At 64.6% G+C, this 49939-nt stretch carries 52 protein-coding genes (1 of these 52 cut by a window edge); 27 read left to right on the forward strand and 25 right to left on the reverse strand.

What is annotated here, in order from left to right; translation table 11 throughout:
• Together KVT37_RS25815 and KVT37_RS25820 are read right to left on the reverse strand one after the other, a co-directional pair.
• A protein-coding gene (locus tag KVT37_RS25815; protein ID WP_217577835.1) for a KamA family radical SAM protein crosses the window boundary here: on the reverse strand, positions 1 to 1067 show its 5' portion. The gene continues 58 nt to the left of window position 1, outside the view; the window shows 1067 of its 1125 coding nt (coding positions 1-1067); the start codon lies at positions 1065 to 1067; its stop codon lies beyond the left edge, outside the window.
• 86 nt (positions 1068 to 1153) lie between these two features.
• Entirely contained in the window at positions 1154 to 1558 is a 405-nt protein-coding gene (locus KVT37_RS25820; RefSeq protein WP_217577836.1) for a glyoxalase/bleomycin resistance/extradiol dioxygenase family protein, read from the reverse strand.
• A gap of 121 nt (positions 1559 to 1679) precedes the next feature.
• Between KVT37_RS25820 and KVT37_RS25825 the strand changes: the two genes are divergently transcribed.
• Positions 1680 to 2378 (forward strand): YafY family protein, encoded by a 699-nt coding sequence (locus tag KVT37_RS25825; protein WP_217577837.1) that lies wholly within the window; start codon positions 1680 to 1682, stop codon positions 2376 to 2378.
• Positions 2379 to 2483: 105 nt separating this feature from the next.
• Positions 2484 to 4139 (forward strand): acyl-CoA synthetase, encoded by a 1656-nt coding sequence (locus KVT37_RS25830; protein ID WP_217577838.1) that lies wholly within the window; start codon positions 2484 to 2486, stop codon positions 4137 to 4139.
• Between the two features lie 5 nt (positions 4140 to 4144).
• Here KVT37_RS25830 and KVT37_RS25835 read toward each other — a convergent pair whose 3' ends face one another.
• Entirely contained in the window at positions 4145 to 4594 is a 450-nt protein-coding gene (locus KVT37_RS25835; protein ID WP_217577839.1) for a hypothetical protein, read from the reverse strand.
• A gap of 189 nt (positions 4595 to 4783) precedes the next feature.
• Between KVT37_RS25835 and KVT37_RS25840 the strand changes: the two genes are divergently transcribed.
• Positions 4784 to 5677, forward strand: a complete 894-nt coding sequence (locus KVT37_RS25840; RefSeq protein ID WP_217577840.1) for a hypothetical protein — start codon at positions 4784 to 4786, stop codon at positions 5675 to 5677.
• Between the two features lie 32 nt (positions 5678 to 5709).
• On the opposite strand, the gene KVT37_RS25845 is transcribed toward KVT37_RS25840, so the two are convergent.
• Positions 5710 to 7134 carry a hypothetical protein gene (locus tag KVT37_RS25845; protein WP_217577841.1) on the reverse strand — a complete coding sequence of 475 codons (1425 nt, stop codon included), beginning with the start codon at positions 7132 to 7134 and terminating at the stop codon, positions 5710 to 5712.
• A 515-nt stretch (positions 7135 to 7649) separates the two neighbouring features.
• Between KVT37_RS25845 and htpG the strand changes: the two genes are divergently transcribed.
• From htpG to KVT37_RS25860, 3 genes are all read left to right on the forward strand, one after another.
• Complete coding sequence (htpG, locus tag KVT37_RS25850; protein ID WP_217577842.1) at positions 7650 to 9536, forward strand: molecular chaperone HtpG; 1887 nt, start codon at positions 7650 to 7652, stop codon at positions 9534 to 9536.
• 116 nt (positions 9537 to 9652) lie between these two features.
• A complete protein-coding gene (locus KVT37_RS25855) occupies positions 9653 to 10333 on the forward strand; it encodes a gamma-glutamyl-gamma-aminobutyrate hydrolase family protein (RefSeq protein WP_217577843.1) in 681 nt (226 codons plus the stop codon).
• Positions 10334 to 10357: 24 nt separating this feature from the next.
• Positions 10358 to 11485, forward strand: coding sequence for a serine hydrolase domain-containing protein (locus tag KVT37_RS25860; protein WP_217577844.1), 1128 nt, complete (start codon positions 10358 to 10360; stop codon positions 11483 to 11485).
• A 9-nt stretch (positions 11486 to 11494) separates the two neighbouring features.
• Here KVT37_RS25860 and KVT37_RS25865 read toward each other — a convergent pair whose 3' ends face one another.
• Positions 11495 to 13117 (reverse strand): ABC-F family ATP-binding cassette domain-containing protein, encoded by a 1623-nt coding sequence (locus KVT37_RS25865; protein ID WP_217577845.1) that lies wholly within the window; start codon positions 13115 to 13117, stop codon positions 11495 to 11497.
• A gap of 499 nt (positions 13118 to 13616) precedes the next feature.
• Between KVT37_RS25865 and KVT37_RS25870 the strand changes: the two genes are divergently transcribed.
• A complete protein-coding gene (locus KVT37_RS25870; protein WP_217577846.1) occupies positions 13617 to 13835 on the forward strand; it encodes a hypothetical protein in 219 nt (72 codons plus the stop codon).
• A 94-nt stretch (positions 13836 to 13929) separates the two neighbouring features.
• Here KVT37_RS25870 and KVT37_RS25875 read toward each other — a convergent pair whose 3' ends face one another.
• The 5 genes from KVT37_RS25875 to KVT37_RS25895 all read right to left on the reverse strand — a co-directional run bounded on the left by KVT37_RS25875 (position 13930) and on the right by KVT37_RS25895 (position 18399).
• Positions 13930 to 14673 carry a 2OG-Fe(II) oxygenase gene (locus KVT37_RS25875; RefSeq protein ID WP_217577847.1) on the reverse strand — a complete coding sequence of 248 codons (744 nt, stop codon included), beginning with the start codon at positions 14671 to 14673 and terminating at the stop codon, positions 13930 to 13932.
• A gap of 275 nt (positions 14674 to 14948) precedes the next feature.
• Entirely contained in the window at positions 14949 to 15473 is a 525-nt protein-coding gene (locus tag KVT37_RS25880) for a hypothetical protein (protein WP_217577848.1), read from the reverse strand.
• A gap of 5 nt (positions 15474 to 15478) precedes the next feature.
• Complete coding sequence (locus tag KVT37_RS25885) at positions 15479 to 15901, reverse strand: OsmC family protein (protein ID WP_217577849.1); 423 nt, start codon at positions 15899 to 15901, stop codon at positions 15479 to 15481.
• Positions 15902 to 15997: 96 nt separating this feature from the next.
• The gene (locus KVT37_RS25890) at positions 15998 to 17488 is read right to left on the reverse strand and encodes an AMP-binding protein (protein ID WP_217577850.1); all 1491 of its coding nucleotides are present in this window, start codon (positions 17486 to 17488) and stop codon (positions 15998 to 16000) included.
• A 77-nt stretch (positions 17489 to 17565) separates the two neighbouring features.
• A complete protein-coding gene (locus KVT37_RS25895; protein ID WP_217577851.1) occupies positions 17566 to 18399 on the reverse strand; it encodes a p-hydroxycinnamoyl CoA hydratase/lyase in 834 nt (277 codons plus the stop codon).
• A gap of 104 nt (positions 18400 to 18503) precedes the next feature.
• Here KVT37_RS25895 and KVT37_RS25900 point away from each other — a divergent pair, with 104 nt between their 5' ends.
• Positions 18504 to 18956, forward strand: a complete 453-nt coding sequence (locus KVT37_RS25900) for a MarR family transcriptional regulator (RefSeq protein ID WP_254634256.1) — start codon at positions 18504 to 18506, stop codon at positions 18954 to 18956.
• A 167-nt stretch (positions 18957 to 19123) separates the two neighbouring features.
• Here KVT37_RS25900 and KVT37_RS25905 read toward each other — a convergent pair whose 3' ends face one another.
• Positions 19124 to 20656, reverse strand: a complete 1533-nt coding sequence (locus tag KVT37_RS25905) for an acid phosphatase (protein ID WP_217577852.1) — start codon at positions 20654 to 20656, stop codon at positions 19124 to 19126.
• A gap of 206 nt (positions 20657 to 20862) precedes the next feature.
• Here KVT37_RS25905 and KVT37_RS25910 point away from each other — a divergent pair, with 206 nt between their 5' ends.
• The 4 genes from KVT37_RS25910 to KVT37_RS25925 all read left to right on the forward strand — a co-directional run bounded on the left by KVT37_RS25910 (position 20863) and on the right by KVT37_RS25925 (position 27593).
• Positions 20863 to 22122, forward strand: coding sequence for a cytochrome-c peroxidase (locus KVT37_RS25910; protein ID WP_217577853.1), 1260 nt, complete (start codon positions 20863 to 20865; stop codon positions 22120 to 22122).
• Between the two features lie 135 nt (positions 22123 to 22257).
• Entirely contained in the window at positions 22258 to 25044 is a 2787-nt protein-coding gene (locus KVT37_RS25915; RefSeq protein ID WP_217577854.1) for a tetratricopeptide repeat protein, read from the forward strand.
• Between the two features lie 8 nt (positions 25045 to 25052).
• Positions 25053 to 27155: a tetratricopeptide repeat protein gene (locus KVT37_RS25920; protein WP_217577855.1), complete on the forward strand. Its 2103-nt coding sequence runs from the start codon at positions 25053 to 25055 to the stop codon at positions 27153 to 27155.
• 186 nt (positions 27156 to 27341) lie between these two features.
• Entirely contained in the window at positions 27342 to 27593 is a 252-nt protein-coding gene (locus tag KVT37_RS25925) for a hypothetical protein (RefSeq protein WP_217577856.1), read from the forward strand.
• A gap of 45 nt (positions 27594 to 27638) precedes the next feature.
• Here KVT37_RS25925 and KVT37_RS25930 read toward each other — a convergent pair whose 3' ends face one another.
• Positions 27639 to 28226 carry a dihydrofolate reductase family protein gene (locus tag KVT37_RS25930; protein WP_217577857.1) on the reverse strand — a complete coding sequence of 196 codons (588 nt, stop codon included), beginning with the start codon at positions 28224 to 28226 and terminating at the stop codon, positions 27639 to 27641.
• Positions 28227 to 28326: 100 nt separating this feature from the next.
• Between KVT37_RS25930 and KVT37_RS25935 the strand changes: the two genes are divergently transcribed.
• Positions 28327 to 28743: a helix-turn-helix domain-containing protein gene (locus KVT37_RS25935; RefSeq protein WP_217577858.1), complete on the forward strand. Its 417-nt coding sequence runs from the start codon at positions 28327 to 28329 to the stop codon at positions 28741 to 28743.
• Positions 28744 to 28809: 66 nt separating this feature from the next.
• Here KVT37_RS25935 and KVT37_RS25940 read toward each other — a convergent pair whose 3' ends face one another.
• Positions 28810 to 28977: a hypothetical protein gene (locus tag KVT37_RS25940; protein WP_308642767.1), complete on the reverse strand. Its 168-nt coding sequence runs from the start codon at positions 28975 to 28977 to the stop codon at positions 28810 to 28812.
• A gap of 150 nt (positions 28978 to 29127) precedes the next feature.
• Between KVT37_RS25940 and KVT37_RS25945 the strand changes: the two genes are divergently transcribed.
• A complete protein-coding gene (locus KVT37_RS25945) occupies positions 29128 to 29388 on the forward strand; it encodes a hypothetical protein (protein WP_217577860.1) in 261 nt (86 codons plus the stop codon).
• A gap of 3 nt (positions 29389 to 29391) precedes the next feature.
• Entirely contained in the window at positions 29392 to 29652 is a 261-nt protein-coding gene (locus KVT37_RS25950; RefSeq protein ID WP_217577861.1) for a hypothetical protein, read from the forward strand.
• A 14-nt stretch (positions 29653 to 29666) separates the two neighbouring features.
• On the opposite strand, the gene KVT37_RS25955 is transcribed toward KVT37_RS25950, so the two are convergent.
• From KVT37_RS25955 to KVT37_RS25980, 6 genes are all read right to left on the reverse strand, one after another.
• Positions 29667 to 30404: a hypothetical protein gene (locus KVT37_RS25955; protein ID WP_217577862.1), complete on the reverse strand. Its 738-nt coding sequence runs from the start codon at positions 30402 to 30404 to the stop codon at positions 29667 to 29669.
• 8 nt (positions 30405 to 30412) lie between these two features.
• Positions 30413 to 30991 (reverse strand): SOS response-associated peptidase, encoded by a 579-nt coding sequence (locus KVT37_RS25960; protein WP_217577863.1) that lies wholly within the window; start codon positions 30989 to 30991, stop codon positions 30413 to 30415.
• Positions 30992 to 31068: 77 nt separating this feature from the next.
• The gene (locus KVT37_RS25965; protein ID WP_254634257.1) at positions 31069 to 31227 is read right to left on the reverse strand and encodes a hypothetical protein; all 159 of its coding nucleotides are present in this window, start codon (positions 31225 to 31227) and stop codon (positions 31069 to 31071) included.
• Positions 31228 to 31474: 247 nt separating this feature from the next.
• A complete protein-coding gene (locus KVT37_RS25970) occupies positions 31475 to 32725 on the reverse strand; it encodes a sensor domain-containing diguanylate cyclase (RefSeq protein ID WP_217577865.1) in 1251 nt (416 codons plus the stop codon).
• A 362-nt stretch (positions 32726 to 33087) separates the two neighbouring features.
• On the reverse strand, positions 33088 to 33234 hold the full coding sequence (locus KVT37_RS25975; protein ID WP_167498644.1) for a hypothetical protein: 147 nt from the start codon (positions 33232 to 33234) through the stop codon (positions 33088 to 33090).
• Positions 33235 to 33334: 100 nt separating this feature from the next.
• Positions 33335 to 33568, reverse strand: a complete 234-nt coding sequence (locus KVT37_RS25980; RefSeq protein WP_217577866.1) for a hypothetical protein — start codon at positions 33566 to 33568, stop codon at positions 33335 to 33337.
• Between the two features lie 163 nt (positions 33569 to 33731).
• On the opposite strand from KVT37_RS25980, the gene KVT37_RS25985 reads away from it, so the two are divergent.
• On the forward strand, positions 33732 to 34169 hold the full coding sequence (locus KVT37_RS25985) for a YqaA family protein (protein WP_217577867.1): 438 nt from the start codon (positions 33732 to 33734) through the stop codon (positions 34167 to 34169).
• An 81-nt stretch (positions 34170 to 34250) separates the two neighbouring features.
• On the opposite strand, the gene KVT37_RS25990 is transcribed toward KVT37_RS25985, so the two are convergent.
• A complete protein-coding gene (locus KVT37_RS25990; protein ID WP_217577868.1) occupies positions 34251 to 34838 on the reverse strand; it encodes a TetR/AcrR family transcriptional regulator in 588 nt (195 codons plus the stop codon).
• Between the two features lie 241 nt (positions 34839 to 35079).
• Here KVT37_RS25990 and KVT37_RS25995 point away from each other — a divergent pair, with 241 nt between their 5' ends.
• Positions 35080 to 35877, forward strand: a complete 798-nt coding sequence (locus tag KVT37_RS25995) for a class I SAM-dependent methyltransferase (RefSeq protein WP_217577869.1) — start codon at positions 35080 to 35082, stop codon at positions 35875 to 35877.
• Positions 35878 to 36005: 128 nt separating this feature from the next.
• On the opposite strand, the gene KVT37_RS26000 is transcribed toward KVT37_RS25995, so the two are convergent.
• Positions 36006 to 36548: a phosphatase PAP2 family protein gene (locus KVT37_RS26000; protein WP_217577870.1), complete on the reverse strand. Its 543-nt coding sequence runs from the start codon at positions 36546 to 36548 to the stop codon at positions 36006 to 36008.
• Positions 36549 to 36584: 36 nt separating this feature from the next.
• On the opposite strand from KVT37_RS26000, the gene KVT37_RS26005 reads away from it, so the two are divergent.
• Positions 36585 to 37067: a DUF2127 domain-containing protein gene (locus tag KVT37_RS26005; RefSeq protein WP_217577871.1), complete on the forward strand. Its 483-nt coding sequence runs from the start codon at positions 36585 to 36587 to the stop codon at positions 37065 to 37067.
• Between the two features lie 8 nt (positions 37068 to 37075).
• Here KVT37_RS26005 and KVT37_RS26010 read toward each other — a convergent pair whose 3' ends face one another.
• Both KVT37_RS26010 and KVT37_RS26015 read right to left on the reverse strand, forming a co-directional pair.
• A complete protein-coding gene (locus tag KVT37_RS26010; protein WP_217577872.1) occupies positions 37076 to 37636 on the reverse strand; it encodes a cytochrome c in 561 nt (186 codons plus the stop codon).
• Positions 37633 to 39159, reverse strand: coding sequence for a multicopper oxidase family protein (locus KVT37_RS26015; protein WP_217577873.1), 1527 nt, complete (start codon positions 39157 to 39159; stop codon positions 37633 to 37635). Before KVT37_RS26015 ends, KVT37_RS26010 begins: the two co-directional genes overlap by 4 nt.
• Before the next feature lie 208 nt (positions 39160 to 39367).
• On the opposite strand from KVT37_RS26015, the gene KVT37_RS33835 reads away from it, so the two are divergent.
• From KVT37_RS33835 to KVT37_RS26030, 4 genes are all read left to right on the forward strand, one after another.
• A complete protein-coding gene (locus KVT37_RS33835) occupies positions 39368 to 39493 on the forward strand; it encodes a hypothetical protein (protein WP_306797018.1) in 126 nt (41 codons plus the stop codon).
• A 267-nt stretch (positions 39494 to 39760) separates the two neighbouring features.
• Positions 39761 to 40828 (forward strand): type III polyketide synthase, encoded by a 1068-nt coding sequence (locus tag KVT37_RS26020; protein WP_217577874.1) that lies wholly within the window; start codon positions 39761 to 39763, stop codon positions 40826 to 40828.
• Positions 40825 to 41547, forward strand: coding sequence for a methyltransferase domain-containing protein (locus KVT37_RS26025; protein ID WP_217577875.1), 723 nt, complete (start codon positions 40825 to 40827; stop codon positions 41545 to 41547). The genes KVT37_RS26020 and KVT37_RS26025 overlap by 4 nt, the downstream gene beginning before the upstream one ends.
• The gene (locus KVT37_RS26030; protein ID WP_217577876.1) at positions 41544 to 42797 is read left to right on the forward strand and encodes an NAD(P)/FAD-dependent oxidoreductase; all 1254 of its coding nucleotides are present in this window, start codon (positions 41544 to 41546) and stop codon (positions 42795 to 42797) included. The genes KVT37_RS26025 and KVT37_RS26030 overlap by 4 nt, the downstream gene beginning before the upstream one ends.
• Positions 42798 to 42892: 95 nt before the next feature.
• Here KVT37_RS26030 and KVT37_RS26035 read toward each other — a convergent pair whose 3' ends face one another.
• Positions 42893 to 43156: a hypothetical protein gene (locus KVT37_RS26035; protein ID WP_217577877.1), complete on the reverse strand. Its 264-nt coding sequence runs from the start codon at positions 43154 to 43156 to the stop codon at positions 42893 to 42895.
• Positions 43157 to 43487: 331 nt separating this feature from the next.
• Between KVT37_RS26035 and KVT37_RS26040 the strand changes: the two genes are divergently transcribed.
• Positions 43488 to 44972: a tlde1 domain-containing protein gene (locus KVT37_RS26040; protein ID WP_308642769.1), complete on the forward strand. Its 1485-nt coding sequence runs from the start codon at positions 43488 to 43490 to the stop codon at positions 44970 to 44972.
• 239 nt (positions 44973 to 45211) lie between these two features.
• On the forward strand, positions 45212 to 46459 hold the full coding sequence (locus tag KVT37_RS26045; protein WP_217577879.1) for a glycosyltransferase: 1248 nt from the start codon (positions 45212 to 45214) through the stop codon (positions 46457 to 46459).
• A gap of 2 nt (positions 46460 to 46461) precedes the next feature.
• On the opposite strand, the gene KVT37_RS26050 is transcribed toward KVT37_RS26045, so the two are convergent.
• Entirely contained in the window at positions 46462 to 47220 is a 759-nt protein-coding gene (locus KVT37_RS26050; protein WP_254634258.1) for a DUF4239 domain-containing protein, read from the reverse strand.
• 211 nt (positions 47221 to 47431) lie between these two features.
• On the opposite strand from KVT37_RS26050, the gene KVT37_RS26055 reads away from it, so the two are divergent.
• The 3 genes from KVT37_RS26055 (at position 47432) to KVT37_RS26065 (ending at position 49804) form a co-directional block, all read left to right on the forward strand.
• On the forward strand, positions 47432 to 48217 hold the full coding sequence (locus KVT37_RS26055) for a ThuA domain-containing protein (protein ID WP_217577881.1): 786 nt from the start codon (positions 47432 to 47434) through the stop codon (positions 48215 to 48217).
• A gap of 103 nt (positions 48218 to 48320) precedes the next feature.
• Positions 48321 to 49379, forward strand: a complete 1059-nt coding sequence (locus tag KVT37_RS26060; protein ID WP_217577882.1) for a Gfo/Idh/MocA family protein — start codon at positions 48321 to 48323, stop codon at positions 49377 to 49379.
• A gap of 23 nt (positions 49380 to 49402) precedes the next feature.
• Entirely contained in the window at positions 49403 to 49804 is a 402-nt protein-coding gene (locus KVT37_RS26065; protein ID WP_217577883.1) for a GFA family protein, read from the forward strand.
• Positions 49805 to 49939 lie beyond the last annotated feature (135 nt).

Raw genomic sequence — 49939 nt, forward strand, 5'->3', positions numbered from 1 at the left:
CAGATCTCCCCTTCCCGTCCCTCGATATGGCTCGCCGCCAGCGGCACCTTGCCGCCGCCGTCTGGCAGGTCGATGACATAGGTCGGGTTGCAGATGCCGGAGAGGCGCCGGCGCAGTTCGGCGACCAGCGCCTGGCCCTCGGCAATCGTGGTGCGGCGGTGCGCCATGCCGCGCGCGAGGTCGCCATGGTGCAGGTAATAGGGTTTGACGCCGAGGCGATAGACCAACTCGCGGCAGAGCTCTTCCAGAACCTCGACCTTGTCGTTGACGCCCTTGAGCAGGACACTCTGGTTGAGCAGCACGAAGCCCACCTGCCGCATGGTGCGGCAAGCCGCTTCGGCCGCGTCGGTGAGCTCGCGCGGGTGGTTGAAGTGGGTGACCACGCTCACCATCAGCCGCCCCCGCAGCGCCTCCACCATCCCGGCGGTGATCCGCGACGGCAGCGCCACCGGGACGCGGGTGTGGATGCGCAGGAGCCTGAGATGCGGGATCGCCTCCAGGCGGGCGCGGATTTCGGCGAGCGCGGCGTCGGGCAGCGACAGCGGATCGCCTCCGGTCAGGATCACCTCGCGGATCTCCGGGTGGTCCGCGATGTAGGCCAGCGCCGGCTCCAGCGCTTCGCGCGTGTAGCCGCGGCCGATCGAGGTCAGCGACTCCTTCCTGAAGCAGAAGCGGCAATAGACGGCGCATTGATAGGTCGGGAACAGAAGCACGCGGTCGGCATGGCGGTGCGTCAGCCTGGGCACCGGGCTGAAGGCATGGTCACCGATCGGATCATCGAGCTCGCCCTCGGCGGCGACCAGCTCATCGGGCGACGGGATCACCTGGGCGCGGATCGGGTCGTTGGGATCGTTCCAGTCGATCAGGTCCAGATAGGCTTTAGGCACGCGCACCTTGTGCGCGGCCGCGGCTTCCTGCGCGGCGGCGCGTTCGGCGGGCGACAGCGGCAGGAGCGCGAGGTCGCGCACATGGCGCACGCCGGCGCGGACGTCGTCCTGCCAGGCGGCATCGCCCTGCCCGGCGGCTTCCGATGCGAAGGTTTGCTTGAGATTGGCGTTAGTGGTCATTGGCGGCTCGGAGAGATGTTTGCGCGCGGTATCGGCCGGATGGCGCGTGGGGTCAACCGTTGGCTTGCACTTGCCCTGACACACCGTCACCGCTCGAACTTCCTGATCGCCTCCGCCGTCACCGGCGTGAAGAAATTGACCAGATTGCCGTCGGGGTCGCGAAACAGCAGCGAACGGTTGCCCCAGGGCATGGTGGTGGGCGCCTGCACCAGTGCTTCGCCCAGACTCTCGGCAAGCCTGCGGTATTCCTCATCGACGTCGGCGACTCGGAACTCGATGATCGCGGTGCGGTTCTCGGCGGGGCTCGCGACATGGTCGCCGCCGAAGAGGCGCAGCGTGCGCGTGCTGCCGATCGCCAGTGTGCCCGCCTGTGTGACCAGCTCGGCAAAATCCTCGGTGTAGAGCATGAGCTTTGTGCCGGTCACCGTCTCATAAAACGCGACGAGCCGCTTGACGTCGGCCGTGATGATGCGGGTCGAAACGAAATTCATTGGTCTTCTCCGTGAGCTGGCCGACGGAGAAGTCTCCGCGGCTGGAGGCGCCCGTTCAGGCGCCGTGCCGCGACTTGTGGACCAGCCCTGCTGCCACCATAGTGGCAACAGGAGACATGCCTTGCGCCGCGCCGACAGACTGTTCCAGATCATCCAGATCCTGCGGCGCTCGAGCCGGCCGATCACCGCCAGCCAGATCGCCGAGGAGCTCGAAACCTCGCGCCGCTCGGTCTATCGCGACATCGCCGACCTGATCGGCCAACGCGTGCCGATCCAGGGCGAAGCCGGTCTCGGCTACGTGCTCGACCGCGACTACGACATGCCGCCGCTGATGCTGACGCCTGACGAGCTCGAGGCGGCGGTGCTCGGCGCGCAATGGGTGGCCGACAAGGGCGACGCGGCGCTGGCGGGCGCGGCGCGCGACCTGATCGCCAAGATCGCCACCGTGGTGCCGGAGCGGCTGCGCCCCTTCATCAGCAATCCAACCGTCGGCGCGCCGCTCAGCCGCGCGAGCCTGCCCGACGGCTTGGATATTGCGCAAGCCCGGGACTCGATCCGCAAAGGCCACAAGATCCGGATCCGCTACCGCAACGAACAGGGCGACGAGACCGAGCGCGTCGTCTGGCCGACGATGATCGGCTATGCCGAGACCGTGCGGCTGCTCGCCGCTTGGTGCGAGCTGCGCCAGGATTTCCGCCATTTCCGCACCGACCGGATATCCGAAGCTGCTTTTCTCGACGAGCGTGTCGGCTGCCGGCCGGCCGAATTGCGCAGCCGCTGGAAGCGCCACATGCAGGCGCAGGGTATTCAACTGCCCTGATAGGCGAGCACCGACTTTCGCCGCAATCGACCCGCGCCGTCTTTTCAGGCAATCTCTTCTGGCGGCGATCATGGGGAGATGATCCGCCGCCGAGGGAGGACCGCCATGACCAGGGCCCGAGCGCTGCCGCGCTATGAAGATGCCGTCGCGCAATTCCGCATCGAGGACGAGATCGCCCGGCTACACGGCGATCCGGCTACCGGGATCAACGCCTATGTCGAATGCTGCGGCCGCTATACCGGTGAGAACCGGCTGGCGCTGCGCGCGATCTCGGCCGCCGGGGAATTGCGCGAATACTCTTTCGACGATCTCGCCGACATGTCGGGCCGCGTCGGCACCACGCTGAAGGCGCTCGGCGTCCGCCCCGGCGATGTCGTGGCCGGCATGCTGCCGCGCATCCCCGAGTTGGTGGCGCTGATCCTCGGCACATGGCGCGTCGGCGCGGTCTACCAGCCTTTGTTCACCGCCTTTGGGCCCAAGGCGATCGAGCACCGGCTGGGCTACAGCAAGGCCAGGCTGGTGGTGACCAACCCGGCCAATCGCGGCAAGCTCGACGAGGTCGACAACCGTCCGCGTGTCGCCACCATCCTCAGCGCCGGCGACGTCTTGCCCGCCGGCGACATCGATTTCCGCGCCGCGCTTGCAGCCGCCTCGCCCGACTGCGCGCCGGTGATGCGCAAGGGCTCGGACCTGTTCATGATGATGTCGACCTCCGGCACGACGGGGCACCCGAAAGGCGTGCCGGTGCCGCTCAGCGCGCTGCTGGCCTTCGGCGCCTATATGCGCGACGCGATCGGGCTCACGCCCGACGACATTTTCTGGAACATCGCCGATCCCGGCTGGGCCTACGGGCTCTATTACGCCATCACCGGGCCCTTACAGCTCGGCACCGCCACAACCTTCTACGAAGGCGCGTTCAACGCCAGATCGACCTACGACATCATCCAGCGCCTGGGCATCACCAGCCTTGCCGGCTCGCCCACGGCCTATCGCCTGCTGATGGCGGAAGGACCCGAGGCCGCGGCCCGCGTCAAAGGCAGGCTGCGGGTGGTGAGCAGCGCCGGCGAGCCGCTCAACCCGGAGGTGATCCGCTGGTTCGACGCCCACCTCGCCGCGCCCATCCACGACCATTACGGCCAGACCGAGAACGGCATGATGGTCAACAACCATCACGGGCTCGAGCATCCGGTCCGCGCGGGCTCGGCCGGTTTTGCCATGCCGGGCTACCGCATGGTGGTGCTGGACGAGGCGGGCAACGAGCTCGGCCCCAACCAGCCGGGCGTGCTCGCGGTCGATATCGCCAGGTCGCCGCTGCGCTGGTTCGGCGGCTACCACGAGGCGGAGACGCCGGCGATCGCCGGCGGCTATTACCGCACCGGCGACACGGTGGAATACGAGCCGGACGGCTCGGTCTCCTTCATCGGCCGGGCCGACGACGTCATCACCTCGGCCGGCTACCGCATCGGGCCGTTCGACGTCGAAAGCGCGCTGATCGAGCATCCGGCGGTCAACGAGGCGGCCGTCGTCGGCGTCCCCGACCCGCAGCGCACCGAGATCGTCAAGGCCTTCGTCGTGCTTTCACCCGCCTTCAAGGGCAGCGAGGCGCTGGCCGATGAGCTTGCCCAGCATGTGAAGAAGCGGCTCTCAGCGCATTCCTATCCGCGCGAGGTCGAGTTCGTCACCGAGCTGCCGAAGACGCCGAGCGGCAAGATCCAGCGGTTTTTGCTGAGGAAGGCGGAGGTGGAGAAGCGGAAGGGGTGAAAACCTCAGTGCTTCGGGAACTGTTCAACCTCCCAGTCGAACGTTCCGCGACGCATGAAAATCTTCAACGCCTTCTTGGCGGCAAGCCTCAGCCGCTCCCAAGGCTCCGTTTCCATCAACTGCTCAAGCGGCGGCAATAACTGCGGCGTGTCGTCGCAAACACTATTCAGGACGGCCCGATAATTTCGAAGCGCTTGCTGTTCCTCGACTGAGAACACCGGTTCGACGTAGCGCTCGAGTACCCCGTCGGAGGCCCAGTCGTCCCATTGATTGAAAGCCTCGTTCGGGACATGAACATATGGAACAGCCGCTTGATATCTCCGCTGTTCGTCATAGGACGATACCCACTCGAAGTAGCCGATGAGCTGGTTTCGATAGCGCTGGTTGAGGAGGATATCAGAGATTGCTCGCTCGGTGACTCTGGGCGCTTGGTTACGGTCAGGATCGTCGGCCATCGATAAATCACCTGCTGCTACGGGCATGTCGCTATATCAGACTTGCGTTCTGGACACTGAGAGACTTGCGGCTCTCCTCTGCGAGACAATGGCGATAAAGATTCGGTACCTCGATTTCTGCCACGCAAAAGCCGCCAAGCCGGGCGAAGGCTGCTTAGGGCTTTTGATCGCTAATTTGGGGTTTGTAGCATGCGGCTGGTTTTGACACTTCTCCTCACGCTGGCAGGCAGCGCGGCGTTCGCCGTGTCGCCGCAGGACGATTATATCGCGGCGCGCGACAAGGCGATTGCCGACATCACCGCGCAGCAAAGCGCCAACACGGCCATCGAAACCATCGATGCTCAGAACGAGAAGGCGCTGGCCGAACTGCAGCAGCGGCTCAACAGCATTCTCGGCCCGCTTTCGGTCAAGGATTTTCCGGCGAGCGGCACCATGAACGTCCAAAGCCTCAACGCCTCCGATATCGGCTACGGCATGCTCGACGGGTTGCGCTATGCCAAGAGCGACGACGGCCCGAGCATCGTCGCCTCGACGCGCGGGCTGACCGAGCGCTGGCTCAAGTCCAAATCGGCGGAGACGGAAGCGGATTTCAAGCTGCCCGCAGACATTGGCGCGGCGCTGAAGCTCGACAATTTCTACACCCAGGCGATCGGCAGCGATGCGGCGTTTTCCGGCACGCTCGACTTTTCGCTGAAGAAGCCCGGCGGCGCCGACATGGTCGTCGCCCGGCTCGGCGGCTGGACGCAGGATGTCGGGCCGATCTACGACCAGCGCGTCGTCGTGGCGGTCGTCAAAGGCGACCGCGTGCTGATCGCCGAGGCGGCCGCCTCGCCCGCCGTGCCGAAGATCGCCGCCTGCGATTCGATCTGGGCAGCCGCCGACGCCGCCGCGCAGAAGACGCAGCAGGAAAATCAAGGATCGGACCAGGACGATTCGTCGGCCTCCGATCCGGCCAACGCTGCTTGGGAAAAGGGCGACGCCGACTACCGCGCCTGCATGGCCCAGCGCTTGCCCGGCGATCCGTCCTTCCCGGCGCTGCTCAAGCAGGCTCAGGATCTCGCCGACAGCATGGCGGCGAAATAGCCCGCCAGGGCAACTCCAGGCGCAGCGGCCTCTCAGCCGGCGTTGGCGCGCAGGTTTCGCCGCGGAACACGCCTCGGGGCAGGACGGGCCGTTTCCGCGATGATCCCGTTGGCCGGAGGCGCGGCATCCTTGCGCGACCGCGCGTCCGTCACCCGGTGCAGCCGCTCGTAGGGCAACAACTCCCGGATGCGGGCGTTGAGCGCTTCGATCTCGGCGTGCAAATCCTCGCATTCCTGCTTCTGGATATCGAGCTGGATCTGCTCGGACGCCTGCTGCAGCGACAGTTGCGAGAGATTGGTGCTGACCGCCGACAAGCTCTTCTTGTCGGCCTCGCTTTCGTCCTTGAGGACGGCGAGCCTCTCCTGCGCGATCTGGAGTTCGGTCACGGCATCGTTGAGCTCAGCCTTCAGCCTGACGATCTCGGCCGAGGTTTCGCCATTGGTTGTCGTGGCTTGATCCAGGCGCGACTGCAACTCCTGGATTTCGGCGCGCAAACCGCGCATCTCCGCCTGGCTGCGCGCCAATTCGGCCGCGCCGTCGCTCTCGGCGATGCGCGCCGCTTCGGTTGTTTCGGCAAGCCTGGCCTGCGTTGACTCCACCGTCTTCTGCAGCCGGCTTTCTTCCTTTTCGTGGTTGCCGATCTGTGCCATCAGCTCGGCAATGTGGGCGGTTTCGCTGGCGTGGGTTGCGGCGAACTCGTCGAATTTGTGCCGGGCTTCCGCCTCGCGCTTTTGCGCCTGCTCCAGGTCGACGGAGAGGCCGACCTGCTTTTCGCGCAGCAGCTTGTTTTCCGCGCCGCGCCTGTCGACTTCGACGGTCTTGGCGGTCAGCGCCTTGACGATCTCGCCGAACTCGGTTTCGCGCCTGGCGCTCTCATTGCCCATTTCCACCAGTTCCAGGCGCACGGCGGCAAGCGCCGAGCGCAATTGCTCCCGGTCCTGGACGAGGCTCGCCTCGCGCTGTTGCCAGGCTTCGGCCGCGCCGTCGCGTTCGCGCTGCCTGCGGGCGGCGTCGAGCAATTGTTCCGACAAAGTCTTGTGTTCAGTGGTGAGAGCGAGGTTTGCCAGCTCCAGCTCGTTGGAGCGCAACACGTCACGATGGAAGACGTTGAGGACCTCGCGCGTCATATGATGCGCGGTGGCGATCTCCGCCAGCTTCGCCTCGATCTCCTGGAGATGGCCCTGCCCGTCCCGGAAAAGCCCGACAACGGCCTCCAGCGCGGCCAGCCGCGTCTGGGTATGTGGGGTCAGCCGCGATGGGGCGGTGTCGGGCTGCTCTTCTGGCGGCGGATTCTCGTCGCTCGCCACCAGTTCCTGGCCGGCAACGGCATCGTCTCCCGACGGCGGTTGTTCATCATCGTTCAGGACGTCCTCGAATGCTTCCGCCAGATCCGATTGGAGTTCCTGAAATTCCTTATCGACGTCCTCGGCCCGCTTGATCAGAGACTTGAAATTCATCACGGCACATCCCTTACTCGCGCCCCACGCGTACTTAACGAATTGCTAATTTATCCCTTTACCTTCCATTCGGGAAGCCTCTGTGAAGGAAAGCAAAATTAAGGTTATCGCGGGCTCCAAACTCATGCAGATTTGGGCGCAGGAGGCCTCGCGCGGCTCTAACATATGTCAGTATTCCGACCCGGAGCGGATACCTGAAGGCCTGCAGCGCTAAGCGCGAATACAACGCCTCGATCGCCGTCGCCGGCGCGCTCGACACGAAGACTTCCAGGACGGCAAAGAGCATCGAGGTAAACCTCCCGCGGTACTCGCCCGTCGCATCGTCGACGGCGCTGCGGCGAAGCCATGCTCTGCCCCTGCCTCTTGCCGCCCCTTGTTGCCTTCTCCGGCCATGCCGATATTGTTTCGCCGAAAGCCGGCCCCATCCGGGCCGCCGACACAATTGAAACAACCTCAGGATGATCCCCTGAACGCGCATGGCGCGACAGGCAGAGTGGAGATTTGGGAAAGTCGAGATGACGGAACAGAAGACCGAAACCAGGACATTCGAGGCGGACGTCTCGCGGCTGCTGCACATGATGGTGCATTCGGTCTATTCGGACCGCGACGTCTTCCTGCGCGAGCTGATCTCCAACGCCGCCGACGCCTGCGAGAAGCTGCGCTTCGAGGCAGTGAGCCGGCCTGAGCTGCTGGGCGACGACGCCAAGCCGCGCATCACCATCGCCGCCGATCCGGACAACAAAGAGCTCGTCGTCGAGGACAACGGCATCGGCATGAGCCGCGACGAGATGGCGGAAGCGCTGGGCACCATCGCGCGCTCCGGCACACGCGCCTTCCTGGAGCGCGTCGAGGCCGGTAAGGCGGCGGAGGACACGCAGCTCATCGGCCAGTTCGGCGTCGGCTTCTACTCGGCCTTCATGGTCGCCGACCGGGTCGACGTCATCAGCCGCCAGGCCGGCAGCGACGAGGCCTTCCGCTGGTCGTCCGACGGCAAAGGCACTTACGAGATCGCGCCGGCGCCGCTCGAGGCGGCGCCCAGGCGCGGCACGCGCGTTGTGCTGCACCTGATGGAGGACGCCACCTCCTACGCCACGCCCTACCGGCTCGAAGGGCTGGCGAAGTCGCAGTCGGGCCATGTGCCGGTGCCGATCACGCTTGTCGAAAAGCCCGGCGCCGAGCCGCGCGACATCGCCGACGGCACGGCGCTTTGGGTGCGGCAGAAGAGCGAGATCAAGGCGGAAGAATATACCGACTTCTACCGCAGCATTGCCGGCCAGTATGACGAGCCGGCCTCGACCATCCATTTCCGCGCCGAAGGCCGGCAGGAATACAGCGTGCTTGCCTTCGTGCCCGGATCGCGGCCGTTCGACCTGTTCGACCAGGACCGCAAGGGCCGCATGAAGCTCTATGTGCGGCGCGTCTTCATCACCGACGATGCCGATCTCCTGCCGCGCTATCTGCGCTTCGTGCGCGGCCTGGTCGATTCCGCCGACCTGCCGCTCAACGTCTCGCGCGAGATGATCCAGGAAAGCCCGCTGCTCGCATCGATCCGCAAGGGCGTGACCAACCGCATGCTCGCCGACCTCGCCAAAACAGCCGAAAACGATGCCGAAGCCTTTGCGAAAATCTGGGAGAATTTCGGCGTTGTCCTCAAGGAAGGCCTCTACGAGGATTACGAGCGGCGCGAGCAGTTGCTGAAGCTTGCCCGCTTCCGTTCGACCGCTTCGGGCGAAGGCTGGCGCAGCCTTGCCGACTACATTGGAGCGATGAAGGAAGGCCAGAAGGCGATCTTCTTCATCGCCGGCGACGACCGTGCCCGGCTGGAGGCCTCGCCGCAGCTCGAAGGGTTTCGCGCGCGCGGCATCGAGGTGCTGTTGCTTACCGACCCGGTCGACAGTTTCTGGGTGACGATGGCGCCGGAATTCGACGGCAAGCCGTTCAAGTCGGTGACGCAGGGCGCGGCAGAGCTTGCCGATGTCGCGCTGCCCGAAGACGCGGCGAAGCCCGACGTCGAGACATCGTCCGACATCGCGACGTTCCTGGCTTTCGTGAAGGCGACGCTCGGCGACGAGGTGTCGGACGTGAAAGCCTCCGACCGCCTGACCGAAAGCGCGGTCTGCCTCGTCGCGCCCGAGCATGGCCCGGACCGCCAGTTCGAGCGCCTTCTCAACGCCGCCGGGCGGCTCGACAAGGCCGCCAAGCCGATCCTCGAGATCAACCCGCGCCATGCGCGCGTCGCGGCGCTGGCGAAACTCGGCGACGACGAAAAAGCTTTCAAGGAAGACGCCGCGCATCTGCTCTACGATGAAGCGCGCGTGCTCGACGGCGACAAGCCGGCCGACGCGAAAGCGTTCTCGGCGCGCCTGGCGCGGCTGATCGACCGCGGGTTGGCCAAGGGGTGATGCCCGGCGCGGCGCTTGCTCGGCCGCCAGCGTCCAGCCGGAACTGGACGCTGGCACATTCCCGACAGCCCGCTAAGCTCTATCGTAACCCTACGGAATGAGCGGCAGGAGCCCCGATGAAGCGCATTGTCCTGGTCAGGCATTCGGAAGAACCGGGCGACGACCATGTCCAGACGACCCTCGAGGCGAACGGCCATGCGGTCACGACCGCCATGCCGTTCAGGGGCGAGCTGATCGATCTCGAAAATGTCGACGGCGCCGTCATTTATGGTGGTCCGTTCAATGTCTTCGACACCGACGAGCATCCGTTCCTCGATCACGAAGCCGCGCTGATCGAGCATTGCCTGGACAACGACCTGCCGCTGCTCGGCATCTGCCAGGGCGCGCAGCAGATCGCCTGGCATCTCGGGGCCGATGTCGGGCCGGTGGAAAGCGGCATCAGGGAGTTCGGCTATTTCGAGATCACGCCGACGGCCGAGGCCGGCGACTTCCTCGATCGGCCGCTCTTCCTGCCGCAGAACCATTTTCATACCTTCGCCCTGCCGGTGGGCGCGGTGCACCTCGCCTCGAGCGAGACCTTTCCCAACCAGGCGTTCCGGATCGGCGAGAAGACCTACGCTTTGCAGTTCCATGCCGAGCAGGGTCCGGCTGGTTTCCGGCGCTGGCAGGAGCGCCAGGGCGCCCCCTATGGAACGCTCGGCGCCCAGGATCGCGGCGAACAGGACCGTCTGATGGAGGCTCACTACGCGGCGCAGCTTGCGTGGTTCAAGAGCTTTGTGACCAAGCTGTTCGGATAAGACGCTTTTGGTGGGAACTGGCGCATGAACATAAACGGCATCTGCGATCCGCGCTTTGCCGGGGTGCGCGATGCGTTCGCCTGGTGCTTTGCGCAAGGCCTCGAGCATGGCGGCGGCGTCTCGGTCGTGGCCGACGGCAAGACCGTCGTCGATCTTTGGGGCGGCCACGCGGATGCAGCGCGCACCCGGCCGTGGCGGCGCGACACGCTGATCAATGTCTGGTCTTCGACCAAGGGTGTCGTCGCGCTGGCGATCGCCATGCTGGTGGAGCGCGGCAAGCTGGATTATTCCGCACCGGTCGCGCGCAATTGGCCGGAATTCGCGGAAGGCGGCAAGGAGCGCATCACGCTCAACCAGGTGATGTCGCACCAGTCCGGGTTGAATGGTCTCGCCGTGCCGATGGACGAGGCGGGCCTGCTCGCCTGGACACCCTATACGGATGCGCTTGCCGCCATGCCGCCGCTTTGGCAGCCCGGCAGCCGCTGCGTCTACCACGCCCTCACCTATGGCCATCTTGCCGGCGAGGTGGTGCGGCGCGTCGACGGGCGCAGCGTCGGGCGCTTCATCGCGGAAGAGATCGCTGACCCGCTTGGCGCCGATTTTTATGTCGGCCTGCAGGAAGCCGAGGATTTCCGGGCTGCCGAGATGATCGAGGGCCCGAAGACGTCGGACTGGGTCGAGTTCGTGCGCGCCTCGCCGTTCCCCCAGGCCTGTGACAATCCGGCGCCCCGCGCCCTGGCGCCAAACGACCGCGCCTGGCGCGCCGCCGAGGTGCCGGGCGGCAACGGCCAATCCACGGCGCATGCGCTGGCGCGCATCTACGGCATGATGGCGGCGGGCGGGACTTTCGAAGGCAAGCCGCTGATCGGCCGCGCCGCGATCGAGGAGGCCGCGAGGCCGCGCTTTCGCGGCATCGACGACAGCTTCGCACTGCCGGCTGCCTTCGCCGCCGGCTATCAGATCGAGGATCCCGTCTATGGCGGCCGCGCATCACCGCAAACCTTCGGCCACACCGGCTGGGGCGGCGCGGTCGGCTTTGCCGATCCCGGCGCCGGCGTCGGGTTCGGCTATGTCACCAACCGCATGCTGGGCTTCGACGATGTCGACCCGCGCCGCAAGGCGCTGATCGACGCCGTCTACGACGCACTCTGAGTTGCGTCCCTAGCTCCTCAGCCCCGGCGCTTCCTGGCCGGTGCGCGCGACATATTCGGTGTAGCCGCCGCCATAGGTGTGGATGCCGTCGGGCGTGAGTTCCAGCACGCGGTTGGACAGCGCCGCCAGGAAATGGCGATCGTGCGAGACGAAGAGCATCGTGCCTTCGTACTGCGACAGCGCCTCGATCAGCATCTGCTTGGTGGTGATGTCGAGGTGGTTGGTCGGCTCGTCGAGCACCAGAAGGTTGGGCGGATCGAACAGCATCAGCGCCATCACCAGCCGCGCCTTCTCGCCGCCTGACAGCACGCGGCACTTCTTCTCGATCTCGTCGCCGGAGAAGCCGAAGCAGCCGGCTAAAGCGCGCAACGGCGCCTGGCCGGCCTGAGGGAAATTGTCCTCCAGCGTCTGGAAGACGGTCCGTTCGCCGTCGAGCAGTTCCATGGCATGCTGGGCGAAGTAGCCCATCTTGACGCTCGGGCCGCGCGCGACGGAGCCCTCATCGGGCTCGGAGGCGCCGGCGACCAGCTTCAAAAGCGTCGACTTGCCGGCGCCGTTGACGCCCATCACGCACCAGCGCTCGCGGCGGCGGATCTGGAAGTCGAGACCGGAATAGATCGAGCGGCTGCCATAGGCCTTGTGGATGCCCTTCAGCGTCGCCACGTCCTCGCCGCAGCGCGGCGCCGGCTGGAACTCAAAGGCCACCGTCTGGCGCCGCTTCGGCGGCTCGACGCGGTCGATCTTGTCGAGCTTCTTCACCCGGCTCTGCACCTGCGCGGCATGCGAGGCGCGCGCCTTGAAGCGTTCGATGAAGGCGATCTCCTTGGCCAGCATCGCCTGCTGGCGCTCGAACTGCGCCTGCAACTGCTTGTCGGCCAGCGCGCGCTGCTCCTGGTAGAATTCGTAATTGCCGGAATAGGAGGTCAGCGCGCCGGCGTCGATCTCGATGATCTTGTTGACGATGCGGTTCATGAACTCGCGGTCATGCGAGGTCATCAGCAGCGCGCCGTCATAATCCTTGAGGAATTTCTCCAGCCAGATCAGGCTTTCGAGGTCGAGATGGTTGCTCGGCTCGTCGAGCAGCATGACGTCGGGCCGCATCAAGAGGATGCGGGCGAGCGCGACACGCATCTTCCAGCCGCCGGAGAGTTTCGAAACGTCGCCGTCCATCATCTCCTGCGAGAAGCCGAGACCGTCGAGCACCTCGCGCGCCCGGCCGTCCAGCGCATAGCCGTCGAGCTCCTCGAAGCGGTGCTGCAATTCGCCATAGCGCTCGATGATCTGATCCATCTCGTCGGCGCGCTCGGGATCGCCCATGGCGTGCTCGAGCTCGCGCATCTCGGCGGCCACCGCGCTGACCGGCCCGGCGCCTTCCATGACTTCGGCGACGGCGCTCAAGCCGCCCATGTCGCCGACATCCTGGCTGAAATAGCCGATGGTGACGCCGCGATCGACCGAGACCTGGCCTTCATCGGGCTGCTCCTGGCCGATTATCATGCGGAACAAGGTCGTCTTGCCGGCGCCGTTCGGGCCGACCAGCCCAACCTTCTCGCCCTTCTGCAGGGCGGCCGAGGCTTCGATGAAGACGATCTGTCGGCCGTTCTGCTTGCCGATATTTTCAAGACGGATCATGGGGCGGTCCGGGAGGCTGGTGCAAAATTGAGGGATTTGCCCGGGGCCATACGCGAATGAGGGGCGCGGGGGAAGAGGCCGAAGCGCCGCAGCGGGCTCAACAGCGGGAGAGGAAGAGGCGCTCGCCCGACACGCTCCAAAGCGCAAGATTCGAAATTCCTGAAAAACTGAAGAGAAAATCGAATGGCACAACTTGGCATTTCGCGCGCCATCGCTACTGTCGCACGGTCGGATGCAAGGCGGCCGTTACTCGCGGCGAATGTTGCAACCGCCTTAGCCTACGACTGGACGAGGCCATCGAAACGCAAGTCAACACTACCCAGGCCAACGCGACGCAAGCCGCCGAGGCTAGCGCACTTCAGAAAGTGGCAAGCCGGTTTTGTGCCGAACCCAAGCAGGCACAAGGCATCCGGACCTTCGCCAACATGCTGAGGTTCCTGGCGTGACTCCGGTCGATCTCAACAAGTGATCATCAATCGTCAAACAAGGAAAGCCCATCATGAACAAGACGCTCGTTTCGGCCCTCGGCCTGGCCGTTGCGCTGACCTTCGCCGCGCCGGTTCTCGGTACCACCGCGGCCAATGCCGCCGCGACCACTTCTGCAGCGACCACTGCCGCTCCGACGGCGGCCGTCACTGGAAAGGTCAAGCTGGTCGAGGAAAAAGAAATACCTGAGAAGCATGCCAAGAAGCACAAGAAGCACAGGAACGGCGCCTGATCGCCTCTTCTTTGATTACTTCCTCCCAGGAAAGGCCGCCTTGCCAGGGCGGCTTTTTTCTTTTGGGCTCGGACGGATGCCCATCCTTGGCGCGTTACTTCGCGTCGTGGAAGATGATGCCGACCGTATGCCTCCGCCCTGACCGCAATCTGCTCACGCCATGGCGCAGGTTGACGCGATAGAACCCCTTCGTCCCCTGCACCGGCCGATTATGCACCGCAAATATCACCGCATCGCCGCGCTTCAGCGGCACCACCTCGGCGCGGCTCTGCATGCGCGGGCGCTGCTCAGTCAGCACGAATTCGCCGCCGGTGAAATCCTCGCCGGGCTCGGACAACAGGATCGCCACCTGCAGCGGAAAGGCGAGCGCGCCATAGAGATCCTGGTGCAGGCAATTGAAGTCGCCGGGGCCGTATTGCAAGAGCAACGGCGTCGGCCTCGCCTGGCCTTCGTCGTGGCAGCGCTTCAGGAAGGCGGCGTGGTCGGCTGGATAGCGTTGCGCCACGCCCATCTTTTCGTTCCAGTCGTTGGCGACCGCGGCAAGGCGCGGATAGAGGGCTGAGCGCAGGCCCTCGATCAGGTCGGGGAGCGGGTATTTGAAATAGCGATATTCGCCTTTGCCGAAGCCGTGACGCGCCATGATCACATGGCTGCGGAAATGCTCCTCATGCGGATAGAGGCCAGCGATGTCGGCGCATTCTTCCGCCGACAGCAGGCCGGGCATGACGGCTGAGCCATGGGCGTTGAGCTCGGAGACGACGCCGCGCCAGTCCTGCGCCGCGACGCGGGATTCGGCCGAGCGGCCTGCGCGCTTGGTGTTCAGGGAATGGACGGTCATGGGTTCGCTCCTTGCTTGCCATCAAGGTGGGGCGAATGAGGTGCGTCGACCACCCGATTCCTGCGGAGGTAGGCGCCAGTGACGGAACTGCTGATCTCCCCCCTTGCGGGGGAGATGGCCGGCAGGCCAGAGGGGGGTGTGAAGGAACGCGACCCCTCCGGGCTGCGACAAATGCCAACTTCCGAGGATTGTCTTCAAAGAATGATAGGTCGGCGGGACAGCACCTCCCTCTGCCCTGCCGGGCATCTCCCCCGCAAGGGGGGAGATCAGCAGCTTCAGCGCCTCCGATACCCTTCCAGCTCCGGATCGAGATCCACCTTCACCGCGTTGGTGAACACGCAGGTCGCCACCATGATGCCGGCGAAGGCGGTGAGGTTGACCAGCAGCGTCTCGTCATAGCGCGCCTTGAGGGCGATCCAGGTTTCGTCCGGGACGGCATTGGCATCGGCCGCGACCATCTTCCCGAACTTGATCAGCAGCGCTTCATCGACCGTCGGCGCAATCGCCTCGGGATCGAGCCCGCTATCGATCAGCGCGCGGCGGAAGAAGGTGACAGGGACCTCGGCGCGCATCGTCTCGGCGATCGCCTTCGAGAACAGCCAGACAGCGCGGTCGTCGAGCGTGGGCTTGAGAAGATCGCGCAGCGTAAACCATTCGGCATAGATGCGGTGGGCGGCCGGCGAGTGCAGCAGGATGCGCTTCATGTTCGTCATGCGGCCGCGCAGCTTGAGTTCGCGGTCATGCTCGGCGCGGATGTCTTCGGAGGCGGTGGCGTAGCCGATTGCGGAGAGATGCGCCACCGGCTTCACCCCAGCGTCGCGTGCAGTGTGGGCACGCCGCGCAGCGTGTTGGAAACGGTGCAGATGTCCTCGGCGTCGGCGAGGATTTGCTGCTTGGTCGCCGCGTCGAGGTCGCCGGTGATTTCCAGTTTGATGTTGAATGTCTCGACCCGCGAGGGCTCGTCCTTCGCCTTCTCGCCTGTCACATCCGCCCTCACCTCGCCGAGCCGGTCGGCGACGCCGAGGCGCGTGGCGGCGATGCGGGCGCTGAGCACCATGCAGGCGGCGAGCGAAGCATAGAGCAGATCGAGCGGATTGAAGCCCGGCGCGCTCACGCCGGTGACGACATCGACCGTGCCGCCGGTCGGCGTGGTGACGACCGGCAGGCCGCCTGGCTGGAGGACGGCCGATGCGCCGGTCGCACGGGTTCTGATCTTCAGCTCGCTCATTGCAAAATCCTTCCGGCCGGCATGGCTGAGAGATCTGTCATAGCGGGCATGAATTCAACGGGGCAATCGCCGAATGCGAAGAATCTCCCGCGCTCCTTATGCCAGCCCCCGCAGGACATGCTTCTGAACCTTACCGGAGGCTGTACGCGGCAGCGCTTCCACCGCCCGGAATTCCTTGGGCACCTTATAGCGGGCGATGTGCGCGGCGCAGTGGCTGGCCAGCGCTTCGGCGTCGAGCGCGCAGCCGGTCCGCAGCACCACAAAGGCGCGACCGACCTCGCCCCAGCGCCCGTCGGCGATGCCGATCACCGCCGCCTCGGTGATGTCTGGATGAGCAAGCAGCGCCGTCTCGACCTCGGCCGGGAAGACGTTCTCGCCGCCGGAGATGAACATGTCCTTGCGGCGGTCGACCAGGGTCACGAAACCGTCGTGGTCGCGCCGCGCCATGTCGCCGGTGCGGAACCAGCCGTCGCCGCTGAAGGCGCTCGCCGTCTCGTCCGGCCGGTTCCAATAGCCCGGTGTGACGTTGGGGCCGGCGAGCCAGATCTCGCCTGTATCGCCCGGCGCGACATCGTTGCCGGCGTCATCGACGATGCGCAGCGAAACCGATGGGGCCGGCAGGCCGGCCGAACCCGCCTTGCCGGCGATGCGCTCGCTCTCCATCGGCATGCCGAGCACAGTGCCGGCCTCCGTCATGCCGTAGCCGTCGGCCATGAGCACGCCCTGCTGGAGCCACCAAAGCACATCGGCGGCAGGGTTGGGCGCGCCACCGGTGAAGAGAGCCACAAGCGACGTCCAGCGCGCAGGCGCGAAGTCGGCATGCTCGCGCAGCATCTTCGCCATCTGCGGCACGCAGAAATAATGGGTGACGCCGAGATCGGGGTCGGCGAGCCGGCGGTTGGTGACGCCTGGGTCGAACCCTGCCGAGATCAGGACCGTGCCGCCCTTCAGCAAGACTGGGCGAAGATTGGTGATCAGGCCGATGACATGAAACATCGGAGCGTCGCAAAGGACGATGCTGTCATGGCCGACGCGGCCGACGACACCGAAATTGACGGCGGTGGCGAAAGCGTTGGCCTCCGTCACGATGACGCCCTTCGGCCGGCCCGACGTGCCTGAAGTGTAAAGGATGATCGAAGGTCGGTCGGCTTCCGGCAAGGGACGGCGCGGCGCCGGCGCCGCCGCTTCCATCGCCGCCGTGAAGCGTGCGACAGCGACAGGCGCGCAGCCGGACGGCGCTGCGATGTGCAGGTCGGCGTCGTGGACCAGAAGCGCTGGATCGCAATCGGCAAGGATCGCCTCCCGCTCTGGCGCGGCGAGCCGCCAATTGACCGGCACGAAGATGGCGCCGAGGCGCATCGCGGCCTGCTGCAGGATGACGAGGTCGGCGCTGTTGCGGGCCAGCACGGCGATCCGCTGCCCCTGCCCTATGCCCCGGTTCTCGAGTACGGCGACCGCGCGCTGGATGGCGTCGTCGAGCGCCGCGTAGGTCCAGCGCCGGCCGGACGCGAGGTCGACGCAAGCGAGGCGGTCTGGCTGCGCCCGGGCATGCAGGGCAACCGGGTCGGCTGTCGTCCAGGCCGGCATTGCGTTCTCCTCCCGTGTCACGCGCCGTAACGGTGCCGGCCGGCATCAGTGCCGTCACGGCGTCAGGTCATTCCAGATTATCGCGCCTTGTCATAGGCGCCGAGGCCGGGCTTGTAGCTCTTTTCGTCGATGAACTGGCGGATGCCTTCCTTGCGGCCCTCATTGTCGAAGGAATTCGCCGCCTCCTGCGCCCGCACCAGATAGTCCTCGGCATTGTCGTAGGTCATCTCGGCGACGCGGCGGATGGCATCCTTGGTCGCTTTGAGCGCGACTGGGTTCTTCTGCAACAGGATTCCGGCCACTTCGGCGACGCGCGCCTTAAGCTCGCTGAGCGGCACGCTCTCATTGACCAGCTTCCAGGCCGCCGCCTTCCGGCCGTCGATCAGCTCGCCGGTCAGCGCGTGATACATGGCATCGCGCATCGACAAGAGATCGACCACCACCTTGGTGGCGCCGCCGCCAGGCAGGATGCCCCAGTTGATCTCGGAAAGCGCGAACTGCGCCTCGTCGGCGGCGAAGGCGAGGTCGCAGGCAAACAGCGGGCCGTAGCCGCCGCCGAAGCACCAGCCATTGACCATGGCGATGGTCGGCACGCGGTACCAGCGCAGCCGCCGCCACCAACCATAGGCTTCGGATTGCGCCTTACGCACGGCGCCAAGGCCCTTTGCCTCGGTCTCGCGGAAATATTCCTTGAGGTCCATGCCGGCCGACCAGGCGGCGCCCTCGCCCGAGAGAACGAGAACGCCGACATCGTCGCGGAATTCGAGCTCGTCGAGCACTTGCATCATGCGACGGTTGAGCGCCGGGCTCATCGAATTGCGCTTGGCCGGCCGGTTGAAGCGGACCCAGGCGATGCCGTCCTCGACATCGAAGGCGACGGTGTCTTCGGTTTCGGTGGTCTTCTCGGTCATGGTCGGCCTCCTCCGATATAGCTATGCTTCATAGCTTTTATCTTTGCTATGTCGCATAGTATTTTTGCCTTGACAAGGGGATGGATCACGGCAATCGATCGGACATGGACGAAACCATGAACGATCTCGGCGAGGACGCGCTCGACGCGCAGATCGGCTACAATCTGAGGCGCGCCTCGGCGCTGGCGCTCAACGATTTTTCCGTGGAGATGGCGGAAGCGTCACTGCGGCCGGTGACCTATGCCATGCTGGCGCTGATCGACGAGCGGCCGGGCATCCGCGCCGCCGAACTCTGCCGGCTGCTCGGCATGAAGAGCGCCAACATGGCGCCGCTGCTCGCCGAACTGGAGGAGCGCGGCCTGATCGAGCGCGACGACCATGCCGAGGACAGGCGCGTACAGGAGCTTCGCCTGACCGAGGCGGCCAGAGACGCGATGCCCGCCTGGCGGCTCAAGGTGCGCCAGCACGAGGGCCGCTTCTTGCACCGGCTGACAAGCAAGGAACGGACGACGCTGCTGCGGTTGCTGCGGCTGATCTGGGTGGATGAGGCGGAGTGAGGGCGGCTCCCACTCAGGCAAAACAATCCGATAGCGGCGCATCCTGCCGGACTGATTCAAGCTACTATGCAGAGGAACATCAGAGAGGCTGGCGGGACAGCCCCCCTCTGTCCGGCAGGACAGAGGGGGTGTGAAGGATCGCGGCGTATCGGGCTTCCTTCAGGCCCTCAGCGCGTCAGATCCAGCGCCGCCGTCAGGTCGCCCATCGGCGGCTGGTCATGGTTACGCAGCGCCTTGTCGCGGGCGACGATGCCGGGCAGCACCGGCAGGTCGTAGCGGGCGGTGATGAAGCGCAGGATCGAGGTGGTGTCGTACTGCGTGTGGTCGACCGTCCCCGCCTTCGCGTAGGGCGAGACGATGAAGGCCGGAACGCGGTTGCCCGGGCCCCAGCGGTCGGCCTTGGGCGGCGCGACATGATCCCAGAAGCCGCCATTCTCGTCATATGTGACGACGACCAGCATGTGGGCCCATTGCGGGCTCTTCTCCAGATGCGAAACGACGTCGGCCAGATGCTGGTCGCCCGAGGTCACGTCGGCATAGCCGGCGTGTTCGTTGAGGTTGCCCTGCGGCTTGTAGAAAGAAACCTGCGGCAGCTTGCCGTCGTCGATCGCCTTGATGAACTCGACGCCGCCGAGGCCGCCGTCGCGCAGGTGCTCAGCCCGCGCGGCCGTGCCCGGCGCGTAGGCCGCGAAATAGTTGAAGGGCTGGTGGTGGAACTGGAAATTCGGCACGGGCGTCGCGTTCTTGCCGTCGAGCGCCGCCTGCCAGGCGCCCGAATACCACGCCCAGGAAATGCCCTTCAGCGACAAGAGATCGCCGATGGTGATCTCGTGCTGCGGTGGCAGCGTGGTCGGCGCCGCGGGGTCGGCCAGCGCCTTGTCGCCACCCTCGACCGGCTTGTTGGCGCTCGGCTGGTAAGGCGGCTGCATGGTGTTGACGGCGTAGAAGTCCGGCGTGATGGCACCGTCATTGGCGAATTTCGGCACGCCGCCCATTGCCGAGGGCGGCGAATTGTCGGCGACCTTCAGTGTCGTGCCGTCGGCCTCGACGACGGCGATCTGGCCCTTCACCGGGCTGGTGTCGGCATGCGGGTAATAGGGCACGCAGGCGCAGGCCAGCATGAAATGGTTGAGGAAGGAGCCGCCGAAGGCGCCCTGGAAGAAATTGTCCGCAAGCACGTATTTTTGGCCGATCGCCCACATCGGCAGTTTTGAGCCGTCATAGTGGCCCATCACCAGCGAGCCGGAATCGGCCCACGCGACGAATTTGTCGTTCCGGCCAGCGTCGATCTGCATCTGCTCCTGGTAGAAGCGGTGCCACAGGTCATGCGTGATGACGTTGGTGCCTTCGTTGAAGCCCTTGGGATCGTCGATGGCGAAGGTAGCGTTGGCGAGATGCGCACTCTGCGCTTCCGTCACCGCCGGCGTCACGCCCTTGCCGGTCAGCCCGCCCCAGGCCGGCGGCAGTTCGGAAAGCGGCTTGCCGTCGCGGTCGAGCTGGCGCGCCTGGTCCGGCGAGACGTTGGCCAGGCCGTTGGCGCCCGGGAAGCCGCCATAGAGGTTATCGAAGCTGCGGTTCTCGGCGTAGATGACGACGACGGTGTCGATCTTGTCGTAGCCGGGAGGAGCCGCCTGGGCAGTAGCGGTGAGCGATGCCAGCGCCGTGGAGGCGAGGCAGAGCGAGAGGAAGGACCGGATCATCTGGAAATGCCTCGTGGCTGGGGAGTGGCTGGAGGACGGCAATGCGTGTGCGAGAATAACGAACAGGCATGGACCCAGCTACTTCGGTGCCTTATCACCTTTGTGACATTTGGCGCCGTCTCGAACACGGTTTCGTGAGGGCGAAGACTGGTCATCAATCCTTTGCACTGCCTCCTTACTTCCCGGCAGAATTCAGGATGGCAGCGATGACGATGGGAAGATGGAAAAGCCGGGCGATCGTCATTGCAGCGACCTCGTTGGCCGGCTTCACCGCGCCGGCCAACCCCGCGGAGCCGTCTAGTGTCCATCCCGGCCCGCTGACGCGCCAGCAAGCCTATGCGCGCGCCGATGCGCTGACGGCACTCGGGCGGCAGATGTTCTTCGACCCTTCGCTCTCGGCTTCGGGCAAGCAGGCCTGCTCGTCCTGCCATGATCCCAACCACGCTTTCGGCCCGGCCTCGGCGGCGCCCGTCGAGATGGGCGGGGCGAAGCTCGACCAGCCGGGCGTTCGCGCGGTGCCGTCGCTGCGCTATTTGCAGGCGGCGCCCGCCTTCACCGAGCATTTTTACGACTCCGAGGACGAAGGCGACGAGAGCGTCGACAATGGCCCGACAGGCGGCCTGACCTGGGACGGCCGCGCCGATCACGGCAAGGACCAGGCGAGGATCCCGCTGCTGTCAGCCTTCGAGATGGGCAACAGGGACGAGGCCCAAGTGGTCGCCAGCCTGCGCAAGGCGCCCTATGCCGATGCGTTCAAGGCCGCCTTTGGCGGAGATGTCTTCGACCATCCGCAAGACGCCTTCGACGCAGCGGTGGAAGCGCTCGGCACCTTCGAGCAGAGCAGCGCCGACTTCTATCCCTATTCCAGCCGCTACGACGCCTTCCTCGCCGGCAAAGCGACTTTGACCGCGCAGGAACTGCACGGCCGCGCGCTGTTCGAGGACGAGACCAAGGGCAATTGCGCGAGCTGTCATCTGAGCGAACCCGCCAATGACGGCGAGCCGCCGCAATTTACCGATTTCGGCCTGATCGCCATCGCCGTGCCGCGCAATCCTGCGATCTCCGCCAACGCCGATCCCGCTTACTTTGACCTTGGCCTGTGCGGCCCGCTGCGCACCGATTTCAAGGGCCGCAACGAATATTGCGGCCTGTTCAAGACACCGACGCTGCGCAATGTCGCCTTGCGAAAGAGCTTCTTCCACAATGGCTATTTCCACACGCTGCGCGACGCTGTGGCCTTCTATGCCAGCCGCGACACCGATCCCGGCCGCTGGTATCCGAAGAAGGCCGACGGCACGGTCGACAAATTCGACGACCTGCCAAAGGCTTATTGGGCAAACCTCAACACCGATCCGCCCTTCAACGGCAGGAAGCCCGGCGACAGGCCGGCGCTGACCGACGCCGAGATCGACGACATCGTCGCCTTCCTCGGCACGCTGACGGACGCCGACCAGGCGGGGCAGTGAGGCGGCTCAGCCAGCGCCGTCCGATAATCGATCCACGGACGCAACCAGCGATTGCCCGTTGAAACGGCTCGGCTAGAATACGGCAACGCCGTCAGCAGCGGCGCTGCGGGGTTTCGGTCGACGGGGTGGGTGGAATTGGTCCGGATTTGGCTCAGGCCTTCATGGTGGGCAGCGGCCTGCCTGCTGCTCGCTTTGCCCGCGCCGGCATCGGCCGCCGTCCAGGAATACAACGACCATCCGGCCTGCGACGGCAAGACGGTCGATCCGGCGCGGCGCATCGTTGCCTGCACGCAGATCATCGAGGACCGGTCGGAGACGCCGTCAAACCGCTCTATTGCCCATGTCATTCGCGGCAATGCCTTCAGTGATCGGGAGAACTATTTCCTTGCCATCGACGATTACGATCGAGCGATTGAACTCGACCCGACAAACGTGGATGCGTACTACGATCGCGGCAATGCCCGGGCAAAGGCAGGCCAAATCGGTCTCGCAATCGCTGACTACGGCGAGGCGATCAAACGCGATCCGAAGCGAGCCGACGCCTACTATAACCGCGGCCTCAAATGGATGGACAAGGGCGACACCGACCGCGCCATCGCGGATTTCGATGTCGCGCTCAACCTCGAGCCAGCCAATGCCGGCGCGTACTACAGCAGGGGCAATGCCTGGCTGAACAAGAAGGCATACGATCGCGCCATCGCCGACTTCGATCAGGCGCTGAAGCTCGTTCCCGATGACGCCAACTCATACTATTTTCGCGGCCTCGCCCGGCTCGACAAAGGCGAGAACGACCTGGCCATCGCGGACTTCGACAAGGTGATCGACCTCACGCCGGACTATTCGCCTGCCTATTACAACCGAGGCGAGGCGTGGCTTAACAAGGGCGAATACGACCGCGCGATTGCCGATTGCGATCGCGCGATCAAGCTCAATCCGAAGGATGCCGACGCATACTTCTTTCGCGGGCTCGCCTTCGCCGGCAAAGACGACAACGACCGTGCCATCGCCGATTTCGAAAAGGTGGCCGGTCTCGTTCCGAACTTTGCCGATGGCTACTACAATCTCGGCCTGGCCTGGGCTCAAAAAGGCGATATCGATCGCTCGATTGCAAATTTCGACAAGGCAATCGCCCTCGGTGCGAACGAGGCCCGCTTCTTCACCGACCGGGCCAGGGTTTTGATCAAAAAGAGCGATTACGGCCGCGCCATAGCAGACTACGATAGGGCCATCGCCATCGATCCGAAGAGCCCGGTTTTCCATGTCTTGCGCGGTCTGGCCCGTTCCGACCTTGGCGACTTCGATCAGGCCATTTCGGACTATGTCCTGGCTATCGGTCTGGACCCCGACTATTGGCTCGCCTACCAGGCCCGTGGTCTGGCCTGGCACTACAAGCACGATTACGATCGCGCGATCGCCGACTTCGACAAGGCAATCAGCATGGAACCGAAGGCGGCCGATAGCTTTGACTTTCGCGGTACGGCCTGGAGAAGGAAGGGGCAATACGACCGGGCGATCGCCGATTTTGATCAGGCGATCAGTCTCGAATCCGGCAAAGCCAGTTACTATTCCGACCGTGGCCTCGCCCGGAAAATGAAAGGCGATTACGACAGCGCGATCGCCGACTACGGCCAGGCGATCAACCTCGATCCCGGCAAATCCATCTACTATTCCGGTCGAGCCCTGGCCTGGAAACTGAAGGGCGACTACGACCGGGCGATCGCCGACTACGGCCGGGCGATCGGCCTCGATCCGAAGAACGCTGACCTTTACGACGACCGCGGCCAGGCCTGGCGGCGCAAGGGCGATTTCGACCGGGCGATCGCCGACTACGGCCGGGCGATCGGCCTCGATCCGAAGAACGCTGACCTTTACGACGACCGCGGCCAGGCCTGGCGGCGCAAGGGCGATTTCGACCGGGCGATGGCCGATGCCGACAAGGCGGTCGAGCTCGATCCGAAAGACGCCCGCGCCTACAACAATCGCGGGCTTGTCTGGGCTGCCAAGCACGATGACGAGCGCGCGATGGCCGACTACGGCAAGGCGATCGCGCTTAATCCAAAGGACACTGACCCATTCTACAACCGAGGCGACACCTGGGTGCGCAGAGACGATTACGATCGTGCGATCGCGGACTATAGCCAGGCGATCGCCCTCGACGGCAATGACGCCAGCGCGCTGGTCAACCGCGGCTATTCCTGGTCGCACAAGGGCGAAAACGAGCGCGCGCTGGCCGACTTCGATCACGCCCTCGCGCTCGATCCGACCAATCCAAAATACTTCTATGGTCGCAGCAATGTGTGGATAGCGATGGGCGAATACGACCGCGCGATCGCGGACTACGCTCGTGCGTTCGAGCTCGACCCCAAAAACGCCCGAAGCTATGACGGCCGCGGCTTCGTCTGGTTGACCAAGGGCGATTATGCCCGCGCCGTGGCCGACTATGACAAGGCAATCAAACTCGACCCGAAGATTGCCTACGTCTATCTCGGCCGCGGCATCATCAGCTTCCATTCCGGCGCGGCGGAGAAGGCCGCCGCCGATTTCCGGCGGGCCGCGATGCTCAAGCCCAACGATGCCTATCTCGCGATGTGGCTCTATCTCGCAGAGCGGCTCGGTGGCGGGCCTGGTCACCTGCGCGAGGCGACGGCCAAACTCGACATGACGAAATGGCCGGCGCCGGCCGTGCGCATGCTGCCTGGCGAAGCAAGCCCGGCGGAGGCGCTCGCAGCAGCCGATGACCCGAATCCGCTCAAGCAAAGCGGCAATCGCTGCGAGGCAACGCTGTTTGCTGCCGAACTCGCGCGTGTTGGAGGACAAGGCGACGAAGCGCTCAGGCTCTATCGCGACGCCGCCAGGGACTGCCCAAATGCCTATTACGAGAGCGCCGCAGCCAAGGCCGCGTTGCACGAGTTGGCGCCATGAATGCGAAGATGAACATGCCGTCCCCGCCGCCGGGCGTGGGATTGAATGGGCTCCGTTTCGGCCGGCCGATTCTCGCCGCCTGTGTATTTCTGATCGCTTCCATGCTCCCCGCCCTTGCCGCCAGCAGCGATTGCGTCAGCGACGACGAGGTCAATCAGACGGTGCGCATCCAGGCCTGCACGCGCATGATCGACGACGCGACAGAGCCGCGCCGCAACAGGCTCATCGCCCATTTCAAGCGCGGCACGGTGTGGTCGGAGCGCCATGACTACGACCGCGCCATCGCCGATTTCAGCGCGATGATCGACCTCGATCCGACCGAGCCCGGCGGCTATTTCGGCCGGGGCGTCACCTGGTTGTTCAAGGGCGACAACGACCAAGCCATCGCCGATCTCGACAAGGCGATCAGCCTCGATCCGCAGGTCGCCAACTATTACTACAATCGGGGCGTCGCCCACACCTACAAGGGCGAGGACGACAACGCGATCGCCGATTACGGCAAAACGATCGACCTCAATCGGGACGATGCCAGGCCCTTTTACAATCGCGGCCTGATTTGGTTCAGGAGGGGCGACAACGACCGCGCCATCGCCGATTACGACCAGGCGATCAAACTTGATCCGAACGATGTCGAATCCCTGAACAGTAGGGCCGATGCCTGGGCCAGCAAGGGCGACAAGGTGCATGCCCTCATCGATTACGAGAAGGTGATCAGCCTCGACCCGAAGAACCCGCACGCCCTGTACCGCCGCGGCAATGCCCGCCTGGACAAGGGCGACTATGACGGGGCCATCGCCGATTATGACGCGGTGATCGCGATCGATCCGAAAGACGCCAGCGCCCGTTTCAACAGAGGGCTCGCCAGGTACAGCAAAGGTGACTACGACCACGCACTGAACGATTTCAACGGCTCCATAGACCTCAATCCGAAATTCGCCCGCGCCTACTACAATCGCGGCATGACCTGGTACGCCACGAAGAACTACGACCAGGCCATTGCCGACTATGGTCAGGCGATCGGTATCGATCCCGACTATGTCGACGCGTATAACAATCGGGGCATGGCATGGAGGCAGAAAAACGAGCTCGACCGCGCCATCGCCGACTACGACAAGGCGCTTGGCCTCGATCCGAAACATGGCAACACCTATGGCAACCGCGGCATCGCCCGCGCCGCAAAGCGCGACTTTGACGGCGCCATTGCCGACTTCAACGCGGCGGTTGACCTCAATCCGGCGGGTGCCCTCGACTACTTCAACCGGGGTTTGACCTGGGCAAACAAGGGCGATGTGGACAAGGCCGTCGCCGACTACGACAAGGCAATCAGCATCGACCCTAAAATAGCGCGCGCCTATTACAGGCGCGGTTCGATCTGGCTCGACAAGGGCGACAATGACCGCGCCATCGCCGACTACGACAAGGCGATCGCACTCGATCCAACGGTGGCTATCGTCTTTAACGATCGGGGCTTCGCTTGGAGCAGGAAGGGTGACTACGATCTTGCCGTGGCGGACTACGACCGCGCGATCAGCATTGATGCCAAGACTGTGAGAGCCTATCAGAACCGAGGGGTCGCCTGGACGGCAAAAGGCGAATACGACCGGGCGATTGCTGATTATGGCGAAGTGATCAGGCTCGCGCCGAGGGAAGCGCGCACCTATGCCGGTCGGGGCATGCTCTACCTTTTCCATACCAGCGGCCAGCTGGCAAAGGCGCAGGCCGATCTGGTACAGGCAACAGCGTTGCAGCCCGATATGGCGTATTTCGCGATCTGGCGTGAACTGGCGGAGCGTCGTGCGTCCGCGACAAGTCATCTACGGTCGGCGGCGGCAAAGCTCGACATGACGAAATGGCCGGCGCCGGTGGTCCACATGCTGCTCGGCGACAAGACACCGGCCGAGACTCTAGCGGAAGCCGAGGATCCGAATCCGGCGACCAGGAAGGGACAGGTCTGCGAGGTCAACTTCTATGCGGCGGAGCTCGAGCGGAGCCAAGGGCAAGCGGACGATGCACTGCGGCTCTACCGGCTTGCGGCGCAGGATTGCCCGAAGGATTTCGTCGAATACCGCGCCGCCACGATGGCCTTACAGATGCTGCACGCTTCGCCTTGACACCCCGCGAACTTTCTCGGGTCAGGAGAGGCGACGAAGCTGTGGCTGCGCAGGTGTCCCGCAGCACGGGCCACCACACCTGCCAAAGTCTCGGCGCTGGCGGCGATCGGCATGTGTGAGCCAGGTCATAGGAACGACAATCAGCGTCTGCTATATTAGGGGCTCTTCACGGGACGGGGGTCTCGCATGAGGTTCATCGCGGTGCAGGAGCCGCCCGGCAGCAGCTGGGCGGTGTTCGATGCGGGCAATGGCGCGCCGGCCGAATATGCCGGTCGCGTGCTCATCGGCTTGACGTGGCGCGAAGCCCGCTGGTTCGTCGCCCAGGGCAACGACCACTCCGGCTGGCCGCCTTACAGCCGGCCAGCCCCGCAACTGCGGTTGGTTGAAGCTGGCGGGCCTGTCCCGATCCGGGCAAGGCTTGGCCAAACAGGCGCTTAAGGAGCCGCGCTACCGTATCGATTCAGGCTGCGAGGCTTCGGCATGTCACCGCGCCGGCGCGTAGCGGCTCACCACCATGCCGCTGGCATAGGCCTTGGAGCCGAGGAGTTTCAACCTGGCAAATCCGCCCTGGTCGAAGATGCGACGGCCGCCGCCCAGCACCGCCGGATTAACGAAGAGCTGGAACTCATCGACGAGGCCCGCGGCGATCAGCGCCGATGCGAAGCCCGCGCCGCCGAACACGGCGATGTCGCCGCCCTCGCTTTGCTTCAGCGCCTCGACCTCGCGCGGCAGGTCACCGCTGACGACCCGCGTGCGCTCCCAGCGCGACGTGTCGAGCCTGTCGCTCGCCACCACCTTCCGCGCCTCGACGATGTGCTGGGCGAAGGCATAGAAGCGGTCCTTCGGATATTTCTTCGCTGCGTTGCCCCAATGGGTGAGATACCCCTCCTCGGCCATCTTGCGGCTCAAAAGGATGGTGTCGATGGTTTCAAAGACGGCGTTGAAGCCCTGCTTGAGCTCATCGTCCCAGGCGCTGTCATCGCCCCATTCCCAGAGCTCCCAGCGATGGTACTCATCGGCGCCGACAAAGCCGTCGACCGACATCTGCATCTGAAGGATGAGCTTTTTCACGTCCGGTCTCCTCGCACACGATTGATTTACTTTTGGAACCAATTGACGCAGAACAGCAATGGTGTCAATTGTAAAGAGATTTAAAAATGGAACCATATTGATGTCGACCAAGGGACGGTCCGGCTGTCCGATCAGCCTGTCGCTCGAACTGCTCGGCGACCGCTGGACGCTGCTCATCATTCGCGACCTGGTCTTCGCCGGGAAAAGGCATTTTCGTGAGTTCCTGCAATCCGACGAGGGCATTTCCTCACGCACGCTGGCCGAGCGGCTGCAGACGCTGCAGGACGAAGGCATCCTCACCCGCAGCGACGACCCGACACACGGGCTGAAGGCGATCTACCGGCTGACCGAAGCCGGCATCGACCTGTTGCCGGTGCTGGCGACGCTGGGCGCCTGGGGCAGCAAGTACCGCAAAGCCGACGACAAGCTCGCCCGGATCGCCGACGACCTCGCGGTCGGCGGCGCGCCGGCGCTCAAGCGGATGCAAGGGAAGCTCAGGGCCGAGCATCTGGGATAGCGGGCGGCGCGGCACCGCTTTCGCGTGTGACTAGGCGACCGAGTGTCAGAGCCCAAGCCCCACCGGTTAGCGCGCCGCCTTGCGTGGCACGCCGAGTGCGTCGAGACGTTCCTGCAGATGGCCGTTCAGCACGATCATCTCTTTCAGCGCCTTCACGGGGTCGCCCTTATGCTGGGCGATGAAGTTCTCCGCGACCGCCTGAAGCGCTGCCTCCTGGCGGCTGTCCAACCTCACGATATGATCCATAACGCCCGCTCTTGTCGCTTACATTAGCAAGTGAACAAAAAGTGAACAAAAATGTCAAGGACGAATTGACTCGTCGAGGAATGAGTTCCTATTTTGTCAGGAGATGGGGCGGTTGCCCGGTATCCAGGGAGAGCCGCGTTGGGCAGACGGAAAAGCCGCTATGACAGATTGTTCCATTCGGACGCGGAGGCGATCATTCGCGATGCGCTGGTGCTCCGCCAGACGCTGCTGGCGGCGCAGCTCAACCTCAAGACCGATGGTGAAATGTACTGGCGACTCAGTGGCTTGATCGAGCGGCTGCATGAAGTGATGGGCGTCGTGGCGGGCCGGGAGCCGGATTTCCGGGCTTCACAACTCGGCCTGCTGCCGTTGCCCGAGGACTATTGCGACCGGACATGACCGATGGCCGGACCCATGGACAGCGTCGGCCGCGCGGCGAAGGCCAACATGCTGCTCGTCGTCGAATGCCGCCACTGCTACCACGCCGGCCGCTTCAAGGCGAACGACGTGGCCAAGGTGGTGGGCTGGAACAAACCGCTCGAAGCCATCCACTTCCGCTGCAAACGCTGCGGCCGCAAGGACACCGAGGTGAAGACGCAGTTCATCGATCAGGACCACCCGCCCAAGGGCTATATCTGGGTGCTGCAGAAGGCGCGAGGATGAGCGACGACAGTCTATCAGGCGTGTCGCGCTGTTCGTTCGAGGCGCAGGCTATTTTTTGCGATTAGGGAAAACAGTGCCGACGCAAGGCCAACCATCCAGTAACCGTAAGACAGGATCAGGCATTTCTTGAACGTATACGAAAACGGATTGTCGAATACGTTGGGCGCTCGAAGAGAATGAGCTTCTGACAAATTGAAGCAAGAATACAATAATAAAGCGGCAGCTAAAAGAACGCAGAATAAAGCGATCAGAATCAGCCTTTGCTCGATTCCTGGTTGGCCGGTTTCCTTGAATGCTGGTATGTAGCCGCCACGATCACGCACGTCGCGATAGAAACGCCAAGCCAGCCAAAGAAGCCAAACCAAACTCGTTGCACTGCAGGCCGCCATGTAGGCGGGTAAACCCTGCAAGAACGTTTCGTGGACTATGCCTTTCGCAATGAGTTGCTGAACGTGGGCAACTTCATTTGCCGCCGGCGGCCAAAATAAGGACAGCAGCTTGTAGTCCCGATCGTATGAGTGATCTCTTTGAAAGAATTGTGGCGCAAGAAGGACGGAAAGCAAACTCAATCCGGCAGGATAGATCGACGATCTTGCAAAAACGCTGAACCCATAGACTGTGAGATAGCGTAGCTTTTTGTCTTCATCTTCCTTGGGCATTTTTGAAATGTGTATCTGCCCAAAAACCCTGGTGTACTCCTCCAACGGAACCGTAGCTGGGTCTGCCCTCAGAATTTGCCTCCGGGTCAGCATGCGTCCCCCTAAAACAACGATCCCTGCGCCGGCGGTTCGGCCGGAAACTTGATCTGCGTCGCCGGCTTTTCCACGATCACCAGTGCATTGGGTCTCGTGGTGAGAAAGCCGTAGAGCTCGTGATCGCCCGGACCTTCCTTCACCTTGCGCACGCCATGCCAGGGAGTCCACAGGCCGGCGAAGAAGAACAGCGGCCGTTCTTGGCTGAGCGCAAACCAGAAGTTCTTCTGGACGCCGGTTTCCGGGTCCTTGTCACCTGGCGTCGGCGACGGCTCGGCGAAGCTCGTCACCGGCACGACGCAGCGGTTCCCAACGCCGAGATAGGGCAGCCAGTGGGCATATTGCGGATTGCGGATGTTGGTGGTGCCGGCATCGGCGTTGCCGCGCATCCGTTCGGCCGGTGTCGGCATGCCCCAGCGCAGTCTGGCGAGCTCGCGGCTGCCGTCGGCGGCGTTGCGTACGACCGGCGCCGGCTGGTTTGGGTAGATGTCGACCGACGGCTCGAGGTTGCCGGTGATGTCGCGCAACGCGCGCGTCCACTGGCGGATCGCCTCCTGGCTGGTGGTGATGTTGTAAAGATTGCACATCGGCAGCGTTCCCCGTCCGCCGATTGTTCCCGCGTTTTCGCACGAAGTGCAAACCGCGCGAGGGCAACGTCGAGATATTAGCGCACCCGCCCTCGCCGCAGCGATCCGGCCGGCTCCTCGGCCGGCGGCTCCCCGGGCAATCCCAATCGCAGCCGTTCCTCTTCGGCGAAAGTCTCGGCCTGCGCGTGAATGTCGAACACCTGTTGCGTCAGCCTGCCGCCGTCGACGATACGCACGATCCATTGGCCATTGATGGCTTTTACACGGACACTGTCTGGCTCTCCCGTTACCATATACAGCTCCTGCTTCTTAGCCGAAGAACTGCCGTCTCCGGTCCACTATGATCTAGCGCGTTCGAAGCTGCCGAAAGAGCGTGCCTGATTAGCCTTTAGTGCAAAGTTTCCCACCACTATTCAATATATTTGCGATATCTAATGAATAAAAACGATTTGTTGCAGAACAGGGCCGTCATCGCGCACCGGTTCAGCAGAATTCGACTTCGATGTGGCGTTCGGCCCGGCCGACGATGCGGCAGCGGGTTTCGAAGGCGTCCGAGCGGATCTGCAGGCTGAATGTCTCCGGCACGCCGATCGCGCTGGTGACGTCGAGGCCGGCGCCGTCCTCGCCCAGCGTGCGCACCGTGCAGTCGATCGACGACATGCGGTTGTTGAACAGGATGCGTCCCGCTTTCAGCACGCGGCGGCGCGGTCCGGCCGGCGAGTCGTTCGGCGGGCGCCAGGCGATGCAGCGGTTGCGGCCACCGGCCTTGGCTTCGTAAAGCGCGGCATCGGCATTGGCAAGCAGCGCGTCGATGTCGCCGGTGCGGGCATCGAGCGCCGCCATGCCGAAGCTCGAGGTGACGGGAACCGTCGTGCCATCGTTCCTGATCGCAATCCGTTCGATCGCCTCGCGGACCTTCTCGGCCACGCCGCCCACATGCGCGCGATCGGTATGCGGCAGGATCAGCGCGAACCCCCCGCCGCCCAGCCTGCCGAAAATGTCGGTGCCGCGCAACTGGCCGCGGCAGGCCTCGGCAACGGCGGCCAGCACCTTGTCGCCGATGGCGGGGCCGTGATTGTCGTTGATCGATTTGAAATGGTCGAGATCGAAGGCGATGCAGGCCAGGCCGTGCTTGTGGCGCTGTGCGAGCGCCAGGGCGCTGGCGCCCTGCTCCTTGAAGGCGCGGCGCGACAACGCGCCGGTCAAGGGATCGACGGAAGCCAGCTGGCGCAGTTCCAGCTCGTCCATGGCAAGCGCGGCGAGATCCGACAGGATGGCGATCTCGCGCTGGCTGAAGGTGCGCGGCTCGAAGCCGATGGCGCATACCGTGCCGATGTTGTGGCCGTCATTGGTGCGCAACGGCACGCCGGCATAGAAGCGGACCTGCGGGCCTGCCGTCACCATCGGGTTCTGCGCGAAGCGCGCATCGTCGCGCGCGTCCGGCACCACCAGCGGCGTCCTGTCCTGCAGCGTGTATTTGCAGAAGGTCTCGTCACGGCTGACCTCGCGGTTGTCCAGCCCCTCATAGGCCTTGTACCACTGCCTGTGCCCGTCGATCATCGAGACGATGGCGACAGGCAGGTCGAAGATGTTCCTGATCAGCCTGGTGATGCGATCGAAGGCCTCCTCACGCGGCGTATCGATCACGTCGAAGCGATCGAGCGCGTCTAGGCGTCCCGCCTCGGCGAGGTCTTCCATCGCCAGCGGCGGCGTTTGCGTGAGTACCCGGTGCATGGGTCAGCCTCATTGCCAGTTCCACCCGCGCCCGGCGGCGAAGAATGCGAGGCATGGCTGAACATTCCGTAAAGGCGTGAGGGAAGCGACCGTACCCGGCCATGCGAGAGGGCTGACGAATTTGCGGTGCGGCAGCGGCCCGGCAGCCTTGGGGGGGGTGATACTGGGTTCGGCGGCCGGGCCTGACCGGAGTTTGCGAGGCCGCCGGCTACCGGAAAGGATGCGCTTGCGCCCATGCGAGGGCAAGAACGACCTAGGCCCTAGGACCAAAGCAGCAAGGGACGTGGCCGAGAGGGGCCAATTGTCATTGGCCAATGGCGGCCGGATTGACCCGGAATAACGCGCGGCGACGGCCGCCTGCGTCAAAAGCCGAGGAAATGCCGGCCGACGAGATAGCCGAGCGCGGCGACGACCAGCGGAAACAGCGCCGGCGCGGCCCTGCTGAACAGCGAGGGGTTTATCTCCTTGGCGGGAGCGCTGGGTTTGGCATTGCCGAGGTTTTTGGTCATGAAGCTCATTACCGGTTGGAGGCTAGCTGCCGGCTGAACCATTAAATTAGAAATCGCTTATTAAGTTTCAGGCAAGGCCAACGCTACAATTCGCGGCAATTTATTCCGATCGCTGGGTGCGCTCGGCAAGCGCGAAGGCCTGGAGGTTGCGTGACTTGCCGGGATCGTGGTCGGCATTGGCGATGATGGCGTGGAAGGCGGCGCGGGCGATGTCCTTCTTCCTGGCATCGGGGTGTTCCTTGCGCACCGCCTTGATCAGTTCTTTCGGCGTCATGTCGGGGGTGACGAGGCGCATCAGCGTATCGCCTATGGCCTGCAATTGGCTGGCATCCATAACGATGACCCTGTTTTGACGACGTAAGCCTAGCATATAGGGGGGCGAGCGCGTCACTTTTGTGATACGCGCCGGTCAAAATCGGAGCCGGGCGACGGTCTCCATGACCCAAGCCGTGGATAATCGGGATCCGAAATGGCCAAAGGCGAACTGACGGGCGGTAATGCTTGGTGACCTTGCCGCCTTCGGCGGACTTTTCCTGACCGCCTTCGCCGCCGCGACCATCCTGCCGCTGCAATCGGAAGCAGTGCTGGTCGGCCTGCTCCTGGCCGGCACCCATTCGCAGGCGGCGCTGGTTCTGGTCGCGACGATCGGGAACGTGCTTGGTTCGGTGGTCAACTGGCTGCTGGGACGCGGCATCGATCGCTTCCGCGACCGCAAATGGTTTCCGGCAAAGCCTGCCGCGCTCGACCGCGCGGCGGCGCGCTATCACCGTTACGGACGATGGAGCCTGCTGTTGAGCTGGGCCCCGATTATCGGCGATCCGCTGACGGTGATGGCTGGCGTGCTGCGCGAGCCCCTATGGAGCTTTCTCGCCATCGTCACCGTCGCCAAGGCCGGCCGGTACCTGGCGGTGGCGGCGGCTACGCTCGGTCTTTAGAAGGGCTGCGGCGAAGTCGCGGAGCCTCACCGTTTCACACCTTTCCTGGAATTGCCCTAACCGATCGGTGCTTCAAGCAGCCTATGGGCCGATGCCCTTGGCCGCCATCTGCTGGAACAGGTCATCGACTTGCACCGGTGGAAGGCCGGCGTCCTCGGCAAGCCACCAGGCGAGGACCGCAAGGAACGCGCCGGCAATGAACTGGACAGCGAATTCCACGGGCACGCCATCGTGTCCAATCCACTTCTCTGCGAGCTCGGTCCGCACAGTGCGCCGAATCCGTTCGCGCAGTTCGTCGTGGATGGTGTCGCCGCTGGTCGCAAGCAGCGCGTGATGAAGTGGCCGGAAGGCATCCGCGTGCTCGAACATCGGTAGGCTGAACTCGAATAGCCGCTTGCCTGTCTCCCGACCATCCGAAACGCGCCTGCGGCTGAGCAAGCGCAGGTGCACCTCCATGGTCGCGCTGCGCAGGGCGTCCTTGTCGGCGTAGTGGGTATAGAAAGTCGACCTCCCGACATTTGCCCGCCGGCAAATGTCGTCGACCGTGATCGCCGCATATCCGCGCTCAGGGATCAGGGCGATGAGCGCGTCCTGCAGCAGGGCGCGCGTCCGCGCGACGCGGCGATCGATCGTGTGTGTACCGTCCATCGGTTCGATTTTCATGGTCATGGCCCCTTGCCACGCTCAGTTCTGGACATCCGAGGGTTTGGTGTCCGGCAATAGCAATTCTGGACATTGTGTCCAGTATGATACGCCAGGTCCAGAAGCTCGTGGATGTCTTGGGCACGACGTGGGCACGACGCAACCACGGACAATGAGGTCGCAGACTATGCTCTCATTTGGTCATCATGCCGGCAACCGGCCGCATTCGCGCAGGATCCGCATAGCGCTCATTCTGCTTGCAAAGCTGTTGCTGGTCGCCGGCTTCCTTGTCCTCGCCCAATTGGGCATGGGCTATGTTGCGGCCGGCGTCTGGGCGGCAGGGTTCCACGGACTCGTCCTTGCGACGATAGCGGTTCTGGTGCCGTGGGGCGGCCCGCGTCATAATCGGCTTCCCGGCAAGAACCCGCACGGCGCGAGCGACAGGGGCATCGGTGTCGTCCTACACCGCGCCGCAGCTTACGACATGCTTGCGCGCGTTCTGACTTTTGGCCGCGAGGGCCGCTTTCGCGAATTCATGCTTGGCTTGGCGAAGCTCCAGCCCGGCGAGGCGGTGCTCGATGTCGCCTGCGGAACGGGAACGCTCGCGATTGCCGCGAAGAGGCGAGTGGGTTCGGATGGAAGCGTCACGGGTGTCGATGCCTCAGCCGAAATGATCGGGCGCGCACGTGCGAAGGCCGAGCGGTCTGGCCTCGACCTGACCTTCGTCAAAGGGACGGCGCAGCAGCTTTCCTTCAAGGATGCGCAGTTCGACATCGTTGTCGGCACGCTCATGCTGCATCACCTGTCGAAGCCCGCGCGATCGGCTTTCTTCCGCGAAGCGGAACGTGTTCTGAAGCCCGGAGGCCGGCTGTTGCTCATCGATTTCGGCAGACCGGAGCGCAAATCCAGATTGCCGAGATTCCACCGGCATGGGCATGTCGACATGAATGCGATCAGGACACTGCTGACCGAGAGCGGATTCAAGATCACCGACGGCGGCGCCGTTGGAACCATGAACCTGAACTACGTCAGCGCGACGACGAACAGGGAAATCCTGCGGGCATGAGCCACGGTAGGATCGTCGCCGCGCAGCTCGAATCGACCGCAGATAAAGCTGTTCGAACCTGATCACATATGCGTTTAAGCCGTGCGTGGCTTTTGCGATGCGTGCGACGAAACTGCTATGGGGAACGCCTAAAGGATCCTCGTGGCGAAGGCGTCCAGCCGCGAGTTCTCGCGATAGCAGAGCCGCACAACCAGGGCGGCGGCGACCCCAGTGAAGGCGCCGCCGGCAATGTCACCGGCATAGTGGATGCCGATATGCAGCCGCGACCAGCAGATCAACACGGCCATAAGGAGCAAAGCCAGCGTGCGGCGCGGCAGCGCCTCCATGGCGAAGGCGGCGACGATCGCCATGCTGGCGGTCGCGTGATCGGAGGGGAACGACCAGTCAGCGCTGGGCGCGATCAAAAGATGCGTGACGCCGGCGTCGTAGGGCCTGATCCGGTGGACGAACAGCAGGATGGCCTGGTTGATCGCCAGCCCGAGCAGGAACGAAAGGCCGGCGGACAGGCAGGCATGGCGCACATGAGAACGATCGGTCCTCGACCACCATTGCAGGGCGACCGCAATCACCATCAGCGGCACGCCGATTTGTGAGATGGTGATCATTATCCTATCAAGCAGCGGGCTGACGCCGGCGACGGAATTGATCCAGTGCGTAAGAGCTGCATCCATAAAGACTGATTTTCCTGATTTATCGTGAGGTTTTACATGAAGCCGGCGAGCGAGCACCGCATCCATCAGCTATTCGAGATTGGTGTCTGGCTTAAAGGCGCCCATGCGCTGATGGAATGCGTTGGGGGTATTCTGCTTTATGTCATCAGCACGGACGCCATCGCCTCCTGGGTCAATGCCCTTACCCAGGAAGAGTTGATCGAAGATCCGGACGATTTCATAGCTGGCTATCTGTCGCAGATGGCCAGCCATTTCTCCGTCGCGAGCAAGGAATTCTACGCTTTCTACCTACTCAGCCATGGCCTCATCAAACTGCTGCTGGTCATCGGGCTCATTCGCGGCAAGCTTTGGTCCTACCCGGCCTCGCTCGCCGCACTCGGCGCCTTCATGGTCTACCAAGTCTACCGCTATTCCTACACGCATTCGCCGGGCCTTCTGGTGCTGACCGTCTTCGACGCCGTCGTCATGTGGCTGATCTGGCAGGAATGGCGGGCAGTGCGCCGCCACCGGGCGACTTGAGCGGCGGATCATTCCACCTTTTGCCGGAACTTCGAATGGCAGCTCGTGCAGTCCTGCAGGATGAGGTGCAGGAGGTGTTCGGCCGGCATTTTTGCCGGATCGGCCTCGGTGGCGCCCGGGCGCTTGCCGAGCAGGCTGCCGCCATCCATCGGCAGTCCGGTCATCCGCATGTCGGCGGTGATCCCGGGCGGCGCGTTCCCGGCCTTGTCGGCGAGCGCATCGGCGAGCCGGCCGATGTGGCGAGCCAGCGCCTCGAACTCCGGCCGCGCATCGTCGATTTCCGGCCTAGCGGCGGACGGCGCGCCGAGCGTGCCTATCGGGAATTCGTCAGTCAGGGCGGCGGCGCGGGCGCTCAGCGTGTCCGCCGCCGCCTTGAAGGCCGACGGTTCATAGGCGCGCTTGCCGTCGAACATTCCGGCGATCGCCCTGGCGGCCGCGGCCATCTCTTTCATCGAGGCCTGGCGCGCCGCAACGACGGGATCGCCTGGACCCGCCGCCAGGGATGGAGCCAAGAGCAGCGGACCGGCGAGCGCAAGCATCGCCGCCGCGACAACGACGCGGCCCCTCATGCCCGCACATCGACGATGCCCATCATGCCGAGCTGCTCATGCTCCAGGATGTGGCAGTGATACATGCGCGCGCCCGGCCGCTCCTGGCGCGTGAGGAGCCGCACCGTCTCGCCGCGCGCCACATTGACCGTGTCCTTCCACGCCAGATAGGGCGGCTTGGCGAGCTTGCCGTCGCGCTCGCGCTCGACCACCTGGAACTGCGTGCCATGCAGGTGGAACGGGTGGTCCATGTCGGCCTGGTTGACGATTTCCCACAGCTCGGTGTCGCCGGCCCTGGCGACGATGTCGACGCGCGCCATGTCGAACGCCTTGCCGTTGATCAGGAAGCCCATCTCCATGCCGGTGGGGTTCATCGCCATGGTCTCGGTGAAGAGGAGACGGCGGCTGACCGTGGGAGCCCCAAGCGGTACGATCGGCCGCAGCCGCTCGGGCAGCGGCGGCATCGCCTCGGCCGCTGTGTCGGAGACATCGACCGTCAGCAGTGTGAGCCCGGCATCCGCCGGCCGGCCCGGCCCCATCCAGCCGCGATCATAGTCGAGCGTCGTCAGCGCGGCGGCGCCCGGCCGGTCGAAGGCTACCACCAGTTCGAGGCGCTCGGCCGGGCTGAGCAGGATCTCCTCGGCCGCCACCGGCTTCTCCAGAAGACCGCCGTCGCTGCCGATCACGGTCATCGCGGCGTTGGCGAAGTGGAGCCTGAGGAAACGCGCATTGGTGGCGTTGTAGAGCCGCACGCGCCGCTTCGCGCCCATCGCCACCGCCAGCTTTGGGTTCTTCTGGCCGTTGACCAGCACATGGTCGCCAACGCGGCCGTTCATCATGTCGGTCATGGTGTTTTCAGGCATCGAGCCGTCGGCGGCGAGGCGAAGGTCGGTGAAGATGAGCGCGGTGTCGCCATAGGCTGCCGGGATCGGATCGGCCTTTGCCTTGACGACGAAGGCGCCGGCAAGGCCGCGATAGACCTGCTCGGCCGTCCGGCCATGCGGATGCGGATGATACCAGTAGGAGCCGGCCGAGCCCTCGGGCAGCTCGAAGGCGTAGACGCGGTCGGCGCCGGCCGCCACCGGATCCATCGGGTTGCCGTCCTGGTCCGCCGGCACCGGCATGCCGTGCCAGTGGATGGTGCTCTGCTCGCCCGCGATCCGGTTGGCGAAGGTAATCTCGACGCGGTCGCCTTCGTAGGCCTCGATCAGTGGCCCCGGGCTCGTGCCGTTATAGGCGAGGATCGGCGTGTCCTGGTCGGCGGCAAAGCGCGCCGTGGCGGGCTCGGCCGTCAGCCTTGCCCTGAACAGGCCGGGCCGGCCGGCCTCGTTAGCCAGTAGCGGCAGTTCGCGCAGCGCCTCGCCCTCGGGCAGCGCGGCGGGATCTTGCGCCATGGCGCCCATGTCGTGGCCGGCATGGTCGCCCATATCCATGCCGGGCATGGAGGCCATATTCGATGTGCCATCCATCTTCATCTGCGCCAGCGCGCGCGGGCCAGCCAGAACCGTCGCCAGGTTTGCCGCCAGGAAACCGCGTCGATGCATTTTTCGCTCCTCGATGATGATTGGGAAGGCCGTCGCGGGGACGATCCTTCCATAGGCTAGGGCTTCCAGTAACTGGAAGGTCAAGCGGACAGGGAGCAGAAAATCAGCCTTACGGATCGCAATCGCTCGGCATACATGGTCCGACGGACCCGCCTCGAGCTCGGAACCCTTGCCGCTCCCGCAGGGTTAATATGCGAGGCGATCCGCCATGGAAGACAAACCGCCTGCCAAAAACCCCGGAAGGATCCTCGCCACCGTGCTGGCGATCTGCCTCATCATCATCGCCTTGTTCTTATCGGCTTCAGATATTCGGAGCCCGATCAGGGAGCCTTGATCGTGCCCGGAGCGGCGCAGGGCAGCAAGTGATCGGCCCGAAGCCCTTGCCCGCCAAGGTGTGGAAAGGGCTGTAACACTTTGATTTTGCCTGTCATCCCTCGCAAATCTTTTAGGTTCGGGACCGCACGCCGGGGAAGAAACAGGTTTTCCGAAACGTTTATCGAACAGGCAACGCACAGCACCTGGCGCCCGACAGGGACGCTCATGGCAAGGAGCCCTTCCGGCAACAAGCGCGTACCGCGCCCGAGGCCCAGGGAGACAGTACATGTCCGCCAACGCCTATATCAACCGGATCGCGACAGCGGTTCCGGAGCATGAAGTCCATCAGTTCTACCTGCGCTACGCGGCCTCCATGCTGAGCGCCGATCGCAGGAGGATATTCCAACGCATGGCCGGCCTTGCCGGCATCGAGCACCGCTTTTCCTGCTTTGCGCCCGCTGTCGATCCCGAAGGCCCGTCGGCCGACCTTGCCGGCACCTTCAGGCGTGGCGCGTTTCCTGGAACGGCGGCCAGGATGGCAATGTTCGGCCAAGCAGCCCCCATTCTGGCGCAAAAGGCGATCGACGGACTGGGTCTCGGGGACGAGACATCGCGCATCACCCATCTTATCATCACCACCTGCACCGGTTTCTCCGCGCCGGGCATCGACCTCGACCTTGCCGCGCGCTGCGGCCTGCCGGACGGTATCGAACGCACGATGATCGGGTTCATGGGCTGCTATGCCGCGGTCAACGCCCTCAAGCTTGCCCGCCACATCGTCCGCTCCGACGCGCGGGCGAGGATCCTTCTGGTCAATATCGAAATCTGCACCCTGCATCTGAGAGAAACCAGCGAACTGGAAAAGCTGCTGTCCTTCTGCCTTTGGGGCGACGGCTGCGCGGCAACGCTCGTCACCGGCGAGCCGCTCGGCATCGAGCTCGACAGCTTCCGCTGCACCGTCGCGGACGAGCGGCGGGAACTGATGACCTGGGATATCGGCGACCATGGCTTCGACATGTTTCTCTCCGGTCAGGTGCCCGTCGCGATCCAGGAGGCGCTGCGCGGCAACCAGGACGCCATCCTCGGCGGCCGGCCACCGGACGCGATCGGCCTCTGGGCCGTGCATCCCGGCGGGCGCACCATTCTCGACGCCGTCGAGAGGGCGCTGAACCTCGCGCCCGCGGCACTCAGGCCGTCGCGCGAGGTGCTGCGCCGATACGGCAACATGTCGTCGGCCACGGTCATGTTCGTGATGGAAGAGATGCTGAAGGCGCCGAGCGAGCAGCTCGGCTGCGGCATGTCGTTCGGACCCGGACTGACGGCCGAAACCATGTTGTTCCGGACCGTGTCATGACAACGCTCGATCAACGGACATTGGTCCCGGAAATCCTCGATGGCCTTGCCGCCGACGATCCGCGGGCGCTCCGCTCGCGGCGCGATCTCGCCCGCATCAACGCGCTGATGTTCCAGGCGCCGATCATGGTCTCGCTCATGAGGACATTCATGGCCAAGGCACCAGGCCGCATCCTCGAGATCGGCGCCGGCGACGGCAGCTTCATGCTGAAAGTGGCCCGGCGCATGGCAAAAGACTGGCCGGCGATGGAGCTGACGATGCTCGATCGCGTCGGCCTCGTCACCCCTGAGCTCACGGCGGATTTCGCCGGTCTGGGGTGGAAGCTCGAAACCTTCACCGTCGACGTCTTCGACTGGGCGCAGAAGGCGGATGGCGGGGCCTTCGATGTGATCACGGTCAACCTGTTTCTGCATCATTTCGACGACGCCGGACTGCGGCGTCTGTTTTCGCTGCTGGTTCGCAGGGCGCCATTGCTCCTGGCGACGGAACCGCGCAGGAAAGGCTTGGCGCTGGCGGCGACCCGGCTTCTGCCGGCAATCGGCGCCAACGACGTCACAAGGCATGACGCCGCCCAAAGCGTGCGCGCCGGCTTCCGTGGCAGCGAACTTTCCGACCTCTGGAGCGCCGCGGGCGGGCGACCACTCGAGGAGCGGCGCGCCGGTCCCTTCTCCCATGTCTTTGCCGGCGCCGCGTCGATGCCTGCCGTAAATGCGCCATGAGACCGGCATCGACCCACGACGCGGTCGTCATCGGCGCCGGCCCGGCGGGCACCTCGGCGGCGCTGGCGCTGGCCCGCCGCGGTTGGGCCGTAGCGATCGTGGAAAAGAGCGTGTTTCCGCGCCGCAAGGTGTGCGGCGAATATATTTCGGCAAGCAATCTCGCGCTCCTCGAGCGGCTGGAGATCGGCGATGCGTGGCGGGCCGAGGCGGGTCCCGAAATTCGCCGGGTCGGCCTCTTTTCCGGCGAGGCCAGCGTCGAGGCGCCGATGCCGAAGTCCGGGCCCACGGCAGGAAGCGGCTTTGGCCGGGCGCTCGGCCGCGACGTGCTGGACACCTTGCTGTTGGATGCGGCCCGATCTGCCGGCGCGGAAGTCTTCCAGCCGTGCCGCGCCGCCGCCATCGAACGCGACGGCGCCTGCCAGGCGGTGCGGATCCAGGCAGGAGCCGCGAATTCCCGCGACGAAGCAACGATCCTGCGGGCGCCGGTGATCGTCGCCGCGCACGGCTCGTGGGAGCCGGGGCCGCTGCCGAGCCAACTCGCGAAGAAAGGCCATCCCTCGGACCTGCTCGGCTTCAAGGCGCATTTTTCAGGATCGACGCTGCCGCCCGACCTGATGCCGCTGCTGACGTTTCCCGGCGGTTATGGCGGCATGGTGCTCGCAGACCATGGCCGCATGTCCATCTCCTGCTGCATAAGGCGCGATGTGCTCGCCCGGTTGCGCGGCAGCCATGCCCGCGAGCGCGGTGGCCAGGTCTCCGCGGCCGAAACCGTCGAGCATCATCTCAAGGCGACATGCCGAGGTGTGCGGGACGCGCTGGAGGAAGCCATCCTCGACGGTCCGTGGCTTGCCGCCGGCCCGATCCGGCCAGGCATCCGCGCCGGCTACGACAGGGACATCTTTCGTGTTGGCAACGTCGCCGGCGAGTCGCATCCGATCATTGCGGAAGGCATTTCGATGGCGCTTCAATCCGGCTGGCTTCTGGCCCAGGAGCTCTGCATGGCAGCAGGTGGGCAGGCGGAACGCGAAGCGGCCGGAAGACGCTACGAGACGGCCTGGAGAGACTTGTTCTCGACCCGTGTCATGGCCGCGGAAGCCATCGCGCGCATTGCCCTTGGCCCCGGCGGTGCCGCCGTGATGAGAGCGGTTGTCCGCAATTTTCCGCGGACATTGACCCTGGGCGCGCGGCTCAGCGGCAAGACGAAACCCGTCCCCGGCTTGGCCGATGCGCGCTCAGCGCGAAGCGGCTGAGTCTGCTGAAGGCGCCAACGTGGTCGCAGTCGCCTGAGCAAGAGCGCCTGAATTTCCCACCGGGGCAAAGCTCGGCGGCGCATGGATTCCCCACTTCAGTCGCCTCCGCCCTCCGGCGCATGTGACTTTTTTTGGGGTAATCCCCTCGCCGCAATGCCTACTGCCGGTTTTGCCGGCTGGCCCACTGCATCCTTTGTCTGGCTGTTCCACTGCCCGGCGTCTGGCCGCATTTTGACCCCAATCGCTCGATACGCGGCCAGGATTGCTGCGGTTCCGGCCTTCACGGTTTCTTGACAGAGGCCGGAAAAACGGGCAGCAAAGCGGGTGAGGGAGAGCATTTCTACCGTGGCGCAGACCATGGAGGGCTCTTTTTTCGTATGGACCGTCGCCAAAATGGCGATTGGTGGAGGGATTGGTTAACCATCTTTGTCCATCTTTTGAATCAATCGGCAACAGACGCGTGAAGGTGCAGGGGGCACCAGCGAACTGTGATCGTGACGGGTGCCAGGTCCGCAAACCGGCATGCCGATTGAGAGTGGTCGTATGGCGTTTTTGCGTTTGAAAAACCGGGGTGACGCTCCTCATGGGGGGGTAACTTCGAAAAAGTCTGGTCATCGTTGGGTCCTGGTGCCTGCTGTCGGCGCCGCCCTCGCCCTATGGTCCGTCGCCACTTTGGCGGGGCTTTATTCGGTGAGCACCTCGTTGACCTCCGCTTCCAACGGATTGCCGCAAGGCCTGCTTTCGCCGCGCAACATCGCGCTTGGCGACCAGCGCCGGCAGATCGCCAATGCCTGGGCGCCGCGCCTTGTAGCCAATGGCGGCTATAAGGCCGGCTCGCTCACCGGCGGCTGCGACGCCGGCTGCTTCAGCCTCGCGACAAGCTTCAGCCATGACAGAAAAACCACTGAAAAACTGAAGAATAATGCCAACGACGGCAAGATGGCTCGCCTCAAGCTGCCGGCGCCCGACAGCGTCGCGCAGGAAAAGGTCGTGGTGGTGGCTTCGGCTGCCGGGGCCGTCGACAGTTTCGACGGCGTGGTGAAGCGCGCGGCGCTTTCGCCGCAGAAGCTTGCCGATGCCTTTGCCCGCGCCGAGAAGGCGCCGTTCCTGCTTGCCAGCCTGCCTTCGGCGAGCCGCTTCGGCGGCGCGCAGCAGCCGGACGCGCCGGCGGAAGCCCGCTTCGGTTCTCAGCCAGCCGAGGTTGCTGGCGCTTCCGACCTGGCGCTGGCGCTTGCCAATATCGCGCCGCAAGACACGGCGGACGTGCCGACCGCCGTCGCGCTGCAAAACGGCGGCACGACCGATGTCGCCGGCCCCGGTGTTGCTGGCAATGCGGAAAAGGGCCAGGACGGCGAGTACCAGGTCGCCTCGCTGCCGCCGCAGGACGATCTGCCCGACAGCATCGCCGTGCCCGGCCTTCGGCCCCGCACCACGCTCCAGCGCGCCACCGAGGCGCCCGAACAGAGCGCGGCCAAGCCGCAGAAGCCCGAGGCCGCGAAGCCTCAGGCCGCCAGGGCCAAGCCGCAGCCGGCCGCCGCCGACTCCGCGCAAAGCGCGCCGTCAGCGGTCTCGCCGAGAAGCGGCGACCAGGCCCTGCCGGGCGTAACGGGCTCAAAGCCGCTGGTGGTTGACACCAAGCCCAGCAAGCGCAAGGCGCAGGCATCCGAGATGCTCGCCTATGCCAAGCCGGATACGCCCGAGCGCGGTAACCTGGGCAGCGCCTTCCGCAACCTTTTCAACGGGCCCTCGATGGGCGATGGCGTGGCCGTCTACGATATCTCGGCCAAGACGGTTTATATGCCGGACGGCTCCAGGCTGGAGGCGCATTCGGGACTGGGCTCGATGGTCGACCAGCCACGCTTCGTCAACCGCAAGAATGTCGGCCCGACGCCGCCGGACACCTACAATCTGTCGATGCGTGAATCGCGCTTTCACGGCGTCGAGGCGATCCGTATGACGCCGACCAGCGGCAAAAACAAATATGGCCGCAACGGCTTGCTCGCGCACACCTATATGCTGCGCGGCGGCCGCGCCGAGTCGAACGGCTGCGTCGTCTTCAAGGATTATCGCCGCTTCCTTGCCGCCTACAAAAACGGCAAGATCAAGCGCCTTGTCGTGGTCCCGCGCCTGACAAGATCCCCCACCCAGGTCGCCCAGGAAGGCCGCCAGGGTTAATCGCTACACACGCCGGCGCGCTGGTCGCCGGCTGATCCCCAGCTGCGAAGGGCCTTGGCGCCAAACGCGCCTGGGTGCCTGCCGTCGCCACTTCGAGCCGATGACAACGATCGCAACCTCGACCGAGGAAACGATAACGACCCTTCCCAGGATATAGATATGGCGCAGCCCGGGCTTGCGGCAAGACCCTGGACATGGCGTATCAACGCTGCTCCGAAGAAGCGACAACGGAGCATGGAATGCGGATTTTGTTATCGACTTACGGTTCGCGCGGCGACGTCGAGCCGCTGGCGGCGCTGGGCGCCGCGTTGCAGGCGCTTGGCGTCGAAGCCAGGGTGAGCGCGCCGGGCGACGATGAGTTTGCCGCCCTCGTTGCCCGCGCCGGCGCGAGCTTTGCGCCTGCGTTCGCGCCGGTGCGCGAATGGGCCAAGGAAATGGTCAATCGGTCACGATCGGCCTCGCCCGAGGACCGGGCCAGGCTCATCTCCGGCCAGGCGGCCGAGATCGTCGCCCGGCAATATGAGGCGCTGACCACGGCCGCCGAAGGCTGCGACGTCGTGGTGGCGTTCGGGCTCTTCCCGTCCTGCGCCGCCGCGCGGATGGTCGCCGAGCAACGCGGTATGCGCTACGTGCTCGGCACATTCTGCCCGATCTGGCTGCCGTCGCAGCACAACCGGCCGCATGAATATCCAGTCCATCCGCTGCCGCCCGGCGTGACCGACAACCGGCTGCTCTGGGAAACGGATATCCGGACCAAGAACGCGCTCTTCGGCGAGGCGATCAACGGCCATCGCGCCTCGCTCGGACTGCCGCCGGTGCAAAATGCCCGGGACTATGTCTATGGCGATACTGTCCTGCTCGCCTGCGACCCGGTGCTGGGGCCGTGGCTGCCCTCGGACCTGATCGATGCGGTGCAGACCGGCGCCTTCATCCTGCCGGACGAAAGGCCCCTCCCCGACGGGCTCGAAGCCTTCCTCGATGCCGGCCCGCCGCCGGTCTATGTCGGCTTCGGCTCGATATCGGTTACGAGCGAAGCTGGCCGCGCCGCGATCGAGGCGATCCGCGCCAAGGGGCTTCGCACAGTGGTCGCGCAGGGCTGGGCCGAGCTTAGCCGCATCGACGACGGCGACGACTGCTTCGTCATCGGCGAGGTCAACCAGCAGGCGCTGTTCGGCCGCGTCGCCGCCGTCATCCATCACGGCGGCGCCGGCACCACGGTCGCTACCGCACGGGCGGGAGCGCCGCAGGTGATCGTGCCGCAGATCGGCGACCAGCCCTATTGGGCGAAGCGCACCGCCGAGCTCGGCATCGGCGCCGCGCATGACGGTCCGGTGCCGACGACGGAGTCACTGTCGGCGGCGCTGGGCGCGGCGCTGGCGCCCGAAACCCGCGCTCGTGCATCGGCAATGGCTGGCAATATCCGCGCTGACGGTGCCGAGGTGGCGGCGAGGCTGCTGATTGAATTACCGGGCAAATCCAGCCGGTGAACTCATTGCGCGGTCAGTTCCGCCAGCGCCCGTTGCAGGGGCGCCGGCGAGATCTGGATCGGACCTGAAAAGGGCGAGTCCATGTCGATGATCAGATAGATCGCCGCGGCCACCAGCGCCGCGGAAATGAGGCATGTGAAGATGACGGTTCCATTGCGCGGCGCCCTGAAACCGAAGCTGGCGAAGATCAGCGTCAGCCAGGCGACCAGCAGGACGATCACTGGCGCGGGAATGGCGCCCTCGGACTGCTCGGCAAGTACCCAGCGTTGCTCGATCAGCTTTTGCAGTTGCTGTGTCGCGGCCTGCTGCGCGGCGGTCTGCTTGGCATCCGTGGGCGTCAATCCCGCCATCAGGTCGCCGACCTGATTGAGCAGCAGTTCCGACAGCCTGTTCGGGACGACGGTCGTGTCGCTGTCGGCCGTGGAGGTCTCAACGACGCGCTGGACGTAGGCGGTGAGCGACTGCCGGGCGCTGTCCGCCTCCGGCCCATACTGTCGGAGCGTTCGGTCGAGCAGAATGAGATCGGTGGCGAAGGTGTGGACGTTGCCGTTGATAGACTCGAATGTATTCTTGGCCGAGTTGATCATCAGGCCGAGCATAAGCGACGACATCACCACGAAAAGGTTCGCGGCAAGCCGCACTACCGCGCTGGTGTCGTCCCCAAGGTGGTGAGCAGGGAAGCGCTCGTGCACCATCAGGCTGACCAGCGAGGCCCCGGCCAGGCAAGCAAAGATCGCTGTCCCTACAAGCACTTCGCCCATGGCTGACATTGTAACCGAGGCGCGGCGCTTGCCAATTGGCTGTGCGGCGGCTGAATCAACGTCGAAGCATAGGGACGTATATCGTTGGCCGACAAGGAGACTTTTCGCCGGCCTCCATGCACAGCGAAGCGAAGGTCGAAAACCACTTTCAATAGCGGGCAAAGGCGCTATCTATGGCGCGGGGCGGCTCCCATCACTCACGAGGCTATCCATGACAATTCGCGCTGTCGTCTGGGGCGAGAACATCCATGAGCGGACCAATGAGGTGGTCGCCGGCATCTATCCGGAAGGCATGCACGCGACCATCGCCAAGGCGCTCGCCGCCGACAAGGCGATCTCCGCTACGACCGCCACGCTGGAGCAGCCGGAGCACGGCCTGCCGGAAGCCCGCCTCACTGAGACCGACGTGCTGGTCTGGTGGGGCCACAAGGACCATGGCGCGGTCGCCGACGAGGTGGTCGAGCGCGTTGCAAAACGCGTTTGGGAAGGCATGGGGCTGATCGTGCTCCATTCCGGCCATTTCTCAAAGATCTTCAAGCGACTGATGGGCACCCCCTGCACGCTGAAATGGCGCGAGGCCGGCGAGCGCGAGCGGCTCTGGGTGACGAGCCCCAGCCATCCGATCGCCGAAGGTGTCGGCGAGTTCTTCGAGCTCGAGAACGAGGAGATGTATGGCGAGCAGTTCGCCGTGCCCGAGCCGCTGGAAACCGTGTTCATTTCCTGGTTCCAGGGCGGCGAAGTGTTCCGCTCCGGCCTGACCTACCGGCGCGGCGCCGGCAATGTCTTCTACTTCCGCCCAGGGCACGAAACCTATCCGACCTATCATGATGCGACGGTCCAGAAAGTGCTGCGCAACGCGGTGAAGTGGGCGCACAACCCGCAAGGATCGAACCCCGCCATCCTCAATGCGCCGAACGTGCCGGTCGAGAAGGCGCTGGAGCCGATCGAGGAACGCGGACCAAAGCTGCACGCGCATGGCGAGGCCGGCTTCCGCTAAAAAAGGCGCTTCTCTCCTTCACTCGGGATTGCGTGGAAATAGCGCCTGGGTCACATTCGTAGCCCGTAATTGAATCGAACCAAATCGCTCGGAGGAGCAGAAGATGCGGCTTTTGATACTGGGTACCGGCTGGATGGCGCAGGAACATGCCCGCCGCTTCGGCGCTATCGAGGGCGTCGACATCGTCGGCGCGGTCGATGTCGATGAAAAGCGCGTCGGCGAATATGCCGACGCCTACAAGATCCCTAAGCGCTTCACCTCGCTTGAGGCGGCGATCGACTGGGGCGGTTTCGACGCGGTCGCCAATGTCACGCCCGACCGCATCCACCACCCGACCACCATGGCGCTGGTCGCCGCCGGCAAGCCGGTGCTGTGCGAGAAGCCGCTGGCCGAGAATTTCGGCAAGGCCAGTGAAATGGCCGATGCCGCGGAAGCCGCCGGCATCGTCAACATGGTCAACCTCACCTATCGCAACGTCGCCGCGCTGCAGAAAGCGCGCCAGATGGTGCAGGCCGGCGAGATCGGCACAGTACGCCATATCGAGGCGTCCTATCTGCAGAGCTGGCTGGTGTCGAAATTCTGGGGCGACTGGCGCACCGATCCGAAATGGCTGTGGCGGCTGTCGCGCGGCCATGGTTCCAACGGCGTGCTCGGCGATGTCGGCATCCACATCCTCGATTTCGCCAGCTATGGCGCCGCACTCGACATCGACCATGTGTTCTGCCGGCTGCGCGCCTTCGACAAGGCGCCGGGCAACCGCATCGGCGAATACCAGCTCGACGCCAATGACAGTTTCGCCATGACGCTCGACTTCGCCAACGGCGCCTTCGGTGTGGTGCATGCCAGCCGGTGGGCCACCGGCCACATGAACGAACTGCGGCTGCGCATCTACGGCGACAAGGGCGGCGTCGAGGTGGTGCACAATCTCGAAGGCTCGGCTCTGAAGGCCTGTATCGGCGACAACATCGAGAGCGCCAAATGGGAAGAGCTCGACGCCGGCACGGTGCCGACCAACTACCAGCGCTTCGTCGAGGCGGTGAAAAGCGGCGTGCAAACCGAGCCGACCTTCCGCCACGCGGCGGGCCTGCAGAAGGTGCTGGACCTTGCCGTGGTGTCGGATGAAAAACGCGCCGAGTTGAGGGCCAACGCGGATACGCAGTAAGGTCCCTGCAGGGAGGAGCTTGCATGGTCACGCGTCGCGCCGAATGTTCCTGCGGTCAGCTGTCAGCCACTTGCTCGGGCGAGCCGGTGCGCATTTCGGTTTGCCATTGCCTCGACTGCAAGCGGCGCACCGGCAGCGCCTTCAGCTACAACGTGCGATTTGCCGAGGCTGACGTGGCGATAGAGGGGCGTGCCCTGCAGTTCACGCGCGTCGGCGAACTGGGCGGCCGCGTCATCTACAGCTTCTGCCCGGATTGCGGGACCACCGTCCACTATCGCATCGACACGCAGCCCGGCCTTACCGCCATTCCAGTCGGCGCCTTCGCGGACCAATCGTTTCCGCCGCCTTTCCAGTCGTTCTACCACGACAGCCGCCGTTGCGAGTGGGTTGAGATAAGCGCCGAGCCGCTGGCGAAATTCGGCTGACTGTTGAGTTCCTTCCTCGCCCCCGCCAAAGGCGGGGGAGAGGTGGCCGCGAAGCGGCCGGAGCGGGGGCCTTCGTAGGGCGCTCCCCTCTCCGTCTCGGCTTCGCCGAGCCACCTCTCCCCACTTCGTGGGGCG

The organism is Mesorhizobium sp. GbtcB19 (assembly GCF_019091085.1).
GTDB lineage: Bacteria > Pseudomonadota > Alphaproteobacteria > Rhizobiales > Rhizobiaceae > Mesorhizobium.

Excerpts from the sequence above, each read along its gene's own strand:
- KVT37_RS25820 (WP_217577836.1), bottom strand. The coding sequence starts at position 1,558 with ATGAATTTCGTTTCGACCCGCATCATCACGGCCGACGTCAAGCGGCTC.
- KVT37_RS25830 (WP_217577838.1), top strand. The coding sequence starts at position 2,484 with ATGACCAGGGCCCGAGCGCTGCCGCGCTATGAAGATGCCGTCGCGCAA.
- KVT37_RS25835 (WP_217577839.1), bottom strand. The coding sequence starts at position 4,594 with ATGGCCGACGATCCTGACCGTAACCAAGCGCCCAGAGTCACCGAGCGA.
- KVT37_RS25840 (WP_217577840.1), top strand. The coding sequence starts at position 4,784 with ATGCGGCTGGTTTTGACACTTCTCCTCACGCTGGCAGGCAGCGCGGCG.
- KVT37_RS25845 (WP_217577841.1), bottom strand. The coding sequence starts at position 7,134 with ATGAATTTCAAGTCTCTGATCAAGCGGGCCGAGGACGTCGATAAGGAA.
- htpG (WP_217577842.1), top strand. The coding sequence starts at position 7,650 with ATGACGGAACAGAAGACCGAAACCAGGACATTCGAGGCGGACGTCTCG.
- KVT37_RS25855 (WP_217577843.1), top strand. The coding sequence starts at position 9,653 with ATGAAGCGCATTGTCCTGGTCAGGCATTCGGAAGAACCGGGCGACGAC.
- KVT37_RS25860 (WP_217577844.1), top strand. The coding sequence starts at position 10,358 with ATGAACATAAACGGCATCTGCGATCCGCGCTTTGCCGGGGTGCGCGAT.
- KVT37_RS25865 (WP_217577845.1), bottom strand. The coding sequence starts at position 13,117 with ATGATCCGTCTTGAAAATATCGGCAAGCAGAACGGCCGACAGATCGTC.
- KVT37_RS25870 (WP_217577846.1), top strand. The coding sequence starts at position 13,617 with ATGAACAAGACGCTCGTTTCGGCCCTCGGCCTGGCCGTTGCGCTGACC.
- KVT37_RS25875 (WP_217577847.1), bottom strand. The coding sequence starts at position 14,673 with ATGACCGTCCATTCCCTGAACACCAAGCGCGCAGGCCGCTCGGCCGAA.
- KVT37_RS25885 (WP_217577849.1), bottom strand. The coding sequence starts at position 15,901 with ATGAGCGAGCTGAAGATCAGAACCCGTGCGACCGGCGCATCGGCCGTC.
- KVT37_RS25890 (WP_217577850.1), bottom strand. The coding sequence starts at position 17,488 with ATGCCGGCCTGGACGACAGCCGACCCGGTTGCCCTGCATGCCCGGGCG.
- KVT37_RS25895 (WP_217577851.1), bottom strand. The coding sequence starts at position 18,399 with ATGACCGAGAAGACCACCGAAACCGAAGACACCGTCGCCTTCGATGTC.
- KVT37_RS25900 (WP_254634256.1), top strand. The coding sequence starts at position 18,504 with ATGGACGAAACCATGAACGATCTCGGCGAGGACGCGCTCGACGCGCAG.
- KVT37_RS25905 (WP_217577852.1), bottom strand. The coding sequence starts at position 20,656 with ATGATCCGGTCCTTCCTCTCGCTCTGCCTCGCCTCCACGGCGCTGGCA.
- KVT37_RS25910 (WP_217577853.1), top strand. The coding sequence starts at position 20,863 with ATGACGATGGGAAGATGGAAAAGCCGGGCGATCGTCATTGCAGCGACC.
- KVT37_RS25920 (WP_217577855.1), top strand. The coding sequence starts at position 25,053 with ATGAACATGCCGTCCCCGCCGCCGGGCGTGGGATTGAATGGGCTCCGT.
- KVT37_RS25925 (WP_217577856.1), top strand. The coding sequence starts at position 27,342 with ATGAGGTTCATCGCGGTGCAGGAGCCGCCCGGCAGCAGCTGGGCGGTG.
- KVT37_RS25935 (WP_217577858.1), top strand. The coding sequence starts at position 28,327 with ATGTCGACCAAGGGACGGTCCGGCTGTCCGATCAGCCTGTCGCTCGAA.
- KVT37_RS25950 (WP_217577861.1), top strand. The coding sequence starts at position 29,392 with ATGGCCGGACCCATGGACAGCGTCGGCCGCGCGGCGAAGGCCAACATG.
- KVT37_RS25955 (WP_217577862.1), bottom strand. The coding sequence starts at position 30,404 with ATGCTGACCCGGAGGCAAATTCTGAGGGCAGACCCAGCTACGGTTCCG.
- KVT37_RS25960 (WP_217577863.1), bottom strand. The coding sequence starts at position 30,991 with ATGTGCAATCTTTACAACATCACCACCAGCCAGGAGGCGATCCGCCAG.
- KVT37_RS25970 (WP_217577865.1), bottom strand. The coding sequence starts at position 32,725 with ATGCACCGGGTACTCACGCAAACGCCGCCGCTGGCGATGGAAGACCTC.
- KVT37_RS25975 (WP_167498644.1), bottom strand. The coding sequence starts at position 33,234 with ATGACCAAAAACCTCGGCAATGCCAAACCCAGCGCTCCCGCCAAGGAG.
- KVT37_RS25980 (WP_217577866.1), bottom strand. The coding sequence starts at position 33,568 with ATGGATGCCAGCCAATTGCAGGCCATAGGCGATACGCTGATGCGCCTC.
- KVT37_RS25985 (WP_217577867.1), top strand. The coding sequence starts at position 33,732 with ATGCTTGGTGACCTTGCCGCCTTCGGCGGACTTTTCCTGACCGCCTTC.
- KVT37_RS25990 (WP_217577868.1), bottom strand. The coding sequence starts at position 34,838 with ATGACCATGAAAATCGAACCGATGGACGGTACACACACGATCGATCGC.
- KVT37_RS26000 (WP_217577870.1), bottom strand. The coding sequence starts at position 36,548 with ATGGATGCAGCTCTTACGCACTGGATCAATTCCGTCGCCGGCGTCAGC.
- KVT37_RS26005 (WP_217577871.1), top strand. The coding sequence starts at position 36,585 with ATGAAGCCGGCGAGCGAGCACCGCATCCATCAGCTATTCGAGATTGGT.
- KVT37_RS26010 (WP_217577872.1), bottom strand. The coding sequence starts at position 37,636 with ATGAGGGGCCGCGTCGTTGTCGCGGCGGCGATGCTTGCGCTCGCCGGT.
- KVT37_RS26015 (WP_217577873.1), bottom strand. The coding sequence starts at position 39,159 with ATGCATCGACGCGGTTTCCTGGCGGCAAACCTGGCGACGGTTCTGGCT.
- KVT37_RS33835 (WP_306797018.1), top strand. The coding sequence starts at position 39,368 with ATGGAAGACAAACCGCCTGCCAAAAACCCCGGAAGGATCCTCGCCACC.
- KVT37_RS26020 (WP_217577874.1), top strand. The coding sequence starts at position 39,761 with ATGTCCGCCAACGCCTATATCAACCGGATCGCGACAGCGGTTCCGGAG.
- KVT37_RS26025 (WP_217577875.1), top strand. The coding sequence starts at position 40,825 with ATGACAACGCTCGATCAACGGACATTGGTCCCGGAAATCCTCGATGGC.
- KVT37_RS26030 (WP_217577876.1), top strand. The coding sequence starts at position 41,544 with ATGAGACCGGCATCGACCCACGACGCGGTCGTCATCGGCGCCGGCCCG.
- KVT37_RS26035 (WP_217577877.1), bottom strand. The coding sequence starts at position 43,156 with ATGGTCTGCGCCACGGTAGAAATGCTCTCCCTCACCCGCTTTGCTGCC.
- KVT37_RS26045 (WP_217577879.1), top strand. The coding sequence starts at position 45,212 with ATGCGGATTTTGTTATCGACTTACGGTTCGCGCGGCGACGTCGAGCCG.
- KVT37_RS26050 (WP_254634258.1), bottom strand. The coding sequence starts at position 47,220 with ATGGGCGAAGTGCTTGTAGGGACAGCGATCTTTGCTTGCCTGGCCGGG.
- KVT37_RS26055 (WP_217577881.1), top strand. The coding sequence starts at position 47,432 with ATGACAATTCGCGCTGTCGTCTGGGGCGAGAACATCCATGAGCGGACC.
- KVT37_RS26060 (WP_217577882.1), top strand. The coding sequence starts at position 48,321 with ATGCGGCTTTTGATACTGGGTACCGGCTGGATGGCGCAGGAACATGCC.
- KVT37_RS26065 (WP_217577883.1), top strand. The coding sequence starts at position 49,403 with ATGGTCACGCGTCGCGCCGAATGTTCCTGCGGTCAGCTGTCAGCCACT.